Source organism: Pseudomonas sp. HTZ2 (assembly GCF_033173945.1).
GTDB lineage: Bacteria > Pseudomonadota > Gammaproteobacteria > Pseudomonadales > Pseudomonadaceae > Aquipseudomonas > Aquipseudomonas guariconensis.
Map to the genome: position 1 here is coordinate 2,337,244 of NZ_CP137332.1, position 56,160 is coordinate 2,393,403.

52 protein-coding genes (2 of these 52 cut by a window edge) are annotated in these 56,160 nt (G+C 63.5%); 38 read left to right on the forward strand and 14 right to left on the reverse strand.

Going from position 1 to position 56,160, the window contains the following annotated elements:
- The 14 genes from R6G97_RS10800 to R6G97_RS10865 form a co-directional block, all read left to right on the forward strand.
- Positions 1-844, forward strand: the 3' portion of a protein-coding gene (locus R6G97_RS10800) for an efflux RND transporter periplasmic adaptor subunit (RefSeq protein WP_317848084.1). It extends 245 nt beyond the left edge of the window; the window shows 844 of its 1,089 coding nt (coding positions 246-1,089); its start codon lies off the left edge, out of view; its stop codon occupies positions 842-844.
- Positions 841-1,908, forward strand: coding sequence for an efflux RND transporter periplasmic adaptor subunit (locus R6G97_RS10805; protein WP_043211525.1), 1,068 nt, complete (start codon positions 841-843; stop codon positions 1,906-1,908). The genes R6G97_RS10800 and R6G97_RS10805 overlap by 4 nt, the downstream gene beginning before the upstream one ends.
- Positions 1,905-4,958 (forward strand): efflux RND transporter permease subunit, encoded by a 3,054-nt coding sequence (locus tag R6G97_RS10810; RefSeq protein WP_317848085.1) that lies wholly within the window; start codon positions 1,905-1,907, stop codon positions 4,956-4,958. The genes R6G97_RS10805 and R6G97_RS10810 overlap by 4 nt, the downstream gene beginning before the upstream one ends.
- A gap of 198 nt (positions 4,959-5,156) precedes the next feature.
- Positions 5,157-5,339 carry a sulfur starvation response protein OscA gene (gene oscA, locus R6G97_RS10815; RefSeq protein ID WP_043211521.1) on the forward strand — a complete coding sequence of 61 codons (183 nt, stop codon included), beginning with the start codon at positions 5,157-5,159 and terminating at the stop codon, positions 5,337-5,339.
- A 48-nt stretch (positions 5,340-5,387) separates the two neighbouring features.
- Positions 5,388-6,395, forward strand: coding sequence for a sulfate ABC transporter substrate-binding protein (locus R6G97_RS10820; protein WP_043211519.1), 1,008 nt, complete (start codon positions 5,388-5,390; stop codon positions 6,393-6,395).
- Positions 6,396-6,508: 113 nt separating this feature from the next.
- Positions 6,509-7,327 carry a sulfate ABC transporter permease subunit CysT gene (cysT, locus tag R6G97_RS10825; RefSeq protein WP_043211517.1) on the forward strand — a complete coding sequence of 273 codons (819 nt, stop codon included), beginning with the start codon at positions 6,509-6,511 and terminating at the stop codon, positions 7,325-7,327.
- A 13-nt stretch (positions 7,328-7,340) separates the two neighbouring features.
- Positions 7,341-8,213 carry a sulfate ABC transporter permease subunit CysW gene (gene cysW / locus R6G97_RS10830; RefSeq protein WP_043211515.1) on the forward strand — a complete coding sequence of 291 codons (873 nt, stop codon included), beginning with the start codon at positions 7,341-7,343 and terminating at the stop codon, positions 8,211-8,213.
- A 3-nt stretch (positions 8,214-8,216) separates the two neighbouring features.
- Entirely contained in the window at positions 8,217-9,206 is a 990-nt protein-coding gene (locus R6G97_RS10835) for a sulfate/molybdate ABC transporter ATP-binding protein (protein WP_070571769.1), read from the forward strand.
- Positions 9,207-9,574: 368 nt separating this feature from the next.
- Positions 9,575-10,369 (forward strand): energy transducer TonB, encoded by a 795-nt coding sequence (locus tag R6G97_RS10840; RefSeq protein ID WP_102081406.1) that lies wholly within the window; start codon positions 9,575-9,577, stop codon positions 10,367-10,369.
- Positions 10,370-10,404: 35 nt separating this feature from the next.
- On the forward strand, positions 10,405-11,127 hold the full coding sequence (locus tag R6G97_RS10845) for a MotA/TolQ/ExbB proton channel family protein (RefSeq protein ID WP_043211508.1): 723 nt from the start codon (positions 10,405-10,407) through the stop codon (positions 11,125-11,127).
- 1 nt (position 11,128) lies between these two features.
- Complete coding sequence (locus tag R6G97_RS10850; protein ID WP_043211507.1) at positions 11,129-11,530, forward strand: ExbD/TolR family protein; 402 nt, start codon at positions 11,129-11,131, stop codon at positions 11,528-11,530.
- 231 nt (positions 11,531-11,761) lie between these two features.
- The gene (locus R6G97_RS10855; protein ID WP_070571765.1) at positions 11,762-12,343 is read left to right on the forward strand and encodes an alpha/beta hydrolase; all 582 of its coding nucleotides are present in this window, start codon (positions 11,762-11,764) and stop codon (positions 12,341-12,343) included.
- Positions 12,344-12,406: 63 nt separating this feature from the next.
- On the forward strand, positions 12,407-13,342 hold the full coding sequence (locus tag R6G97_RS10860) for a sigma 54-interacting transcriptional regulator (protein ID WP_090343451.1): 936 nt from the start codon (positions 12,407-12,409) through the stop codon (positions 13,340-13,342).
- A 195-nt stretch (positions 13,343-13,537) separates the two neighbouring features.
- Positions 13,538-14,323, forward strand: coding sequence for a MetQ/NlpA family ABC transporter substrate-binding protein (locus R6G97_RS10865; protein WP_043211500.1), 786 nt, complete (start codon positions 13,538-13,540; stop codon positions 14,321-14,323).
- Between the two features lie 343 nt (positions 14,324-14,666).
- Here the strand turns inward: R6G97_RS10865 and R6G97_RS10870 are convergent, their stop codons facing one another.
- Positions 14,667-15,485 carry an alpha/beta fold hydrolase gene (locus R6G97_RS10870; RefSeq protein WP_102081408.1) on the reverse strand — a complete coding sequence of 273 codons (819 nt, stop codon included), beginning with the start codon at positions 15,483-15,485 and terminating at the stop codon, positions 14,667-14,669.
- A 41-nt stretch (positions 15,486-15,526) separates the two neighbouring features.
- Positions 15,527-17,890 (reverse strand): penicillin acylase family protein, encoded by a 2,364-nt coding sequence (locus R6G97_RS10875; RefSeq protein ID WP_317848086.1) that lies wholly within the window; start codon positions 17,888-17,890, stop codon positions 15,527-15,529.
- A gap of 87 nt (positions 17,891-17,977) precedes the next feature.
- On the opposite strand from R6G97_RS10875, the gene R6G97_RS10880 reads away from it, so the two are divergent.
- Positions 17,978-18,544: a sugar O-acetyltransferase gene (locus tag R6G97_RS10880; protein WP_043211492.1), complete on the forward strand. Its 567-nt coding sequence runs from the start codon at positions 17,978-17,980 to the stop codon at positions 18,542-18,544.
- Here the strand turns inward: R6G97_RS10880 and R6G97_RS10885 are convergent.
- The gene (locus tag R6G97_RS10885; RefSeq protein ID WP_043211490.1) at positions 18,523-19,086 is read right to left on the reverse strand and encodes a DUF6436 domain-containing protein; all 564 of its coding nucleotides are present in this window, start codon (positions 19,084-19,086) and stop codon (positions 18,523-18,525) included. The two genes, R6G97_RS10880 and R6G97_RS10885, sit on opposite strands and share 22 nt — an antisense overlap.
- Positions 19,087-19,219: 133 nt before the next feature.
- Here R6G97_RS10885 and R6G97_RS10890 point away from each other — a divergent pair, with 133 nt between their 5' ends.
- Positions 19,220-20,149: an alpha/beta hydrolase gene (locus tag R6G97_RS10890; protein ID WP_090343441.1), complete on the forward strand. Its 930-nt coding sequence runs from the start codon at positions 19,220-19,222 to the stop codon at positions 20,147-20,149.
- On the opposite strand, the gene R6G97_RS10895 is transcribed toward R6G97_RS10890, so the two are convergent.
- Positions 20,150-20,902 carry a DUF2059 domain-containing protein gene (locus R6G97_RS10895; protein WP_090343438.1) on the reverse strand — a complete coding sequence of 251 codons (753 nt, stop codon included), beginning with the start codon at positions 20,900-20,902 and terminating at the stop codon, positions 20,150-20,152.
- A 121-nt stretch (positions 20,903-21,023) separates the two neighbouring features.
- Here R6G97_RS10895 and R6G97_RS10900 point away from each other — a divergent pair, with 121 nt between their 5' ends.
- Complete coding sequence (locus R6G97_RS10900; RefSeq protein ID WP_090343435.1) at positions 21,024-21,647, forward strand: 2OG-Fe(II) oxygenase; 624 nt, start codon at positions 21,024-21,026, stop codon at positions 21,645-21,647.
- Positions 21,634-22,137, forward strand: a complete 504-nt coding sequence (locus tag R6G97_RS10905) for a DUF523 domain-containing protein (RefSeq protein ID WP_102081412.1) — start codon at positions 21,634-21,636, stop codon at positions 22,135-22,137. Before R6G97_RS10900 ends, R6G97_RS10905 begins: the two co-directional genes overlap by 14 nt.
- A gap of 54 nt (positions 22,138-22,191) precedes the next feature.
- On the opposite strand, the gene R6G97_RS10910 is transcribed toward R6G97_RS10905, so the two are convergent.
- A complete protein-coding gene (locus R6G97_RS10910; protein WP_043211568.1) occupies positions 22,192-22,671 on the reverse strand; it encodes a transporter substrate-binding domain-containing protein in 480 nt (159 codons plus the stop codon).
- Between the two features lie 227 nt (positions 22,672-22,898).
- On the opposite strand from R6G97_RS10910, the gene R6G97_RS10915 reads away from it, so the two are divergent.
- Positions 22,899-23,375: a DUF4399 domain-containing protein gene (locus R6G97_RS10915; RefSeq protein ID WP_043211481.1), complete on the forward strand. Its 477-nt coding sequence runs from the start codon at positions 22,899-22,901 to the stop codon at positions 23,373-23,375.
- A 169-nt stretch (positions 23,376-23,544) separates the two neighbouring features.
- Here the strand turns inward: R6G97_RS10915 and serA are convergent, their stop codons facing one another.
- A complete protein-coding gene (gene serA / locus R6G97_RS10920) occupies positions 23,545-24,774 on the reverse strand; it encodes a phosphoglycerate dehydrogenase (RefSeq protein WP_043211478.1) in 1,230 nt (409 codons plus the stop codon).
- Positions 24,775-24,944: 170 nt separating this feature from the next.
- Between serA and R6G97_RS10925 the strand changes: the two genes are divergently transcribed.
- From R6G97_RS10925 to R6G97_RS10940, 4 genes are all read left to right on the forward strand, one after another.
- On the forward strand, positions 24,945-26,342 hold the full coding sequence (locus R6G97_RS10925) for an FAD-binding oxidoreductase (protein WP_317848087.1): 1,398 nt from the start codon (positions 24,945-24,947) through the stop codon (positions 26,340-26,342).
- Between the two features lie 26 nt (positions 26,343-26,368).
- Positions 26,369-27,034 (forward strand): fumarylacetoacetate hydrolase family protein, encoded by a 666-nt coding sequence (locus tag R6G97_RS10930; RefSeq protein ID WP_102081413.1) that lies wholly within the window; start codon positions 26,369-26,371, stop codon positions 27,032-27,034.
- Between the two features lie 145 nt (positions 27,035-27,179).
- The gene (locus R6G97_RS10935) at positions 27,180-28,103 is read left to right on the forward strand and encodes an SdiA-regulated domain-containing protein (protein WP_182942137.1); all 924 of its coding nucleotides are present in this window, start codon (positions 27,180-27,182) and stop codon (positions 28,101-28,103) included.
- Between the two features lie 65 nt (positions 28,104-28,168).
- Complete coding sequence (locus tag R6G97_RS10940; protein ID WP_317848088.1) at positions 28,169-29,074, forward strand: SdiA-regulated domain-containing protein; 906 nt, start codon at positions 28,169-28,171, stop codon at positions 29,072-29,074.
- Between the two features lie 103 nt (positions 29,075-29,177).
- Here R6G97_RS10940 and rpiA read toward each other — a convergent pair whose 3' ends face one another.
- A complete protein-coding gene (gene rpiA / locus R6G97_RS10945) occupies positions 29,178-29,852 on the reverse strand; it encodes a ribose-5-phosphate isomerase RpiA (RefSeq protein WP_043211467.1) in 675 nt (224 codons plus the stop codon).
- Positions 29,853-29,993: 141 nt separating this feature from the next.
- Here rpiA and ilvA point away from each other — a divergent pair, with 141 nt between their 5' ends.
- From ilvA to ptsP, 4 genes are all read left to right on the forward strand, one after another.
- Positions 29,994-31,508: a threonine ammonia-lyase, biosynthetic gene (gene ilvA, locus R6G97_RS10950; protein WP_090343422.1), complete on the forward strand. Its 1,515-nt coding sequence runs from the start codon at positions 29,994-29,996 to the stop codon at positions 31,506-31,508.
- Positions 31,509-31,546: 38 nt separating this feature from the next.
- On the forward strand, positions 31,547-31,972 hold the full coding sequence (locus R6G97_RS10955; RefSeq protein WP_102081414.1) for a DUF2269 family protein: 426 nt from the start codon (positions 31,547-31,549) through the stop codon (positions 31,970-31,972).
- 281 nt (positions 31,973-32,253) lie between these two features.
- Positions 32,254-32,733 carry an RNA pyrophosphohydrolase gene (locus R6G97_RS10960; protein ID WP_029614755.1) on the forward strand — a complete coding sequence of 160 codons (480 nt, stop codon included), beginning with the start codon at positions 32,254-32,256 and terminating at the stop codon, positions 32,731-32,733.
- Positions 32,734-32,755: 22 nt separating this feature from the next.
- On the forward strand, positions 32,756-35,035 hold the full coding sequence (gene ptsP, locus R6G97_RS10965) for a phosphoenolpyruvate--protein phosphotransferase (protein WP_070571747.1): 2,280 nt from the start codon (positions 32,756-32,758) through the stop codon (positions 35,033-35,035).
- Positions 35,036-35,093: 58 nt separating this feature from the next.
- Here ptsP and R6G97_RS10970 read toward each other — a convergent pair whose 3' ends face one another.
- A complete protein-coding gene (locus tag R6G97_RS10970; RefSeq protein ID WP_250034305.1) occupies positions 35,094-35,840 on the reverse strand; it encodes an NRDE family protein in 747 nt (248 codons plus the stop codon).
- Between the two features lie 131 nt (positions 35,841-35,971).
- Between R6G97_RS10970 and R6G97_RS10975 the strand changes: the two genes are divergently transcribed.
- From R6G97_RS10975 to R6G97_RS10985, 3 genes are read left to right on the forward strand one after another with little or no spacing between them, the layout of a single operon-like run.
- Positions 35,972-36,754 (forward strand): sulfite exporter TauE/SafE family protein, encoded by a 783-nt coding sequence (locus tag R6G97_RS10975; RefSeq protein WP_043208693.1) that lies wholly within the window; start codon positions 35,972-35,974, stop codon positions 36,752-36,754.
- Positions 36,755-36,770: 16 nt separating this feature from the next.
- Positions 36,771-37,580 (forward strand): prolipoprotein diacylglyceryl transferase, encoded by an 810-nt coding sequence (lgt, locus tag R6G97_RS10980; protein WP_043208691.1) that lies wholly within the window; start codon positions 36,771-36,773, stop codon positions 37,578-37,580.
- A 48-nt stretch (positions 37,581-37,628) separates the two neighbouring features.
- A complete protein-coding gene (locus R6G97_RS10985) occupies positions 37,629-38,600 on the forward strand; it encodes a thymidylate synthase (protein ID WP_043208690.1) in 972 nt (323 codons plus the stop codon).
- Positions 38,601-38,633: 33 nt separating this feature from the next.
- On the opposite strand, the gene cadR is transcribed toward R6G97_RS10985, so the two are convergent.
- Positions 38,634-39,077 (reverse strand): cadmium resistance transcriptional regulator CadR, encoded by a 444-nt coding sequence (gene cadR / locus R6G97_RS10990; protein WP_043208688.1) that lies wholly within the window; start codon positions 39,075-39,077, stop codon positions 38,634-38,636.
- 112 nt (positions 39,078-39,189) lie between these two features.
- Between cadR and R6G97_RS10995 the strand changes: the two genes are divergently transcribed.
- From R6G97_RS10995 to R6G97_RS11020, 6 genes are all read left to right on the forward strand, one after another.
- On the forward strand, positions 39,190-41,448 hold the full coding sequence (locus R6G97_RS10995) for a heavy metal translocating P-type ATPase (protein ID WP_317848089.1): 2,259 nt from the start codon (positions 39,190-39,192) through the stop codon (positions 41,446-41,448).
- 10 nt (positions 41,449-41,458) lie between these two features.
- Positions 41,459-42,328, forward strand: coding sequence for a LysR family transcriptional regulator (locus R6G97_RS11000; RefSeq protein WP_043208684.1), 870 nt, complete (start codon positions 41,459-41,461; stop codon positions 42,326-42,328).
- Between the two features lie 180 nt (positions 42,329-42,508).
- Complete coding sequence (locus R6G97_RS11005; RefSeq protein ID WP_043208682.1) at positions 42,509-43,573, forward strand: putative 2-aminoethylphosphonate ABC transporter ATP-binding protein; 1,065 nt, start codon at positions 42,509-42,511, stop codon at positions 43,571-43,573.
- A 1-nt stretch (position 43,574) separates the two neighbouring features.
- Positions 43,575-45,299: a putative 2-aminoethylphosphonate ABC transporter permease subunit gene (locus R6G97_RS11010; RefSeq protein ID WP_090343411.1), complete on the forward strand. Its 1,725-nt coding sequence runs from the start codon at positions 43,575-43,577 to the stop codon at positions 45,297-45,299.
- A gap of 30 nt (positions 45,300-45,329) precedes the next feature.
- The gene (locus R6G97_RS11015; protein ID WP_043208679.1) at positions 45,330-46,355 is read left to right on the forward strand and encodes a putative 2-aminoethylphosphonate ABC transporter substrate-binding protein; all 1,026 of its coding nucleotides are present in this window, start codon (positions 45,330-45,332) and stop codon (positions 46,353-46,355) included.
- Between the two features lie 131 nt (positions 46,356-46,486).
- Entirely contained in the window at positions 46,487-47,038 is a 552-nt protein-coding gene (locus R6G97_RS11020; protein WP_090343406.1) for a phosphonate degradation HD-domain oxygenase, read from the forward strand.
- Between the two features lie 33 nt (positions 47,039-47,071).
- Here the strand turns inward: R6G97_RS11020 and R6G97_RS11025 are convergent, their stop codons facing one another.
- The gene (locus R6G97_RS11025) at positions 47,072-48,436 is read right to left on the reverse strand and encodes a GTPase/DUF3482 domain-containing protein (protein WP_317848090.1); all 1,365 of its coding nucleotides are present in this window, start codon (positions 48,434-48,436) and stop codon (positions 47,072-47,074) included.
- Positions 48,429-49,820 (reverse strand): DUF2868 domain-containing protein, encoded by a 1,392-nt coding sequence (locus R6G97_RS11030; protein WP_317848091.1) that lies wholly within the window; start codon positions 49,818-49,820, stop codon positions 48,429-48,431. Before R6G97_RS11030 ends, R6G97_RS11025 begins: the two co-directional genes overlap by 8 nt.
- A gap of 53 nt (positions 49,821-49,873) precedes the next feature.
- On the opposite strand from R6G97_RS11030, the gene R6G97_RS11035 reads away from it, so the two are divergent.
- Positions 49,874-50,389 (forward strand): dihydrofolate reductase, encoded by a 516-nt coding sequence (locus R6G97_RS11035; RefSeq protein WP_043208669.1) that lies wholly within the window; start codon positions 49,874-49,876, stop codon positions 50,387-50,389.
- 103 nt (positions 50,390-50,492) lie between these two features.
- Here R6G97_RS11035 and R6G97_RS11040 read toward each other — a convergent pair whose 3' ends face one another.
- Positions 50,493-51,884, reverse strand: coding sequence for an L-cystine transporter (locus tag R6G97_RS11040; protein ID WP_317848092.1), 1,392 nt, complete (start codon positions 51,882-51,884; stop codon positions 50,493-50,495).
- A 245-nt stretch (positions 51,885-52,129) separates the two neighbouring features.
- Between R6G97_RS11040 and R6G97_RS11045 the strand changes: the two genes are divergently transcribed.
- Entirely contained in the window at positions 52,130-53,185 is a 1,056-nt protein-coding gene (locus R6G97_RS11045; protein WP_043208665.1) for a phosphorylcholine phosphatase, read from the forward strand.
- A 90-nt stretch (positions 53,186-53,275) separates the two neighbouring features.
- On the opposite strand, the gene ilvD is transcribed toward R6G97_RS11045, so the two are convergent.
- Both ilvD and R6G97_RS11055 read right to left on the reverse strand, forming a co-directional pair.
- The gene (gene ilvD, locus R6G97_RS11050) at positions 53,276-55,117 is read right to left on the reverse strand and encodes a dihydroxy-acid dehydratase (RefSeq protein WP_070571736.1); all 1,842 of its coding nucleotides are present in this window, start codon (positions 55,115-55,117) and stop codon (positions 53,276-53,278) included.
- Positions 55,118-55,420: 303 nt separating this feature from the next.
- Positions 55,421-56,160: the 3' portion of a class I SAM-dependent rRNA methyltransferase gene (locus tag R6G97_RS11055; protein ID WP_043208660.1), read on the reverse strand. Its footprint extends 457 nt past the window's final position; only the last 740 of its 1,197 coding nucleotides appear in the window; its start codon lies beyond the right edge, outside the window; it ends in the stop codon at positions 55,421-55,423.

The following is a 56,160-nucleotide window of genomic DNA, read 5'->3' on the forward strand; positions in this document are numbered from 1 at the left end:
CAACCAGGTGTTGGCGCGCCTGGACCCCAAGGATCTGCAGAACAACGTCGATTCGGCCAAGGCCGAAGTATTCGCCGCCCAGGCGCGTGTCACCCAGACCAGCGCGGCCTTCGTGCGTCAGCAAAAGCTACTGCCCAAGGGCTACACCAGCCAGAGCGAGTACGACTCCGCCCAGGCGTCGCTGCGCAGCGACCAGAGTGCGCTCAAGGCTGCCCAGGCGCAGTTGGCCGATGCCCAGGAGCAGTTGAGTTATACCGCGCTGGTATCAGAGGCCGACGGGGTCATCACCGAGCGTCAGGCCGAAGTCGGCCAGGTGGTGCAGGCGACCATGCCGATCTTCAGCCTCGCCCGCGACGGCGACCGCGATGCGGTGTTCAACGTGTATGAGTCCCTGCTGGTGGCGCCGCCGAGCGATGCAGGCGTCATTGTCAGTCTGCTGGACGATCCCAAGATCCAGGCGCAAGGGTTTGTCCGGGAAATCACGCCGACCGTCTCCGCGCAGAGTGGCACGGTGCAGGTCAAGGTAGGGCTGCGCAACGTACCTCCCGGTATGCAGCTGGGCGCGCCGGTCACTGCCACCACCAATGCCCAGGGGCGGCCGAGTGTCGAGCTGCCCTGGTCGGCCTTGACCAAAGCGTTGCACGAGCCGGCGGTCTGGGTGGTGGGCGAGGGGGACAAGGTCGAATTGCGCAAGGTCGAGGTCACACGTTACCTGACCGGCAAGATCGTGGTCGCCAGCGGCCTGAAAAGTGGTGAAACCGTCGTGGTCAGTGGTGGGCAATTGCTGCACCCGAACATGCAGGTGCACAAGGTCGACGCCAAGGACGGGGGAGGGGCGCCATGAAGCGCGTGCTGCTTGTGTTGCCGGCCAGCCTACTGCTGGCCGCCTGTTCCAGCGAGGAGCAAGCACCCGAGCCGATCCGGCCGGTGTTGTCGATGACCGTCGAACCCCAGGTACAGTCGCAGCTGGGGCGCTTTGCGGGCAGTATCCAGGCCCGCTTCGAAAGCACGCTGGGGTTTCGTGTGTCCGGGCGTATCGCCCGGCGCTGGCTGGACGTCGGCGCCCAGGTAAAGCCCGGCGATACCCTGGCCACCCTCGATCCGACCGATCAGCAGAACCAACTGCGCGCTGCCGAAGGCGACCTGGCCAAGGTGCAAGCGCAGTGGATCAACGCCCAGGCCGATGCACGACGGCAACAGCAACTATTTGATCGAGGCGTTGGCGCCCAGGCGCAATTGGACATCGCCCAGACCAACCTCAAGACCACAGGCGCTGCACTGGAACAAGCCCGTTCGGCAGTGAGTCAGGCCCGTGACCAGCTCGACTACAGCACCCTGCGCAGCGACCACGCCGCCGTCATCACCGCCTGGCAGGCCGAGGCCGGGCAGACGGTGACGGCCGGGCAGGCCGTGGTCACGCTGGCCCGTCCGGACGTCAAGGAAGCGGTGATCGATCTGCCTATCGGTCTGGCCGAGCAACTGAACAAAGGCCTGACGTTCACCGTCGCCTCGCAACTGGACCCCACCATCAACACCACCGCTACTTTGCGCGAGCTGGAGCCCCAGGCCGATGCCACGACGCGAACCCGTCGTGCGCGGCTGACCCTGGCCAGCACGCCGGCCGCCTTCCACCTGGGCACTGCCATCAGCGTGACGTTGAGCTCCGCGGTTTCGCCGCGCAGCCAGCTGCCGCTGAGCGCCTTGCTCGAACGCGACGGCAAGACCCAGGTGTGGGTGATCGACCCGAAACAGAAGACCGTGGCCATCCGTGACGTAGCCCTGATCGAGCGCACGCAGGACAGCATCGTCCTGACGTCCGGCGTTCAGCCAGGCGAGCGGGTGGTCACAGCCGGCGTGAACAGCCTCAAGCCGGGCCAGAAGGTCGCATTCGATGAGGACGCGCAATGAAAGGAAGCTTCAACCTGTCCGAGTGGGCGCTCAGGCACCAATCGTTCGTCTGGTACCTGATGTTCGTCGGGCTGCTGATGGGGATTTTTTCGTATTTCAACCTAGGACGTGAGGAAGACCCGTCCTTCACCATCAAGACCATGGTGATCCAGACCCGCTGGCCAGGGGCGACCCAGGACGAGACGCTGTATCAGGTCACCGACCGCATCGAAAAGAAGCTCGAGGAGCTCGACTCGCTCGATTACACCAAGAGCTATACCCGCCCTGGTGAATCCACTGTCTATGTCTACCTGCGCGACACCACCAAGGCCAAGGACATCCCGGAAATCTGGTACCAGGTGCGCAAGAAGATCCAGGATATCCGCGGCCAGTTCCCCTCGGGCATCCAGGGCCCTGCCTTCAACGACGAATTCGGCGATGTGTTCGGTTCGATCTATGCCTTTACAGCCGATGGCCTGACCTTGCGCCAGCTGCGCGACTACGTGGAAGTGGCGCGGGCCGAAGTGCGCGATGTGCCCAACATCGGCAAGATCGAGCTGATCGGCACCCAGGACGAAGTGCTCTACCTGAACTTCTCCACCCGCAAGCTGGCGGCCCTGGGCATCGACCAGCGCCAGGTGATGCAGGCTTTGCAATCGCAGAACGCGGTCACCCCGGCGGGCGTGATCGAAGCGGGCCCCGAGCGCATCTCGGTGCGTACGACCGGGCAATTCGTCTCGGAAAAGGACCTGCAGACCGTCAACCTGCGGATCAACGACCGCTTCTTCCGCCTCGCGGATATCGCCGATATCGAACGTGGCTATGTCGATCCACCTTCGCCAATGTTCCGTTACAACGGCCAGACGGCCATCGGCCTTGCGATCGGCATGAAGGCCGGTGGCAACATCCAAGTGTTTGGCGCCGCGCTGAAGAAGAAGATGGACAGCGTCGTCGCCGACCTGCCGGTGGGCGTGGGCGTGCACACCGTGTCCGACCAGGCCGTGGTGGTCAAGCAGGCGGTAGGCGGCTTCACCAGTGCGCTGTTCGAGGCGGTGGTGATCGTGCTGGGTGTGAGCTTCGTCAGCCTGGGCGTGCGCGCAGGTCTGGTGGTGGCGTGCTCGATCCCGTTGGTGCTGGCCATGGTGTTCGTGTTCATGGAATACAGCGGCATCACCATGCAGCGGATCTCCCTCGGAGCGCTGATCATCGCCCTGGGCCTGCTGGTGGATGATGCGATGATCACGGTGGAGGTCATGGTCACGCGGCTGGAGATGGGCGAAAGCAAGGAGCAGGCGGCGACATTCGCCTACACCTCCACAGCCTTCCCCATGCTTACCGGCACGCTGGTGACCGTGGCCGGTTTCGTGCCGATCGGGCTCAACGCCAGCTCTGCGGGTGAATACACCTACACCTTGTTCGCCGTCATCGCGGTGGCGTTGCTGGTGTCGTGGGTGGTGGCGGTGTTCTTCGCGCCTGTGCTGGGCGTGCATATCCTGAGCAGCAGCAAGCTCAAGGCCCATGAGGCCGAGCCTGGCCGCGTGGGACGGGCGTTCGAGCACAGCCTGCTGTGGTGCATGCGTCATCGCTGGCTGACCATCATCGGCACGGTGTTGCTGTTTGTCCTGGCGCTGATCTGCGAGCGCTTCGTGCAGAACCAGTTCTTCCCTTCGTCCGACCGCCCCGAGATCCTGGTCGACCTGAACCTGCCCCAGAACGCGTCGATCGAGGAAACCCGCAAGGTCGTCGACCGGTTCGAGGCCAGGATCAAGGACGACCCGGACCTGGTGCGCTGGAGCACCTACATCGGCCAGGGGGCGATTCGCTTCTACCTACCGCTGGATGCGCAATTGCAGAACCCCTACTACGCGCAGCTGGTAATCGTCAGCAAGGGCTTCGAAGAGCGCCAGGGCATGATGAAGCGCCTGGAGAAGATCCTGCGCGAAGAGTTCGTGGGCATCGGTACCAACGTCCAGTCGCTGGAAATGGGCCCGCCGGTGGGACGTCCGATCCAGTACCGGGTCAGTGGCAAGGACATCGACCAGGTGCGCAAGCATGCGATCGAGCTTGCCACCCTGCTCGACGCCAACGAGCACATCGGCGAGATGATCTACGACTGGAACGAGCCCGGTAAGGTGCTGCGCGTGGAGATCGCCCAGGACAAGGCGCGCCAGTTGGGGCTGTCGTCCGAGGACGTGGCCAACGTGATGAACAGCATCGTCAGCGGCACGCCGATCACCCAGGTCAACGACAACATCTACCTGATCAACGTGGTCGCCCGTGCCGAAGACAGCGAGCGTGGCTCGCCCGATACTCTGCAGAACCTGCAGATCCTCACCCCCAACGGCACCTCGATCCCGCTGCTGGCCTTCGCCACCGTGCGCTACGAGCTGGAACAGCCCCTGGTATGGCGCCGCGACCGCAAGCCAACCATCACCATCAAGGCCTCGGTCAACGGCGACATCCAGCCCACCGACCTGGTGGCCCAGCTCAAGCCTGAAATCGACCAGTTCATCGACAAGCTGCCGGTCGGCTATGAAGTGGCCACCGGCGGTACGGTGGAAGAAAGCGCCAAAGCCCAAGGGCCGATCCGCAAGGTCATTCCGCTGATGCTGTTCCTCATGGCGACCTTCCTGATGATCCAGCTGCACAGCGTGCAGAAGCTGTTCCTGGTGGTCAGCGTGGCGCCACTGGGGCTGATCGGCGTGGTGCTGGCGCTGGTGCCCACCGGCACGCCCATGGGCTTCGTGGCCATTCTCGGTATCCTGGCCCTGGCCGGCATCATCATCCGCAACTCGGTGATCCTGGTGACTCAGATCGACGAATTCGAGGCGCAAGGGTTCTCGCCCTGGGATGCCGTCGTGGAGGCGACCAACCACCGCCGCCGACCGATCCTGCTGACCGCGGCGGCGGCGAGCCTTGGCATGATCCCGATCGCTCGGGAAGTGTTCTGGGGGCCGATGGCCTACGCGATGATCGGCGGCATCATCAGTGCAACGCTGCTGACGCTGTTGTTCCTGCCGGCGCTCTATGTGGCCTGGTACAAGATCCGCGAGCCGCAGACACAACGTTAGGGCACGCAACGGGTCTGTGGGAGCGGGTAGATCCGCTCCCACAGACCCGTTGCCACCTTCGAAATCGGCGCGGAATTTTAGTTATATAAAAATTCTTAAACAGTATTTTTCAGAATAAATACACGTCTCTAAGATTGCCCTCAAGCCAGGCGCAATCACCTTCCTCTGCCCGGCACTTCATACCCAAGGAGAACGAGCATGAGTGCATCTGTGCGTAGCATCGACGGTCAGGACGAAACCACCATTCTGCGTGAAATCCAGAGCGCGCTGCGCGATCTGCGCTTCGGTGCGGTGGAGATCACCGTGCACAACGCCCAGGTCGTGCAGATCGAGCGCAAGGAAAAATTCCGCCTCCAGCAGCCAGGCAACAAGTCCGGCTGATACCGCCCCCTCTAACAAACTAGAAAAATGCCAATCGGGAGCTTCACCATGTCCATCCGCCGTTATGCGCTTGCCGCTCTGGCCAGTGCCGTTTTTGCCGGTTCCGCGATCGCCAAGGACTACGAACTGCTGAACGTGTCCTACGACCCGACCCGCGAGCTGTACCAGCAGTACAACGCCGAGTTCATCAAGCACTGGCAGGCCGCTCATCCCGGCGACAAGGTGAAGATCCAGCAATCCCATGGCGGCTCGGGCAAGCAGGCCCGTGCGGTGATCGATGGCCTGCGCGCGGACGTGGTGACCCTGGCCCTGGCCGGCGACATCGATGAAGTGGCCAAGCTCGGCAAGAGCCTGCCGCAGGACTGGCAGAAACGCCTGCCTGAGGCCAGCACGCCCTACACGTCCACCATCGTGTTCCTGGTGCGCAAGGGTAACCCCAAGGGCATCAAGGACTGGGGCGACCTGATCAAGAAGGACGTCTCGGTCATCACCCCCAATCCCAAGACCTCCGGCGGCGCCCGCTGGAACTTCCTCGCCGCCTGGGCCTATGGTCTGAAGACCGGCGGCAGCGAAGACAAAGCCAAGGCGTACGTGCAAGAGCTGTTCAAGCACGTGCCGGTGCTCGATACCGGCGCCCGTGGCTCGACCATCACCTTCGTCAACAACGGCCAGGGCGATGTACTGCTGGCGTGGGAGAACGAAGCGTTCCTGGCCCTGAAGGAAGACGGCGGCAGCGACAAGTTCGAGATCGTCGTGCCGTCCCTGTCGATCCTCGCCGAGCCACCGGTAGCGGTGGTCGACAAGAACGCCGAGAAGAAAGGCAACACCGAGATCGCCACCGAGTACCTCAAGCACCTGTACAGCCCGGCCGGCCAGAAGATTGCCGCCGAGAACTTCTACCGCCCGCGTGACGAAAAGGTCGCTGCCGAGTTCGGCAAGCAGTTCCCGAAACTGGAGCTGGTGACCATCGACAAGGACTTCGGTGGCTGGAAAACTGCACAGCCCAAGTTCTTTAACGATGGTGGTGTGTTCGATCAGATTTATCAGGCACAGTGATCGGCCATGAAAACTTGCGGGGCCGCGGTGAGGCCCCGAAAAGCAACACCCTTCAGTAGCCTGCACCAGCCCGGGATCACGCCCGGGCTTCGTGCGTTCAACCAGGGAACTTTATGTCACGTCGTATTTCCCCCGTCATACCCGGCTTCGGGCTGACACTGGGCTACACCTTGGTGTATCTCAGCCTGATTGTGCTCATACCGCTGGCCGCCATGTTCGTGCATGCCGCGCAGCTCACCTGGGAACAGTTCTGGAGTATCGTCAGCGCTCCGCGGGTTCTGGCCGCGCTCAAGCTGAGCTTCGGCACCGCCCTGTTCGCCGCCCTCATCAATGGTGTGATCGGCACCCTGCTGGCCTGGGTGCTGGTGCGCTACAGCTTTCCCGGTCGCAAGATCATCGATGCGATGATCGACCTGCCGTTCGCTTTGCCCACCGCTGTGGCGGGTATCGCCTTGACCGCCTTGTATGCGCCGGCCGGCTGGGTTGGGCAGTTCGCGACCGACCTGGGCTTCAAGATCGCCTACACCCCACTGGGCATTACCCTGGCGCTGACCTTCGTCACCCTGCCGTTCGTGGTGCGCACGGTGCAGCCGGTGCTGGCCGATATTCCGCGTGAAGTCGAAGAGGCCGCTGCCTGCCTGGGTGCCAAGCCGCTGCAGGTGTTCCGCCACGTGTTGGCCCCGGCGTTGCTGCCGGCCTGGCTGACCGGCTTCGCCCTGGCGTTCGCCCGGGGCGTAGGCGAGTATGGTTCGGTGATCTTCATCGCCGGCAACATGCCGATGAAGACCGAGATCTTGCCGTTGCTGATCATGGTCAAGCTCGACCAGTACGATTACACCGGTGCCACCGCCATTGGCGTGCTGATGCTGGTGGTTTCCTTCATCCTGCTGCTGCTGATCAACCTGTTGCAGCGGCGCATCGAAACCCCTTGAAGGAGGCCCGGTAATGTCTTCGTCATCCCTTGGCGCAGCGGCCGCCGCCAACGCCGCCCGCCGTGGCAGTGCCACCTCAAGGCGTGTGCTGATTGCCCTGGCCTGGCTGGTGTTCGCGCTGTTCTTGCTGCTGCCGCTGTTCATCGTCGTGTCCCAGGCCCTGAAGAATGGCTTTGGCACGTTCTTCGAAGCCATCTTCGAGCCCGACGCCCTGTCGGCGCTGAAGCTCACCCTGTTCGCGGTGATCATCTCGGTGCCGCTGAACCTGGTGTTCGGCGTCAGCGCCGCCTGGTGCGTGAGCAAGTACACCTTCCGCGGCAAGAGCCTGCTGGTGACCCTGATCGACCTGCCGTTCTCGGTTTCGCCGGTGATCGCCGGTCTGGTCTATGTGTTGATGTTCGGTGCCCAGGGGCTGTTCGGCCCCTGGCTGCAGGACCACGACATCCAGATCGTGTTCGCCCTGCCGGGCATCGTGCTGGCGACCATCTTCGTGACTGTGCCTTTCGTGGCCCGAGAGCTGATCCCGCTGATGCAGGAACAGGGCACGCAGGAGGAGGAGGCCGCGCGCCTGCTCGGCGCCAACGGCTGGCAGATGTTCTGGCACGTGACGCTGCCGAACATCAAATGGGGCCTGATCTACGGCGTGGTGCTGTGCACCGCGCGGGCCATGGGTGAGTTCGGCGCCGTGTCGGTGGTGTCCGGGCATATCCGTGGCGTCACCAATACCTTGCCGCTGCACGTGGAGATCCTCTACAACGAGTACAACCATGTCGCGGCCTTCAGCGTGGCCAGCCTGCTGCTGATCCTGGCGCTCTTCATCCTGCTGCTCAAGCAGTGGAGCGAGAACCGTATTAACCGCCTGCGCCACAGCGCCGCGGAGGAATGATTCATGTCGATCGAAGTTCGTAACGTCAGCAAGCGCTTCAACGCCTTCCAGGCCCTGGACAACATCAACCTGGATATCAACAGCGGCGAGCTGGTGGCCCTGCTGGGCCCGTCCGGCTGCGGCAAGACCACCCTGCTGCGCATCATCGCCGGCCTGGAAACGCCCGACCAGGGCAATATCGTGTTCCATGGCGAGGACGTGTCCGGCCATGACGTGCGTGATCGCAACGTCGGTTTCGTGTTCCAGCACTACGCTTTGTTCCGCCACATGAGCGTGTTCGACAACGTCGCTTTTGGCCTGCGCATGAAGCCCAAGGGTGAACGCCCGAGCGAGAGCAAGATCGCCGAGAAAGTGCACGAGCTGCTGAACATGGTGCAACTGGACTGGTTGTCCGACCGCTACCCTGAGCAGCTGTCCGGCGGTCAGCGCCAGCGTATCGCCCTGGCCCGTGCCCTGGCGGTGGAACCCAAGGTGCTGCTGCTCGATGAGCCCTTCGGTGCGCTGGACGCCAAGGTACGCAAGGAGCTGCGCCGTTGGTTGGCGCGCCTGCACGAGGACATCAACCTGACCTCGGTATTCGTCACCCACGACCAGGAAGAAGCCATGGAAGTGGCAGACCGCATCGTGGTGATGAACAAGGGTGTGATCGAGCAGATCGGTTCGCCGGGCGAGGTGTATGAACACCCTGCCAACGACTTCGTCTATCACTTCCTGGGCGACTCCAACCGCCTGAGTCTGAGCGAGGGCCAGCATGTGCTGTTCCGTCCGCACGAAGTGTCGCTGTCGCGCCATGAGACCGAAGGCCACCAGGCCGCCGAAGTGCGCGATATCCGCCCATTGGGGGCGACCACGCGTGTCACCTTGAAGGTGCCAGGACAGAGCGAGTTGATCGAGGCGGAAGTGGTCAAGGACCACGACAGCCTGTCGGGGCTGGCGCGGGGGGAGACGTTGTTCTTCCGGCCGAAGGTCTGGCAGAAGGTAACGGACATCTGATCCATCGTGCACACCGATAACCCGGGCATCGTCCCGGGTTTTTTTGTACTGCAGGAATCTGTGGGAGCGGGTTTTGCCCGCGGATGCGTGGTGAAGAGGCGGGCGTAGTCGCGGGCGAACCCGCTCCCACAGAGGGTGTGCAACCCCACCTGTGCGCCAGGGCCATGCCTTGTCGCTATATTTCATATGCCGGGCAGGCATCGTTTTTTCGGTGCACTGCTGCAGCCCTTGAACGACGCGGCCTGGGCGCAACCGTAGCTTCTCCATATTCAAAAAAGATCTATTTTTAATTTTAAATATTACTTTCTGGGATAAGCCTTCGCGCCCGATGATTCAGCCATGAATCACGCCCCCAGGGAGTTCTATCGATGGGTAATGTCCAGTCGGCCGTCAGGGCCTACGACCAGCCATGGCGTCCGGCATCGGGCGACCTGGTCGAGCTTGGACGCACGCTTCGCCTGCCATTGGGCCAACTGCGCCTGCAACGCACGCCTGTCAGTGGCCTCAAGCGTCGCGACACGCTGGCACTAGGGCTGCTGGTGTTGGCCCTGCATGGCGCTGCGGCCTACTGGATCAGCCAGGCGCCGACTCCAGTATTGCCCGTGGTTCCACCACAGATTCCGCCGATGACCATCGAGTTCGCCGCGCCCGCACCACCTGTGGTCGAGCCCCCTCCACCGGCTCCAGCGCCGCCCGTGGTCGAGCCGCCACCCCCTGTGGTGGACGAGCTGGCGGCCAAGCCTGCGCCAAAACCGATACCCAAGCCCAAGCCGATACCTGCGCCCAAACCAGTGGCCAAGCCGCAGCCCAAGCCCGTCGAGGCGCCGCCCGCTCCACCGGTGGCGGCCCCCGCGCCGGTGGCTCCGCCGGCACCGGCGCCGGTTACGCCACCTTCGGCCAGCGCTGCCTATTTGAAGAACCCCGCGCCGCAGTACCCACAAATGGCCCATCGCCGGGGCTGGGAGGGGTCGGTGCTGCTACGTGTCGAGGTGCTCGCCAGCGGCAAGCCTGGGCAGATCCAGATCCAGAAGAGCAGCGGTCGCCAGGTGCTGGATGACGCGGCCCTCGCCGCAGTGAAGCGCTGGAGCTTCGTGCCGGCCAAGCAGGGCGAGGTGGCCCAGGTTGGCTGGGTCAGCGTGCCGATCGATTTCAAGCTTCGTTAATTCGCGCCCATCGACGTACAAAGGAAGACTTCATCATGAGCCTGTTGGCATCCCCACTCGAATCCGTTGAAAGCGCCGTCATCTGGCTGCTGGTTGGTTTTTCCGTGGCCACTTGGGCGTTGGCCTTGGTCAAGGTCGTGCAGTTCGTGCGCCTGAAGCACCAGGATCGGCGCTTCCATGAGCAGTTCTGGGCGGCCTCGAGCCTCGATGCGGCAGCCCAGCCCAGCCACGATCTGCCCGGCCCCGCCGCCCGGGTGGCCCAGGCAGGCTACGCGGCGATTGCCGTCGGGGAGCCGGGCCAGGCCAATGACCTGAGCCATGCCATCAATCATCAGGACCGTCTGGAGCGCGCGCTGCGTCAGCAGATCGTGCGTGAACGCCGCTCCCTGGAAACGGGCCTGGCAGTGGTCGCCAGCATCGGCAGCACCTCGCCTTTCATCGGCCTGTTCGGCACTGTGTGGGGCATCATGGAAGCGCTCAAAGGCATCAGCGCGGCAGGCTCGGCGAGCCTTGAAACCGTGGCCGGGCCGATCGGCGCGGCGCTGGTGGCCACCGGGGTCGGTATCGCCGTCGCGGTGCCTGCGGTGCTGGTCTACAACTATTTCCTGCGTCGCCTCAAGCTGACCGCCGCCGACCTCGACGATTTCGCCCATGACTTCTACAGCCTGGCGCAGAAGAGTGCCTTCCGCGTACTCGTGCACCCTGCAGTGCACAAGGCCCAGACCGGATTCACCCAACCGGTGAAGGAGGCTTCCTGATATGGCCTTCTCGACCCAGGACAGCGATGAAGTCCTCAGTGAAATCAACGTCACGCCCTTGGTGGACGTCATGCTGGTGCTGTTGGTGGTGTTCATCGTCACCGCACCGCTGCTGACCAACGCCATCCCCATCAACCTGCCCAAGACCGAGGCCGTGGCCCCGGTCGAGCAGAAGGACCCGCTGGTGGTGAGCATCGATGGCAGCGGCAAGCTGTTCATCAACAAGGACGAGATCCAGCCCGATCTGCTGGAAACCAACCTCAAGGACGCCAAGGCCAAGGACGCCGAGCTGCGCGTCCAGTTGCAGGCCGACGATGGCGTCAATTACGGCGAAGTGGCGCGGGCCATGGCTGCCATCGAACGCGCCGGGATCAGCAAGTTGGCGGTGATCACCGCACGCTGACCGGCAAACCCTCTTCAGGCAAGTGCTTCAGGGCCATTTTCCTTGGCAGGGGATGGCCCTTTTTTTTGGGCTGTACGTTTTGAGCTTCGTGCGGCAAGAGGGCACGAGTTAGCGACTGAAGCGTGTCGCTTAAAACTTAAAGCTATTAATAAATAGCGCCTTATTCCTTTACTGATATAACCGTCTCCTCAATACTGGTCCCAAGCACGCAAACTTCCAGGAGGCGTCCCCATGCGCAATGAGTCGATCCGTTACCTGATTGTGCCGGGCTGGCAAGGATCGCCAGACAACCATTGGCAAAGTCACTGGCAGCGTAGTCTGCCCAACAGCGTCCGGGTCGAGCAGCGCGACTGGCTCACGCCTCAGCGGCGCGACTGGGTCCAGGCGCTGGAGCAGGCAATCGCCGCCGAACGCTCGCCGGTGATCCTGATCGCCCATAGTCTGGGCTGCATCACCGTCGCTCATTGGGCCGCCCAGGCCCGCCCGGCCTTGCTGCGCCAAGTGCGCGGCGCATTGCTGGTGGCTCCGGCGGATGTCGAGCGTCCCACCTGCTCGCCCGCGCTGCGCAATTTCGCACCGATCCCGCTGCAGCCGCTGCCATTCCCGAGTCAGGTGGTCAGTTCGGACAACGACCCGGCCGTCAGTGTGCCGCGTGCATTGCACCTGGCACGGGCCTGGGGCGCCGAGGCGGGGCTGCTGGCCAATGCCGGGCATATCAACGTCAAGTCCGGCCATGAGCGCTGGGAGCAAGGTTTTGCCTACCTCTATCGCCTGCAAGGCCGTATCGAACAGCGGGCCTTGCGCCGCGCCTGATCCGCCAACCGTTCACGTACACCAAGACGCCCGGCCGGCGGCGGCCTCGGGCGGGAGCGCGTCATGACCATCCACAACACTTTCGGTCAGCCTTTGCTGACCTTCCCCGAGCAAGACAAAAGCCCATTGAGCATCCGCGCCAAGGCGCTGGTGTTCATCGACCCTCGTTCGCAACAGCTGCGCGATGCCTTGGAGCACCTGGCACCGCAACCGGTGCCGGTGTTGATCCGCGGCGAGACCGGTACCGGCAAGGAACTGCTGGCCCGACAGGTCCATCGTGCCAGTGACCGCAGTGGGTTGTTCGTCTCGGTGAGCTGCGCGGCGATCAGCCCGACCTACGCCGATGCCGAGTTGTTCGGCTACAGCGCCGGCACCCTAGGGGGAACCGCCAGCGGCCGGGCGGGCTGGTTCGGCTCGGCCAATGGCGGCACCCTGTACTTGGACGAGATCGCCGACCTGCCGCTGGCGATCCAGGGCAAGCTTCTGGCGGCGCTGGAGAACCGCGAAGTCACCCGCGTCGGCGCCCAGCGGCCGCAGCCGGTGGATGTCCGCTTGGTGGCGGCGTCCAGTATCGACCTGGCCCAGGCCGTGCGTGCCGGGCGCTTCAACGAGCGACTCTACCTCTACCTGCGCGAAGGCCAGCTGGAATTGCCGGCGCTACGCGAGCGGGTGGGGGATATCCTGCCGCTGGCCGAATACTTCATCGGAATCTACAGCCTACGCCTGGGCGTTCCGGTGCCGCTGATCAGCGAAGCCGCCCAGCAGGCCCTTGAGGCCCATGCCTGGCCCGGCAATACCCGCGAGCTGGAAAACGTCATCCACTTTGCCCTGTTGGTGAGCGATGCCGGGGAAATCCTCCCGCAGCACCTGGACCTGCCCGACACCACGCCGCTGGCCAGCCTGGCGCGCCAACTTGCGCAACTGGGCCAGAGCCAGGAGCCGCAAACGAAATCGGCGGTGCGCCAATTGCTGGCTTCGACATTGGCGAGCCTGGGATAAACCCTGTGCTAGAGCGGGTAACCGTTGGTCAGAAGCGAATGCGGTAATGGCAATTTGTTTTAGTTATAAGCGGCTAAGCAAAAGATATTGTTCCGGAATAAAAATTCCCGGTATCGTCCGCTTCACGCCCCCATTCAAAGGGTGGGCACCGACTTCGCCATCATCAATGGCTCCAGCTTGATAACAAGGATCACCATGAAAAAAACTCTGCTGACCACTGCCCTGGCCGCTGCCCTGTCGCTGGCCGGTTTCGCCAACGCCGCCGAGAAGCTGGTCGTGGCTGCTACTCCCGTACCCCACGCCGAAATCCTCGAATTGATCAAGCCAACTCTGGCCAAGGAAGGCGTGGACCTGCAGATCAAGGTCTTCACCGACTACGTCCAGCCTAACGTGCAGGTCGACCAGAAGCGTCTGGATGCCAACTACTTCCAGACCCTGCCGTACCTGAAGAACTTCAACGAAGGCAAGGGTACTCACCTGGAAACCGTGATCGGCGTACACGTCGAGCCGTTCGGTGGCTACTCCAAGAAGGTCAAGAGCCTGGCTGAGCTCAAGGACGGTGCCACTGTCGCCATCCCCAACGAAGGCAGCAACAGCGGCCGTGCGCTGATCCTGCTGCAAAAGGCAGGTCTGATCACCCTGAAAGATCCGAAGAATGCCCTGGCTACGCCCAAGGACATCGCCGAGAACCCGAAAAACCTGAAGTTCCGCGAGCTGGAATCGGCCATGCTGCCGCGCGTGCTCGATCAGGTCGACCTGGACATGATCAACACCAACTACGCCCTGGAAGCCGGTCTGAACCCGGCCAAGGACGCCCTGGTAATCGAAGGCAGCGACTCGCCGTACGTGAACTTCCTGGTTGCCCGCCCGGACAACAAGGACAGCGAGGCCATCCAGAAACTGGCCAAAGCCCTTACCAGCCCGCAGGTGAAGGAATTCATCGCCAAGAAGTACAGCGGTGCGGTGCTGCCGGCGTTCTGATCTTCACGCCTGAAAGAAAAACGCCGACGTATTTGCGTCGGCGTTTTCGTTCATGCCCCCGATTTGGCCAGCGCCCGACGCAAGGCCAGGAGCCATTGAAGTTGCTCGTTCGAAATGGGTGGGCAGGCGCTGTTCATTGGGGGATTCCTGAAGGCTGTCTGAGTGCCCTTTGAGAGGCCATCGACAGGAAAGATCCCAGGTCAGGACGAAATTTCCGCGCCCGCCGACGAAGGGTACGCGTTGCGGCCGATCGCAGGCTTTGCTCCCAAGGGCACAGCGCCAAGCCGAAGAATGTCGCCGTACCTGTGGGAGCGGGTGGGGCTGCATGGCAGCCCCGGGGATTTCAGCTATTGCGCGGCAACCAGTTCAACAGAAACTCATTCACCACCTGCGGGCTCTCGAGACTCGAGATGTGCCCCGCGAACGGAATCTGCGCCGCCAGGCAGCCGATCAAGCGGGCCATTTCGTTGGACTCTGCCGGTGGCCGGGGAATGTCCTGGTCGCCACACAGCACGATAGTACGTTCGCCTGGCAATTCGCCCAGCCGCGCCAGCAGGTCTGGCCGGCCGAAAATCACTCGGCCCATCGGCTCGAGGCTTTCCCGGATCGCCTGGGCGCTGCTAGCCTTGAGCTGGGCGCGAAACTGCTCACGGATCTCAGGTACCGTCTGGCCCCCGGCATGGAAGAAGATCGGTACGACGATGTCGAGCAAGGCATCGCTGAACCCGCCCGCTGCGCTCGCGGCATCGAGCAGGCCAAAGTATTTCAGGCGGGTGGCGTCCGGCTCGGCGCCCAGGTAGGTGTCCATCAACACCAGGCGGTCGATGCGCTGGGGGTGCTCGATGGCCAGTTGTGCGCCCCACATGCCGCCGACCGACAGGCCGACCAGATGGCATTTCGGGATATCCAGCGCATCGAGCAATGCCAGGTGCTGGCGCGCCAACACGCTCATGTCGGTGGTGGTGGGCGGTGGCGCTGCGGAGTCGCCGTGGCCCCAAAGCTCGGGCACGATCACCCGGTAGTGTTTCGACAGTGCCTCGATCTGCGGCTGCCACATGGCCGCCGACCACAAATAGCTGTGGCCCAGCAGCACGGGGAAACCTTGGCCCTGGTCGACATAGCTCATGCGGGCGCCGTCGATTTCAATGAAGTGCTTGTGCATCGGGATCCTCGGGAGCGGGTTGAAGGTCATGGCTCGGGCCGTCACTGTACCGGCAGCAGTCGCAAGGTGCTTTGCGCTGGAATCACACCCATCTGCGCCCGTTGATATCGCCCATTGATGTAATCCTCGGCTTGGTCGCCATAGTGCGGGTCGAACAGCACACCGCTCTGGCCTACCGGGTTGATGGTCAGGGCCGCGCCGGGGTCTGCGAAATCAATCAGGCGCCGGGTTGAGGGGCCGTAGTTGACTGCCCAGGGTGCCGGACCGATCTTCGCCGAGAGGTTGTTGGGCACCTCATGGGTACCGGGTGCGGCGAAGGGGCCAACGTTGAACAGCAGGTTCAGCGGCTTCTTCACTCCCAGCGGGTGGTTGTGGGTCAGGGTGTGGGCTTTGCCCCACTGCCAGCGGGCCGGGTCCTTGCCGAACGTCTCGCGCAGGTGAGCGAGGCTGCGTTGCCAGGCCAGCTTGACGATAGCGGTGCGGTCGGTATGTTCGCTGGCGCCGCGTAGCGCCCACCAAGGCGACTCGGGATCGGCCGCCAGGCGCGGCAGGGCTGCATCGATGACGCGGGTGTTGATCAGGACCGGGAACCAGGTATCTCCCAGTTCGTCGTGCAGGGCTGCGAAGGCCAGTTCATACAGGAACTGGTTGAACAGGGTGGCACTGGTCGAATCCAGCGGGTAGTCGCCCCGCCAGGCGGCCAATTGTTCCACCAGTTCCTTCTCCTGCTCGCCCTGAGCGATGGCGCGCAAAGTGCCCAGCAGCGGTGCCAAGGTGCGTGGGCCGTAGTCGGTGGCGGTATCGAGCTGCAAAGCTTGGGTGTTTTGGGTGTCCCACTGGATACCTGGCACGGCCAGGTGTCGGTCGAGCTGGCGACCACGATCGGGCAGGTTGTAATAGCCAGGGACCGGCACGACGGCCGGAGGCTGGAAGTTGGCCGAGACGATGTAGCCGCTGGCAGGGTTCTCTTGCTGTGGGTTCACGCTGAACGGGTAGAAGCCGGGTTTGTCGGCCTGGGACGTGCTGCCATCGAGAATGAACGACGGATTGACCCCCTCTGGGCGCACCGGCAATTGCGCTGCTGCCCACCACCCGATGTCGCCACGGGCATTGGCCCAGACAAGATTCAGGCCGGGGGCATGGATCTTCGCTGCCGCGTCGCGCATCTTGCCCAGGGTATCGGCGCGGTTGACCTGATAGAAGCCATCGAGCAAGGGGTTGTCGGTTTCCAGGAATGCCCACCACATGGCAATCGGCCTAGGCCCGGCGGTGGCGCCGATCACATCGTTGACGATCGGGCCGTGGGGCGAGCGACGTAGGGTGATAGACGCGGGGGCCTGGCCTTTGACAGCGATCTGCTGCTCGACTTTTTCCAGCGGCTGCCACCTGCCAGCGACCCTGACCTGATCGGGGTCGTTCGGGTTGACCTGCTCGGCGATCAGGTCCACGTCGTCGTTCTGGAACATGGTCAGGCTCCAGCCGAAGTCCAGGTTGTGACCGAGCAGGGCGAAGGGGTTGAGCGCCTGGAAGTAGCCATACAGGTTGAACCCCGGTGCCGACAGTTCAGCCTCGTACCACACTGCCGGGACGGCAAAGCCAATGTGCGGATCGCCGGCCAGCAATGGGCGGCCGCTGCGCGTGCGGGTGCCAGACACGGCCCAGGCATTGCTGCCTTCGAACTGGGGGATGCCGGCCTCGCCCAAGGCCTCGTGACTCAAGCGTGCCAACTGCTCCAGGCTGCGCCAGTCCGCAGCAGCTAGGGGCGCGGCCAGGGCGCCGTCCGGTTGCCAGTCGAGATCGAAGATTTCCAGGTACTGAGGGCCGAGCTGATCGCGGATATAGGTCAGCGCAGGCTCGGTGCGAAAGGCAGCGGCAAAACTGTACGCCAAGTAACCGGCGATGCTGAGCGTGTCCTCGGCGGTGAAGGGGCGTGGGTTGATGCCCAGCAGGTCGAACTCCATGGGCTTGGGGTGGCTGGCCTGCCATTGGTTGACCCCGTCCAGGTAGGCCTGTAGCGCCTGCCAGGCCGGCGATTGCTGGTCCTGGCGCTGGGCCATGCGTGTGGCCTGTTCGCGGATACGCAGGCTGCGAAACAGGGTGTCGGTGGGGATCAGGTCGGCGCCCAGCACTTCGGCCAGCTCTCCACGGGCCAGGCGCCGCAGGATTTCCATCTGGAACAACCGGTCCTGGGCATGCACATAGCCCAGGGCACGGTACAGGTCAGACTCGTTCTGCGCCTGCAGATGAGGGACGCCGCGAGCGTCGTAGCGTACGCTGACCGGCGCCTCGAGGCCGGCAACACTTGTCTGGCCCCCGCGCTGTGGCTGCTTGCCTTGCACGTACCAGTAACCGGCGCCTACGGCAGCGGCAATCGCCACTGCCAGCAGGGTCAGGCTGCGCTTCATCAAGACTCCTTGTGCATTCGAGCGAAAAGTGTGGTCCGATCATCGACGGATTCGCGAACTGAGCATAGTCCCCTGGAAGGAGTCTCCATGTCCCTCAGCGAAAAACAGAAAATGCTGACTGGCCAGCTTTACCATGCCGGCTGCCCTGAACTGCAAGCCGAGCAGATCGCCAACAAGCACTGGATGCACCGCTACAACAGCAGTGTCGAGCTGCTCAACGACGCCCGCCACGCGCTGTTGGTCGAGCACTTCGGCCATGCCGGCCCAGGCGCAGTGATTCGTCCGCCATTTTATTGCGACTACGGCTACAACATCAGCGTGGGTGCCAACACCTTCATGAATTTCAATTGCGTGATTCTCGATGTGTTGCCGGTCCATATCGGCGAGGACTGCCAGATCGGCCCTGCGGTGCAGATCTACACCGCTGACCATCCGCTGGACCCCGAGGTGCGCCGCAGCGGGTTGGAGAGCGGCCGGCCGGTGCGCATTGGCAACAACGTGTGGATCGGTGGCGGGGCGATCATCCTGCCGGGCGTGAGTATCGGCGACAACGCCGTGGTGGGCGCCGGCAGCGTGGTCACCCGCGACGTGCCGGCCGGGGCGATCGTGGTGGGCAACCCCGCGCGGGTGCGTCAGCCGGCCCAAGGGCAGTAGCAGCCCTGGGCCAGGGTGTTGGACGCGTTGATCTTGCGGCCTTCGACCAGCGCCTTGAGGACCGGCTCGATGAAGCTGTTGCTGGCATTGCACACGGCGCCCTCGCTATAAGGGCCGAAGTAGGCCAGGCGGCCTTCGCGGTCCCAGATGGCCACGGCGGGAGACGCTGGCAGGTGCTCGCTGCCGGGCAGCGCGGCCAAGGGTTGGAGCGCCGCCAGGTTGTCAGGCAACTGGCCTTGGCTACCGGGCTTTTGCACCACATGAAAGCGCACGCCTTGAGGTGCGAAATGTTCGATCAGCTCGCCCAGGTGCTGCTGGTTGCCGACGTTGCAGGGGCAGGCCGGGTCCCAGAAATGCACCACCCGGATCGGGCCTGGGCCGGCCAGCTCGGCAGGCAACTGCAACTGGCTGCCCTCGAACAGCGTTGTCTGGTCGTCGAACGTGCGCAGGTAACGCGCCTGGAAACTGGCGTACGCCCACCAGAGGACGGCAGCGCAGAGCAGCAATGCGAAGGCGGTGAGCAGGGATTTACGGGTGGGCATGGTGTGTCCGCAGGATTTGGGGCAGCGAGAACCCTGTGGGAGCGGTCTGTTCTGGCAAAGGGTCTAGCTTGCCACGATGACGCCCAGAGCTGAATATCACAGGTCAATACTCGCTTCGCTGTGGATCCGCCCGATGCCCGCCACCTTTCACCCCGACCTCCTGCGCGCCAGCCTTGCGCCCTTGGCGGCCCGCCACCCTCTGTCGTCCCAAGGCCTGGACTACCAGCGTTTCTATGGCCTGGACCTGCCGGTGCGCCAAAGCTGGCTGGGCGGCTTCAAGGCGGCGGGCTTCGAGTTGGTGGGGCAGGTGTGGTTGCCGCAGCGGCCTGTGGCGACGCTGTTTCTGCTGCACGGCTACTACGACCACATGGGGCTGTACTGCCATGTGATCGAATGGGCGTTGGGTCAGGGGTTCGCGGTCATCAGTTGCGACCTCCCAGGCCATGGGTTGTCGAGTGGCGAACGGGCCAGCATCACTGATTTCGCCGTCTACCAGCAGATGCTCGATGCTTTGTTCGAACAGGCCCGTCTGCTCGACTTGCCACGCCCATGGCATCTGTGCGGGCAGAGCACTGGCGGGGCGATCGTGGTGGATCACGTGCTGCACCACGGCGAGCAGAGCCCGGCCGATGGCCAAGTGATCCTGCTGGCGCCTTTGGTGCGGCCACGCTCGTGGTATTGGTCGAAACTCAGCTATTGCGTGCTGCGCCACTTCGTCAACGGCATCGAGCGGCGCTTCAGCGAGAACAGCAACGATCCGGCGTTCCTGCCGTTCCTGGAGGCCGACCCACTGCAACCGCGGCGGTTGCCGACGGCCTGGGTCGGGGCCCTGGTGGCCTGGGTCAAGCGTATCGAGGCCGCGCCGCGCAGCGTGCGGCGACCGGTGATCGTGCAGGGGGAAGCCGACGCCACGGTGGATTGGCCCTACAACCTCAAGGTGCTCAAGGCCAAGTTCGCCGAGCCGCAGATCCTCATGCTGCCCGAGGCGCGTCATCATCTGGCCAACGAGTTGCCGGCCATTCGCCAGCGCTACTTCGCCTTCATCGATCAGCGCCTTGGCTGATCACTGCAGGTCTGCGGCGCTCCGCCCCACCGCCAGACCGGCGCGCACCGCTTCCAGGGCTGCCTTGTAGTAGGCCTTGCCCTCGGCGGATTCGGCGAAGGTGGCGAATTCCTCGAGCTCGGCGTCGGACAGGTCGCGGTAGACGTACAACAGGGTGTTGTTCAAATCCTCGCCGATCTGCTGCATCAGGCGCTGGCGCTGGCCATCGAGCAGGCTGCTGGCCTGACCTGCCCCGAACAGGCCGGGGATCATGGAGCTGAGGCTGTCGGCCGCGACGCCGGCGATTGCCAGGCTCACCTCGGCACCGGCTTCCCGGGCAGGCAGGGCCTGGGCCAGGTGGCCGATGATCAGCATACGGTTGTCGCTGGCCTGGATCTTCGGCAGGCCCTTGGCATTCTTGGCCAGTTGGTCCTTGCGCGTAGCCAGCAGTTCGGCGGCCACGACCTTGCGCCCAAGCGGCGACTGGAAGAAGGCCAGCGCAGGCGCAGGGTTGGGCAGGTTGGCGCGCAATTGCGCCTGGGCCCGGCGGTCCATGGCCTGGGCCTGGAAACGCTGGTTGCTGTTGTTGACCAGCGCCTGGTAGACCGCAGGCGGCAGGCTGTTCTTGTAGCGCTGCTGGGCAGCGCTCACGGCATCGGTGAAGTGGGCGCGCTGGTCGGGCCAGCCGGCGACCTTGTACAGCTGATCGAGACTGTCTGCCCAGACAGGCATGGTGCAGATCATCATCAGCAGCAGGGAAAACAAACGGCGCATTCAGGACTCCTGTCGGCAGGCCGCTATTGTCCTTGGGGCGGCGTGGCTTTGTCGAGACGCCGATGACGGTTGGCGGCCAAGTGGCGCTGTCGGTTTTCACGGCGAGTCGATACTATGCGCCATGCCCATCTCTCTTGAATATCCGATGCTTTCTACCATCGTCGACGACCTGGCCAACCGTGGTTGGTCCCGCCAGCCTTTTTTCCTGCCCGAAGCATTGATCAGCGCCTTGGCGGCCGAGTGCCGACACCGTGCCGCCGAGGGCGAATTGAGCCCGGCCGGCGTGGGGCGCGGCACCGGACAAGAGGTGCGCGAAGCGATCCGTGGCGACCGCATCCAATGGCTGGAGCCGGGTGAGTCCGAGGCCTGTGACCGTTACCTGACGGCCATGGACAGCCTGCGCCAGGCGCTGAACCAGGGCTTGTACCTGGGCCTCGAGGACTTCGAGTGTCATTTCGCCTTGTATCCACCAGGCGCCTTCTATCGCCGTCATGTGGACCGTTTCCGCGACGACGACCGACGCGCGGTCTCGGCCATCCTCTACCTCAACGAGAATTGGCAACCCCAGGACGGTGGCCAGTTGCGCATGTTCCTCGCCGAGGACGCGCAGCTGGATGTGCAGCCGGAGGCGGGCAGCCTGGTGGTGTTCCTGTCTGGCGATATCCCCCATGAAGTCTTGCCGGCCAGGCGTGATCGCCTGTCTCTGACCGGCTGGTTCCGCCGTCGTGGCAATGAACCGTTCTGATTTGCCCAGGGTCCTGGTCAGCGCCTGTCTGCTGGGGCAGCCGGTGCGCTACGACGGGCGCGACAGCGGGCACCCGGATCTTCTTCAGCGCTGGCAGGCCGAAGGCCGCGTGGTGCCGCTATGTCCAGAAGTGGCGGGCGGCCTGCCGACACCCCGCCCCCCAGCGGAAATTCCGGGGGGGCAGGGGGCGGCGGTGCTGGACGGGCAGGCCCAGGTAGTGACGGTGACCGGGTTGGATGTCAGCGAAGCCTTTCTTGCTGGCGCCCGGCAGGCCCTGGCGCTGGTGCGTGAACATGGCATCCGTGTGGCGGTGCTCAAGGCAGGCAGCCCTTCATGTGGCAACCGGTTGACCTACGATGGGACCTTCAGCGGCGTGAAGGTCCCGGGGGAAGGGGTGACCACAGCGCTGTTGCGCCGCGAAGGCGTGCTGGTGTTCAGCGAGCTGGAGCTCGAAGACGCACAGCGAGCGCTGGAAGGTATGGGCCACTAGCAAGGATTCGCCAGACGATAAAGGTCGATGCCCCCTGCAGCGTTTGGCACGCCATCACTGGCTCGCTGCCTGGTTCTTGAGCCACTTCTGTTCCAATGCCGTCAGACGGCCGTCGTCCTTGATGCGCTGCAGGGCATTGTTCACTGCGCTTTCGAACGCCGGGTTGTCCTTCTGGAATGGAATCACCCGTGCGTCGGCGCCATAGGGCTGGCTGATATCCAATTGCCCATCGAGTGTCTGTTTGGCATCGAGCTGATCGAGGGCGATGTCGAACTTGCCGCTCTGAACGCCAGGCAGCAACTGATCCGCAGGGGCCTCGACGAATTGCGCACGCACATCCAGTTCCTTGGCGATGGCCTGGCCCAGCTCGATTTCAAAGCCAGTCAGGTGTTCGTTTTCCTTGTAGGCGTAGGGTGGGGTATCGGATTGCACGGCAATGCGCAGCTCGCCCCGGTCGTTGACGTCGTCTATCAGCTCGGCCTGGGCCAATGGGCTGATCAAAAGTGCCAGAAGTACGCCAGTGCTCAAACGCATGAATGCCCCCATTTTCTTTTGGCAGTTGAATATGTTTCGCCGCGACTTTCTGACTTGTTACGGTCGAATGCAGGCTATGACCTTAGCTGCGCTGCAATGTTTTGAGCGGCGATCATTTTTTCTGATCCTGTCCGGCAAGACCTTGGCGCCCAATTGAACTATGGTGATTTATCGCTGCGGTTCGTTAATGGACAGTAGTCAATGAAAGTGAAACACAGGAGATGTGAATGAACAGCCTATTTTCGCGTGCTGCCGTTGCCGGCTTGTTGATGGGGGTGTCGGTGTTCGCGGGCGCCGCGGACGCGCTGAAGAGTCAGGAGCCGCCCGAGGGCGCCAAGGTCTTCATCGTTTCCCCCGCTGACGGAGCGACCGTCGACAAGACCTTCACGGTCAAGTTCGGCATCGAGGGCATGGGGCTCAAGCCTGCGGGCGATGCGACCCCGCACACGGGTCACCATCATCTGCTGGTTGATGTCGACAAAGAGCCTGCGGCTGACCAGCCGCTGCCGACCACCTTGATGCCGGAGAACAACGCACCACTGCCGGCCGGCCCGCAAGTGTTGCACTTCGGCAAGGCGCAGACCGAAGCCACCATCACCCTGACGCCAGGCAAGCACACCCTGCAACTGGTCCTGGGGGACCGGTTCCATGTGCCGTTCAAGCCAAGCGTCGAGTCGCAGAAGATCACCGTGCAGGTGAAGTAAATCCCGACTCTTTCGCGGCCCTCTGGCACAGCGAGATGCTTGAGAGCGATACATGACCTGTGGGAGCGGCGGTTCGGCGCTCCGATTTACCCGCGAAACAGACACCGTCGATACACAGGCAAAAAAAAGGAGGCCACCCGGGCCTCCTTTTTTTATGCAGCGCAGTAACTTAGAACAGCACGCGAGAGCGGATAGTACCCTTGACCTGCTGGAGTTTTTCCTGCGCCAGGTCCGAGTATTCGGCATCCACGTCGATGACCACGTAACCCACTTTCTCGTCGGTCTGCAGGAACTGGCCGGAGATGTTGATCCCGTTTTCGGCGAAGACCTTGTTGATCTCGCTGAGTACGCCGGGGATGTTCTGGTGGATGTGCAGCAGGCGGTGCTTGCCTGGGTGCGCCGGGAGGGCAACTTCGGGGAAGTTGACCGACGATACGGACGTACCGTTGTCGCTGTACTTGACCAGCTTCTCGGCCACTTCCAGGCCGATGTTGGCCTGGGCTTCGGCGGTGGAGCCACCGATGTGTGGGGTCAGGATCACGTTGTCCAGGCCGCGCAGCGGGCTTTCGAACTGCTCGTCGTTGGAGCGAGGCTCGACCGGGAAGACGTCGATGGCGGCGCCGATCAGGTGCTGGTCCTTGATCGCGGCGGCCAGGTGGTCGAGCTCGACCACGGTGCCACGGGCGGCGTTGATCAGGATCGAGCCCTTCTTCATCGCACGGATTTCCTTCTCGCCGATCATCCACTGGGTGGATGGCAGCTCAGGCACGTGCAGCGAGACGATGTCGGCCAGGCCCAGCAGCTCATGCAGGCTGGTCACCTGGGTGGCGTTGCCCAGCGGCAGCTTGGTCAGCGGATCGTAGAAGTAGACCTGCATGCCCAGGCTTTCGGCCAGGACCGACAATTGGGTGCCGATCGAGCCGTAGCCGACGATGCCCAGTTTCTTGCCACGGATCTCGAAGGAATTGGCCGCGCTCTTGATCCAGCCGCCACGGTGGCAGGAAGCGTTCTTCTCGGGGATGCCACGCAGCAGCAGGATGGCTTCGGCCAGCACCAGCTCGGCAACGGAGCGGGTGTTGGAGAACGGCGCGTTGAACACGGCGATACCGCGCTCGCGGGCTGCGTTCAGGTCGACTTGGTTGGTACCGATGCAGAAGCAGCCGACAGCGACCAGTTTCTTCGCGCAGTCGAAGATCTCTTCGGTCAGCTGGGTGCGAGAGCGAATGCCGATGAAGTGGGCATCAGCGATCTTTTCCTTCAACTCTGCTTCCGGCAAGGAACCAGTGAGGTACTCGATATTGGTGTACCCGGCAGCCTTGAGGGTATCGACCGCATTCTGGTGCACACCTTCAAGAAGAAGGAACTTGATCTTGCTCTTGTCGAGAGAAGTCTTGCTCATCTGCGTAAACCTGTATCCCGGAGAAAAAATGGCAGGGGGGTAAAGCGGCGCGGCGTCGGCCTTAGCACGAACGGCGGGAGCGCTATGCTAGCATACGCGACAGAATCTGAGCTTATCCCGACAGGTGAAGAGTGCTCAGGGTGACTATGAATAGTTCGAGAGTTCAGCCGATGACCAACACCGCGGTACTTGATGAACTGATGACCCTGGTCGACCCGAGCAAGGTTCTTACCGACCCGGCTTCGCTGGAGGCCTACGGCAAGGACTGGACCAAGCACTATCCACCGGCGCCCTCGGCGATCGTCTTCCCTCGGTCCATCGAGCAGGTGCAGGCCATTGTCGCCTGGGCCAATCGACATCAAGTCGCGTTGGTGCCCTCGGGCGGGCGCACCGGCCTCTCTGCCGCCGCGGTGGCCGCCAACGGCGAGGTGGTGGTGGCCTTCGACTACATGAACCGGATCCTCGACTTCAACGCCTTCGACCGCACCGTGGTGTGCCAACCGGGCGTGATCACTCGCCAGTTGCAGCAGTTCGCCGAGGACAACGGCCTTTATTACCCGGTGGATTTCGCCTCGTCGGGCTCCAGTCAGATCGGTGGCAACATCGGCACCAATGCCGGCGGCATCGAGGTCATTCGCTATGGCATGACCCGTAACTGGGTAGCAGGGCTGAAAGTGGTGACCGGCAAGGGTGAGCTGCTCGAGTTGAACAAGGGCTTGATCAAGAACGCCACCGGCTACGACCTGCGTCAGCTGTTCATTGGCGCCGAAGGCACCCTGGGCTTCGTGGTCGAGGCCACGCTGCGTCTGGACCGTGCGCCGCGCAACTTGACCGCCATGGTGTTGGGTACGCCGGACTTCGACTCGATCATGCCAGTGCTGCATGCCTTCCAGGGCCGGCTCGACCTCACCGCGTTCGAATTCTTCTCCGACAAGGCCTTGGCCAAGGTCATGGGGCGTGGCGACGTGCCGCCGCCGTTCGAGACCGATTGCCCGTTCTATGCCCTGCTGGAGTTCGAAGCCAGCACCGAAGATGTGGCCAACGAAGCCCTGGCCACCTTCGAGCATTGCGTCGAGCAGGGCTGGGTACTCGATGGCGTGATGAGCCAGAGCGAGACCCAACTCAAGAACCTATGGAAACTGCGCGAGTACATCTCCGAAACCATTTCCCACTGGACACCCTACAAGAACGACATTTCCGTCACGGTTTCGAAGGTGCCGGCGTTCCTGCGGGACATCGATGCCATCGTCGGTCAGCACTATCCGGACTTCGAAGTGGTCTGGTACGGCCATATCGGCGACGGCAACCTGCACCTGAACATCCTCAAGCCCGATGACATGGCCAAGGACGCGTTTTTCGCCACCTGCGCCAAGGTCAACAAATGGGTGTTCGAGATCGTCCAGCGTTACAACGGCTCGATCTCCGCCGAGCATGGCGTGGGCATGACCAAGCGCGACTACCTGGGCTACAGCCGGTCACCTGAGGAAATTGCCTGCATGAAGGCAATAAAGGGGGTGTTCGACCCGAACGGCATCATGAATCCGGGTAAGATCTTCGCTCCTGAATAAGTACGCAGTATCCAGAGGAGTCGGCCATGAGTTACCAGCACCAGTACCTAGACGGCACGCGCATCCACTTTCCCCTGGGCAAGGTGGTCTGCATAGGCCGTAACTACGCCGAACATGCCAAGGAGCTGGACAACCCAATCCCCAGCGAGCCTCTGCTGTTCATAAAGCCCGGCAGTTGTGTGGTGCCCTTGGAGGGTGGTTTCAAGATCCCGACCGAGCGGGGGGCCGTGCATTATGAAGCGGAGATTGCCGTGCTGGTCGGCAAGCCGCTGTCGACCCACCCCAGCGAAGAAGAAGTGCGCGATGCCATTTCCGGCTTTGCCCCGGCCTTGGACCTGACCCTGCGCGACGTGCAGGCCAAGCTCAAGGAGAAGGGCCTGCCTTGGGAACTGGCCAAGAGCTTCGACGGTGCCTGCGTCCTGCCGCCGTTCGTGGTCGCCGACACCTTCGAGGACCTGACCGATATCGGCATTCGCCTGTCGATCAACGGCGAAGTCCGCCAGGACGGCAACAGCGCGATGATGCTCAACCCCATCGTGCCGGTCATCCAGCATATTGCCGCTCACTTCTCCCTGCTCCCGGGTGATGTCATCCTCACCGGTACACCCGTTGGCGTCGGCCCCTTGAGGGTGGGCGATGAGTTGGTGTTGGAGCTTCCCGGCGCGAGCCGCTTCGAAAGCCGCGTGTTGTGACCCGCTGACGATGACAGTCTTATCGGGCTGTCATCGTATTCAACGCGATATTTGCCGTTTTTTTCACAAATCATCCGGATAATGCCCCGGATATTTCATTAGCCGAAGTTAGGGAGAACTCGGCGATACCAGGAAGCGCTCTTCTATGGCATTTACCTCCAGTGCTCCACGCCCAGTTCGCAAGCGCGGTATTTTCCGTCGTTGGCAGGTATGGGTAGGGGTAGTCGCAGTGTTGGGCTATGTCCTGGCGGTGATCATGCATTGGGACGATCGCGCCGTGCTGTGGGTCAAGGAGCGCTTCGAGAACAAGGTCGAGCGCGGTGAAAGCGTCTGGCTGCCGGACTACGTGGCGGACATCGATGCCAAGGTATTGCCGGGCATGTCGGACGATGAGCCATCGGACCTGGCGTTCAACCCGTTTACCCGGACCCTGTTCGCGGTAATGGGGAACAACCCTTTCCTGGTCGAGCTGAGCCTCGAGGGTGATGTGCTGCGCAAGATCCCGCTGGTGGGCTGGGACAACCCCGAAGGGGTCGCGGTGTTGGCCGATGGCCAGATCGCGATCGTCGACGAGCGCAAGCATGACATGACCCTGGTGAGCGTGGATGCCAGCACCTCCAGCTTGACCTACGCGGACCATCCGCACCACGACCTGGGCAAGTCAGCCAACAGCAACAAGGGTTTCGAGGCCATCGCCTGGGACCCTGTCCGCCAGCGTCTGCTGTTGGGTGAAGAGCGTCCGCCCAAACTGTATGCCTGGAGCACCGATGGCAAAAGCCCGCTCAAAGGCGAAAAGCAGGTTGTGCCCAGCGACCAGCTCGATGTGCGCAATCTCTCCGCCTTGTGGATCGATCCCCGCACGGGCCATTTGCTGGTCTTGTCGGCTGATTCCAACTTGCTGCTGGAACTGGACGAAAAGGGCAAACAGGTCAGCTTCATGACGTTGCTCGGCGGTTTCAACGGCTTGAAGCACACCATTCCGCGCGCCGAGGGCGTGGCGACGGATGACCAGGGCAACCTGTACATGGTGAGTGAGCCAGACCTTTTCTATCGTTTCAGAAAGAACTGACGGCATTAAGTTTTATTTCAGTCGACCATGATTAGATTCCGGCCTTTCTTATCGGATCTATCTTCATGTGTCGTCGTTCACGCCTGTTCCTTGTTCTGGTGCCGTGCCTTGCGCTGCTGGCGGGTGGATTGGCCGCCCATGAGTTTCGTCTGTTCGAGCGTGGCTGGTTCAATCTTCAGGCTTGGTGGCAGCCTGCCGAGCAGGGCATAGGCCTTGATCGTTACCGTGTGACGCTCGAAGCCCAGCCTATCGCAGGGCTGGATGACGATATCTCGGCGCTGACCTTCGACCCCGACCGCAAGACCCTCTTTACCGTCACCAACAAACGCTCCGAACTCATCGAACTGTCGCTGGAAGGTCGCATCCTGCGCCGCGTCCCCCTGACCGGCTTCAGCGATCCCGAGGCGGTGGAATACGTGGGAACCAACAGTTATGTGATCACCGACGAGCGTGAGCAGCGGCTGATCCGCGTGCATCTGGACGACGACACACTGTTTCTCGACGCCAACGATGCCGAGCAGCTCACCTTGGCCATTGGCCGTAATGGCAACAAGGGCTTCGAAGGCCTGGCCTACGACTCGGCAGGCAAGCGCCTGTTCGTGGCCAAGGAGCGCGACCCGATGATGATCTACGAGATTCACGGCTTCCCCCACGGAAAACCCGGAAAACCCTATGCGGTGCATGTGGTGCAGGACCGCAAGCGCGATTCGCGGTTGTTCGTGCGTGACCTGTCGAGCCTGCAGTTCGACGAGCGCACGGGGCATTTGCTGGCGCTGTCGGATGAGTCTCGGTTGGTGGTGGAACTGGATGTGGAGGGCCGGCCGCTGAGCACGCTTTCGTTGAACAAAGGCTTTCAGGGGCTCAAGCGCAGTGTGCCGCAGGCCGAGGGCCTGGCCATGGACGAGGAGGGGACCATCTATCTGGTCAGTGAGCCGAACCTGTTCTACGTCTTCAGGCAATCGACAGATTGAACGCGGGTCGCTAGCAGGTCTGAGCTCAAAGTCGCCAACTCCCACCGGATACCGGTGGAAACTGGCGAAGTCTTCAACGGGCTGCAATGCAGCCCCAGAAGGGTTACTCGGCCTTGAGCGTCTTGACGCCTTCGGCGGTGCCGAGCAGCAGCAGGTCCGCCGGACGCGCCGCGAACAGGCCGTTGGTGACTACGCCGACGATGGCGTTGATCTGCGACTCCAGGCCGACCGGGTCGGTGATTTGCAGGTTGTGCACGTCAAGAATGACGTTGCCGTTGTCGGTCACTACGCCTTCGCGATACACCGGGTCGCCGCCGAGCTTGACCAACTGGCGAGCCACGTGGCTGCGGGCCATGGGGATCACCTCGACCGGCAGCGGGAAGGCGCCCAGCACGGGCACCAGCTTGCTGGCGTCGGCAATGCAGATGAAGGTCTTGGCCACCGCCGCGACGATCTTCTCCCGGGTCAGGGCCGCACCGCCGCCCTTGATCAGGTTCAGGTGCGCATCGCTCTCGTCGGCACCGTCCACATAGAACTCCAGTTCGCTGACACTGTTGAGTTCGTACACCGGGATGCCATGGGACTTCAGGCGCTCGGCGGTGGCTTCGGAGCTGGCGACAGCGCCGTCGAAGGCGGTCTTGTGCTTGGCCAGGGCATCGATGAAGAAGTTGGCGGTCGAACCGGTGCCGACGCCGACGACGCTTTTCTCATCCAGCTTGGGCAGAATGAAGTCGACGGCAGCCTGGGCGACGGCCTGTTTGAGTTGGTCCTGGGTCATGCGGGCTCCGAGAGGGGCGGGATTTCAAAGCCCGGTATTATAGACGCAAGTGCCGGCAAAACCTCGGTTTCGCTGTGGTCGCCCGACGTAGCGCTGCGGTAGACTCCCAGGCCTTGTCCCGCGGCCAGTGATGCTTTCCCGATGCTCGAACAGTACGTCAAGAAGATCCTCACCTCGCGCGTCTACGACGTCGCTGTCGAAACCCCGCTGCAGAGCGCTGGCCAGTTGAGCAAGCGGCTGGGCAACCAGGTCCTGCTCAAGCGCGAGGATCTGCAGCCGGTGTTCTCCTTCAAGATCCGTGGGGCGTACAACAAACTGGCGCAGCTGAGCCCAGAAGAACTGGCCCGCGGCGTGGTCACCGCCTCGGCCGGCAACCATGCCCAAGGTGTGGCACTGGCGGCGCGCGAATTGGGTATCAAGGCAACCATCGTGATGCCTAAGACCACCCCGGAGATCAAGGTCGAAGGCGTGCGCTCGCGCGGCGGCAAGGTGGTGCTGCACGGCGACTCCTTCCCCGAGGCGCTGGCCTATTCGCTCAAGCTGGTCGACGAGAAGGGCTTCGTCTACATTCACCCCTATGACGACCCCCACACCATTGCCGGTCAAGGCACCGTGGCCATGGAAATCCTGCGCCAGCACCCGGGGCGCCTGGACGCGATCTTCGTGCCCGTCGGCGGCGGTGGCCTGATCGCCGGCATCGCCGCCTATGTGAAGTACCTGCGTCCCGAGATCAAGGTGATCGGCGTCGAGCCGGACGATTCCAACTGCCTGCAGGCCGCGATGGCTGCAGGCGAGCGCGTGGTGCTGCCGCAGGTCGGCCTGTTCGCCGACGGCGTGGCGGTGGCGCAGATCGGCCAGCATACCTTCGACATCTGCCGACAGTATGTGGACGAGGTGGTGACGGTCAGCACCGACGAGATTTGCGCTGCCATCAAGGATATCTACGACGATACCCGCTCGATCACCGAACCTGCAGGCGCCTTGGGCGTGGCGGGCATCAAGAAATACGTCGAGCTGTATGGCGTATCCGGCCAGACCCTGGTGGCGATCGACTCGGGTGCCAACGTCAATTTCGACCGCCTGCGCCATGTGGCCGAGCGCGCCGAACTGGGCGAAAAGCGCGAGGCGATCATCGCTGTGACCATTCCGGAGCGACCGGGCAGCTTCAAGGCATTCTGCGAGGCGATCGGCAAGCGCCAGATCACCGAGTTCAACTACCGTTACCACGCCGACAAGGAAGCGCACATCTTCGTTGGCGTGCAGACTCACCCTGAAACCGATCCGCGGGCGATGCTGGTCCAGCAACTGACCGAGCAAGGCTTCCCTGTCACCGACCTGACCGACAACGAACTGGCCAAGCTGCATATCCGCCACATGGTCGGCGGGCACTCGGCAGGGGCCAGCGACGAGATGGTGCTGCGCTTCGAGTTCCCCGAGCGCCCAGGGGCGCTGTTCAATTTCCTCAATAAACTCGGCGGTCGCTGGAACATCTCCATGTTCCACTACCGCAATCACGGCGCAGCCGATGGCCGAGTGGTCGCAGGCCTGCAGGTACCGGACGACGAACGCCACCTGGTACCGGCGGCACTGGCCAAGATCGGCTACCCCTACTGGGACGAGACCGATAACCCGGCTTACAAGCTGTTCCTGGGCTAAACGACTAAGCTTGCCCTATCGCTCAAGGACGTGAAGATATGGAATACCTGACCACCCTCAAGGCCCTGCACATCGGTGCCACCGTGTTGTTGCTACTGGGCGCGCTGGGCCTGGCGACCTGGACCGTCGCTGCCCGCCGTCGTGGCGATGCCGAGGCCTACGGCAAGCTGCTGCGCCGGCCTCTGGTGTTTGTCTGGTTGTTGATGGGCGTTTGCTTGGTGAGCATGCCGTTCACCGGTTGGTGGCTGGTGCACCTGATCGGCTGGCCCCTGGGGCAGACGTGGTTACTGGCCTCCAGCGTCATCTACAGCGTTGGCGCGTTCACTGCCTGGTGGTTGTTGGTCCGTCTCAACCGGCTGCGCAAGGCTGAACCCACGGGGTTGCGCTTCACCCTGGCGTTGGCGTTGATCAGTGGCGTGTGCTTGCTCTCCATCGCCGGACTGATGGGCGCCAAGCCGATCTGAGCCCCAAGGGGTCGTTCCACGCCCCATCGTAGGTGGCCAGCTTCCACCTGGATCCGCTTTGAAAGGTAGGCGCTGGCGCAGCTGCGATGCTCCGTCACCAACCCTTCATGAAACCGCGGTATATCGTTACAGACCCTCGGCGACGTTCATGAGCCGGGCCCCGGCAAGACCCCATGGAACACAGAGTTTTCACCTCGCCTCACATAAGCTTGGCGGGCGCGTTGCTGCGCTCGTGAGCTTTGTGGAACAATGCGTTGACATGCGTTTGCGAGGTTGCTGCCGTGATCGACCCGGATGGTTTTCGCCCCAATGTCGGGATCATTCTTACGAATGATGCCGGGCAGGTGCTATGGGCTCGACGGATCAACCAGGATGCCTGGCAATTCCCCCAGGGTGGCATCAACCCTGACGAGACGCCGGAAGACGCCCTGTACCGCGAGCTGAACGAAGAAGTAGGCCTGGAACGCGAGGATGTGGAAATTCTTGCCTGCACCCGTGGCTGGTTGCGTTATCGTTTACCCCAGCGCCTGGTGCGCACCCACAGCCAGCCCCTGTGCATTGGCCAGAAACAGAAGTGGTTCCTGCTGCGCCTTGTGAGCAATGAGCAGCGGGTACGCATGGACCTGACCGGCAAGCCGGAATTCGACGGCTGGCGTTGGGTCAGCTACTGGTATCCCTTGGGCCAGGTGGTGACATTCAAGCGTGAGGTCTATCGCCGCGCCTTGAAAGAGCTAGCCCCGCGCCTGTTGACGCGCGACTGACGACGGAGTCCGACCCCGAGCCATGCTCAATACGCTGCGCAAGATCGTCCAGGAAGTGAACTCCGCCAAAGATCTCAAGACGGCGTTGGGGATCATTGTCTTGCGCGTCAAGGAAGCCATGGGCAGCCAGGTCTGCTCGGTCTACCTGCTCGATCCGGATACCAACCGTTTCGTGCTCATGGCCACCGAGGGCTTGAACAAACGCTCCATCGGCAAGGTCAGCATGGCCCCCAACGAAGGCCTGGTCGGCCTGGTCGGTACCCGGGAAGAGCCGCTGAACCTCGAAGACGCCGCCGCCCACCCCCGTTATCGCTACTTCGCCGAAACCGGCGAGGAGCGCTTCGCCTCCTTCCTCGGTGCACCGATCATCCACCACCGTCGTGTGGTCGGGGTGTTGGTCATCCAGCAAAAGGAGCGCCGCCAGTTCGACGAAGGCGAAGAAGCCTTCCTGGTCACCATGAGCGCCCAGCTCGCAGGCGTTATCGCCCATGCCGAGGCCACCGGCTCCATCCGGGGCCTGGGCCGCCAGGGCAAGGGCATCCAGGAGGCGCGCTTCGTCGGTGTGCCTGGCTCGCCGGGCGCTGCCGTCGGCAAGGCCGTGGTGATGCTGCCGCCGGCCGATCTGGAAGTGGTCCCGGACAAGACCGTCGAGGACATCGACACCGAACTCAAGCTGTTCAACACCGCTCTGGAAGGTGTGCGCGCCGACATGCGCAAGCTGTCGGCCAAGCTCGCCACCCAGTTGCGCCCGGAAGAGCGCGCGCTGTTCGACGTCTACCTGATGATGCTCGAGGACGCGGCTTTGGGCGGCGAGGTGGCGCAGGTCATCAAGACCGGCCAATGGGCCCAGGGCGCCCTGCGCCAGGTGGTGGGCGAGCACGTCAGCCGCTTCGAGTTGATGGACGACGATTACCTGCGTGAGCGGGCATCGGACGTCAAGGACCTGGGCCGGCGCCTGCTGGCCTATCTCCAGGAGGCGCGCTCGCAGACGCTGGTCTACCCGGACAACACCATCCTGGTGAGCGAGGAACTGACCCCGGCGATGCTCGGCGAGGTACCGGAGGGCAAGCTGGTCGGCCTGGTCTCGGTACTCGGCTCGGGCAACTCCCACGTGGCGATCCTGGCTCGGGCCATGGGTATCCCGACGGTCATGGGCCTGGTCGACCTGCCGTACTCGAAGGTCGACGGCATCGAAATGATCGTCGACGGCTACAAGGGTGAGGTGTTCACCAACCCGGGCGAGGTGCTGCGCAAGCAGTACAGCGACGTGGTCGAGGAGGAGCGCCAGCTGGCCCAGGGGCTGGATGCCCTGCGTGAGCTGCCGTGCGTGACCCCGGATGGCCACCGCATGCCGTTGTGGGTCAACACGGGGCTGCTGGCCGATGTCGCCCGTGCCCAGCAGCGTGGTGCCGAAGGCGTGGGCCTGTACCGCACCGAAGTGCCTTTCATGATCAACCAGCGTTTCCCCAGCGAGAAGGAACAGCTGACGATCTACCGTGAGCAACTGCAGGCGTTCCATCCGCTGCCTGTGACCATGCGCAGCCTCGATATCGGCGGCGACAAAGCGCTTTCGTACTTCCCGATCAAGGAAGAAAACCCCTTCCTGGGCTGGCGTGGCATCCGTGTGACCCTCGACCACCCAGAAATCTTCCTGGTGCAGACCCGCGCCATGCTCAAGGCCAGCGAGGGCCTGAACAATCTACGCATTCTGCTGCCGATGATCTCCGGCATCCATGAGCTGGAAGAGGCGCTGCACCTGATCCACCGCGCCTGGGGCGAGGTGCGGGACGAAGGCACCGATGTGCCGATGCCGCCGGTCGGGGTGATGGTCGAAATTCCTGCCGCGGTGTACCAGACCCGCGAGCTTGCGCGTCAGGTGGACTTCCTGTCGGTCGGTTCCAACGACCTTACCCAGTACCTGTTGGCGGTCGATCGCAACAACCCGCGCGTCGCCGACCTCTACGACTACTTGCATCCAGCGGTGCTTCAGGCCTTGCAGACCGTGGTCAGCGTCGCCCATGAAGAAGGCAAACCGGTGAGCATTTGCGGTGAGATGGCCGGCGATCCAGCTGCCGCCGTGCTGCTGATGGCGATGGGCTTCGATAGCCTGTCGATGAACGCCACCAACCTGCCAAAGGTGAAGTGGATGCTGCGTCAGATCAACATGAGCAAGGCCAAGGAACTGCTGGTCGATGCCATGAGCCATGACAACCCGCAGGTTATCCACAGTTCGCTGCAGTTGGCCCTGAAGAACCTGGGGCTGGCGCGGATGATCGGGCCTGGGGCCAACAAGACCCTCTGACATCACTCCTGGCCTCTTCGTGGGTAAACCCGCGAAGAGGCCGATACACCAATGCCTTTCAGACCAGCAGCTCGACCTCTCCCAAGTGCCCGCCAAAGGGCCCGAAACTGCGCTCGATGATTCGCCGCCGTCCTTGGTCATCGACCAGCAATACCGTACTCGCCCGTGTTCCATAGTTCTGGCTGGCAATGAACACGCTCGACAGCAGCTTCTCGGTCGCCAACCCCACGCCAGTTTCCGGCAGATCGCTGTCATGGGCCGGCGCTGCATCGGCGAGCAACGCCAGCAGATGCTCCGGCTGAGGATCCTCAAGTAACGCCTCCAGCCCACTACGCGCCTTGATCAGCTTGGGCCAGGGCGTATCCAGCCCGGCATTGGACAGCCCGTACACCCCAGGCTCCAGCAGGCGCGGCGAGGTCTGGCGTGCGTTCAGGTAACCCAGCTGCCCTGCATCGCCCACCAGTAGATTGAATCCTGAGTACTGGCTGCTGCGGCTGGCCACCTGGTCGAGGTAAGCCTCCACGCCCAGGTCCCCGCGCAGATAGGCCGCCACCAGCTCGCCGCGTGAGCGTGGCCCGAGTGGCTGTTGTGGGTCACGGATGTTGGTCAGCGCCGCGAAGCGTCCCAGGGGGCCGATGCCCAGCCAGGTGCCACCGGCTTCCAGGTCGCGACCGGCATGCACGCCCGGGGCGTCCTCCCAGGCGGCCAGGGCCTGGGTCGGGCGGGCGTAGAACTCGTCACGGTTGGCCGCGACGATCAGCGGCAGGGCGTGCCCCGGCCGCCAGGCGAAAACGATCAGGCACATGTCAGGGCCTCGGTTGTTTTGGCCACTCTACCCACTAGGGCTGCGTCTATCCATCACCTGACAGAGAGTTCACTAGAGCCACGGGGCTGGCTTCCGCTACCATGGCGGATTGTTTCCATAAGGGGCGACGAATGGAATTCGTACTCTATCTGCTGTTGGGGGCCTGCGCCGGTGTGTTGGCCGGGCTGTTCGGTGTGGGCGGTGGCATCATCATCGTGCCGGTGCTGGTGTTCAGCTTCACCCTGCAGGGCTTCGACCCTTCGGTACTGACTCACTTGGCCGTCGGCACGTCGCTGGCGACCATCGTCTTCACGTCGATCAATGCCGTGCTCGAGCATCAGCGCAAGGGCGCGGTGCAGTGGCCGATCTTCGCCTGGATGACCCTGGGCATCCTGCTCGGCGCGCTGGTCGGGGCCAAGACTGCCTCGCTGATCCAAGGCCCGATGCTGCAGAAGATCATCGGCGTGTTCGCCCTGGTGATCGCCGCGCAGATGGCCTTGGACCTCAAGCCCAAGGCCAGCCGTGGTATCCCCGGCAAGCCTGGCCTGACCGCTGCTGGCAGCGTGATCGGCTGGGCCTCGGCGATCTTCGGCATCGGCGGCGGCTCGCTGACCGTGCCGTTCCTGACCTGGCGCAGCCTGCCGATGCAGCAGGCAGTGGCGACCTCGTCGGCCTGTGGTTTGCCGATTGCCGTGGCCAGTGCCCTGAGCTTCATGTGGCTGGGTTGGAACGAGCAGCACTTGCCGGCTCACAGCATCGGTTACGTCTATCTTCCTGCGCTGGTGGGTATCGCGGTCACCAGCATGTTCTTCGCCCGATTCGGTGCCCGCCTGGCGCACAGGTTGTCGCCGCGTTTGCTCAAGCGCCTGTTCGCCGCGCTGCTGTTTTGCGTCGGACTGAGCTTTTTGATTTAACCCGAGAGGAATGACAATGCTGCCTTACCCGCAGATCGACCCCGTGGCCGTGGCCATCGGGCCGCTGAAAATCCACTGGTACGGCCTGATGTACCTGATCGGCATCGGCGGCGCCTGGCTGCTGGCCTCGCGCCGGTTGAACCGCTTCGATCCCACCTGGACCCGCGAGAAACTCTCCGATCTGGTGTTCTGGCTGTCCATGGGGGTGATCGTCGGTGGGCGCCTGGGCTATGTGCTGTTCTATGACCTGCACCAGTACTTGGCCAATCCGACGTTGATCTTCGAGGTCTGGAAGGGCGGCATGTCGTTCCACGGTGGCTTCATCGGCGTGATGCTGGCGGCATTGTGGTTCGGCAAGCGCAACAACAAGTCGTTCTTCGAGCTGATGGACTTCGTCGCCCCGCTGGTGCCGATCGGCCTGGGCGCCGGGCGCATCGGCAATTTCATCAACGCCGAGCTGTGGGGCAAGGCCACCGACCTGCCTTGGGCGATGGTCTTCCCGCCGTTCAGCGACCCGGCGCAACTGCCGCGTCACCCGTCGCAGCTGTACCAGTTCGCCCTCGAAGGTGTGGCATTATTCGTCATCCTTTGGCTGTACTCGCGCAAACCGCGCCCGACCATGGCCGTTTCCGGCATGTTCGCGCTGTTCTACGGGATTTTCCGCTTCATCGTTGAATTCGTGCGGGTACCCGACGCCCAGCTGGGGTACATCGCCTTCGGCTGGTTGACCATGGGTCAGTTGCTCTGCGTGCCGATGATCGCCGGCGGCATCTTCCTGATCTGGTGGGCCTACAACCGCAAACCTACGGCCAAGGCCACCGTTTGACTCTCACGGCAGGGGCGATCCCCCTGCCGTTCTTGCTACAGGTAAGCCATGAAACAGTATCTAGACCTGGTCCGTGACGTCATCGAAAACGGTACGTTGCAGGAAAACCGCACCGGCATCCGCACCATCAGTCTGCCGGGCGCCATGCTGCGTTTCGACCTGCAGAAGGGCTTCCCGGCCATCACCACGCGCAAGTTGGCGTTCAAGTCGGCGATCGGCGAGATGGTGGGTTTTTTGCGCGGCGTGAAGAATGCCGGGCAGTTCCGTGAGTTGGGCTGCAAGGTCTGGGACCAGAACGCCAACGAGAACGCTCAGTGGCTGGCCAATCCCTTCCGCCAGGGCCACGACGACCTGGGTGAAATCTACGGCGTGCAATGGCGCCAGTGGCCGGGCTACAAGCGCATCCCGCTGAGCAATCCGGCGGCCATCGAGATGGCCGAGAAGGCAGGCTTTCGCCGCATCGCCCAGGATGAAGAAGACGGCCAGGCGTTCGTCATCCTGTACAAGGCCATTGACCAGGTGCGCCAGTGCCTGGACACCATCGCCCACGACCCGGGCAGCCGCCGCATTCTGTTCCACGGCTGGAACTGCGCCCAGCTCGATGAAATGGCCCTGCCGCCGTGCCACCTGCTGTATCAGTTCCACCCCAATGTCGAGACCAAGGAAATTTCCCTGACGCTCTACATCCGTTCCAACGACCTGGGCCTGGGCACACCGTTCAACCTCACCGAAGGCGCGGCGCTGCTGTCGCTATTCGGCCGGCTGACCGGCTACACCCCGCGCTGGTTCACCTATTTCATCGGCGATGCCCATGTGTATGAAAACCACCTGGACATGCTGAACGAGCAGATGAAGCGCGAGCCATTGGCAGCGCCGAAACTGGTGATCAGCGACCGCGTGCCGGCGTTCGCAGAGACGGGCAAGTACGAGCCCGAGTGGCTGGAGAAGATCGAGCCGAGCGACTTCTGGCTGGAAGGGTACGAGCACCATGCACCGATGACCGCGCCGATGGCGGTCTGACCCTGAGAGGGCTGGGCTGCTCGCAGCCCCCCCTCAATGCCCGTGACTGCGTCCCACGTGGGAGTGCTCGGTTTCAGGTACCGATACCGCCCCGTTCGTCTCCAGTTGCTGAAGGATCGCGCACTCCGATCCTTTGGCGTTGCACTGCTGGCGCAGCTCCACCAACTGCGCCTGCAGCGCCATCAACCCATCGATTCTCGCCTGCACATGCTCGATATGCTCGTCGATCAGCGCATTGACGCTGCCGCACGAATCGTCGGGGCTGTCGCGCAGGCGCAACAGGCTGCGGATTTCGTCCAGGGTCATGTCCAGGGTGCGGCAGTTGCGGATGAAGGTCAGGCGCTCCACATGGGCCTGGGTGTATTGCCGGTAGTTGCCTTCGGTGCGGGCGGGGGCCGGTAGCAATTGCTCGCGCTCGTAGTAGCGGATGGTCTCCACGGCGCACTCGGTGGCCTTGGCCAGTTCTCCGATCTTCATGGCAATCTCCAGGAAAGGGGCTTGACCCTATAGTGGCTACAGGGTGTTCACTTGGCAACAACCCACTCTGTGGATACCTGCAGAGGTCAGCGCTCACGTTAAGGATGATTCCATGAACCAGCCTGTCAGCCCCGAACATCAGCATGACCACGGCCATGATCACGATCATGGCGACAAGGCGCACAGCCATGCCTCCCATGGTCACGGTTGCTGCAGCTCCAGTGCCGCGCCAGCCAGGGTGCAATTGACCGAGAGGGCCAGTGGCCAGGCACGGCTCAGCCGTTTCCGCATCGAGGCCATGGACTGCCCCACCGAGCAGAGCCTGATCCAGGACAAGCTCGGCAAGCTGGCGGGCATCGAACAACTGGAATTCAACCTGATCAACCGCGTGCTCGGCGTGCGCCACACGCTGGAGGGTACGGCCCAGATCGAGCAGGCCATCGACAGCCTGGGGATGAAAGCCGAGCCTATGAGTGCTGAGGGTGACGATGCCCCAGCCGCGCCCCTGGCCCACAAGCCCCGTTGGTGGCCGCTCGCGTTGTCGGGTGTGGCGGCGATCGCCGCCGAGCTCGTGCATTTCTCCGGCAAGGCACCGGAGTGGGTCGTGGCGCTGTTGGCGCTGGCAGCCATCCTCGGCTGTGGCCTGGGCACCTACAAGAAGGGCTGGATCGCCCTGAAGAACCGCAACCTCAACATCAATGCATTGATGAGCATCGCCGTGACCGGTGCCGTGTTGATCGGCCAATGGCCGGAGGCGGCCATGGTCATGGTGCTGTTCACGGTTGCCGAATTGATCGAGGCGCGCTCGCTGGACCGCGCCCGTAATGCCATCGGTGGGCTGATGCAACTGAGCCCGGACCTGGCCACGGTGCAGCAGGCTGACGGCCAATGGCGTGAGGTCGAGGTGCGGGATGTGGCTATCGGCGCCTTGGTGCGCGTGCGCCCTGGTGAACGCATCGGCCTGGACGGCGAAGTGGTCAGTGGGCAATCGAGCGTCGATCAGGCGCCGATCACCGGCGAAAGCCTGCCGATCGAAAAGGCTGTCGGCGACAAGCTGTTCGCCGGCACCATCAACCAGGCCGGTGCCTTGGAGTACCGGGTCACTGCGGCGGCAGTGCAGTCGACCTTGGCGCGCATCATCAAGGCCGTCGAAGAGGCCCAAGGCGCCCGGGCGCCGACCCAGCGCTTCGTCGACCAATTCTCGCGCATCTACACCCCGGCGGTGTTCGCGGTGGCCCTGACGGTGGCGATCATTCCGCCGCTGTTCATGGCCGGCGCCTGGTTCGACTGGATCTACCGCGCGCTGGTCCTGCTGGTGGTGGCCTGCCCTTGCGCCCTGGTGATCTCCACCCCGGTGACCATCGTCAGTGGCCTGGCGGCGGCGGCGCGCAAGGGCATCCTGATCAAGGGCGGCGTGTACCTCGAAGGCGGGCGCAAGTTGGACTTCCTGGCTCTGGACAAGACCGGCACCATCACCCATGGCAAGCCGGTACAAACCGACAGCAAGGTGCTCGACCCGTTGTTCGAAGGCCGCGCCCAGGCGTTGGCGGCAAGCCTGGCGGCGCGCTCCGACCACCCGGTGTCGGGCGCCATCGCCCAGCATGCCCAGGCGCAGGCCCTGGAGCTGAGCGACGTGCGTGAGTTCACCGCCCTGGCTGGTCGCGGCGTGCGGGGCGAAATCGACGGCACCCTGTATCACCTGGGCAACCATCGCCTGGTCGAAGAGCTGGGCCTGTGCTCGCCGGCTCTGGAGGCCGAACTGGACCAGCTCGAGCGCCAGGGCAAGACCGTCGTGCTGCTGCTCGACGGCTCCGGACCGCTGGCGCTGTTCGCCGTGGCGGACACGGTCAAGGACAGTAGCCGCCAGGCCATCGCCGAGCTGCATGCGCTGGGTATCAAGACTGTCATGCTGACCGGCGATAATCCCCATACCGCCCAGGCCATCGCCGCCCAAGTGGGCATCGACCGCGCCGAAGGCAACCTTTTGCCGGCGGACAAGCTCGGCAGTATCGAGGCACTGTACGGCCAAGGGCATCGTGTCGGCATGGTCGGTGATGGCATCAACGACGCGCCGGCCCTGGCCCGCGCCGAGATCGGCTTTGCCATGGCGGCGGCTGGCACCGACACCGCCATCGAGACCGCCGACGTGGCGCTGATGGACGATGACTTGCGCAAAATCCCCGCCTTCGTCAGGCTGTCGCGCCAAAGTGCGGCGATCCTGACGCAGAACATCGTTCTGGCATTGGGCATCAAGGCGATTTTCCTGGCGATCACCTTCGCCGGCATGGCGACCATGTGGATGGCGGTGTTCGCCGACATGGGCGTGAGTCTGCTGGTGGTGTTCAACGGCTTGCGCCTGCTGCGTAAATAGAGGTAATTCGATGCTGAGCGCGGAGCTCAAAGCCTTCTACATGGTGGCCCGCCTGGGCAGCATCACTTTGGCTGCGAAGAAGCTCGGGCTCAGCCAGCCCACGGTGACCACGCAGATCCGCAACCTGGAGAGCCAGTACGCAGTTGAGCTGTTCTACCGGGGTGGGCGGCGCTTGGTGCTGAGCGAGGAGGGCGCGCGACTGCTGCCGATGGTCAAGGCCTTGCTGCAACAGGAAGCCGACATCGAGTTCGAGCTGCGCAACAGTGGTCAGGCCCAGGGCGGTTTGCGCATTGCCGCCACCGCACCCTATTACATCCTCGATCTGGTGAAGATCTTCCGTGAACGCTTGCCACAGGTGGAACTGACCGTAGAAATCGGCAATTCCCAGCAGGTGCTGGAGATGCTCGAGGACTACCGGGTGGACATCGCTGCCTCTTCCCAACTGGTGGAAGACAATCGTCTGGTGCGTCGCGTGCTGGGTAGCGACCCGCTGGTCGTGGCGGTGCACCGCAACCACCCGCTGGCCCATCGCCACGCAGTTTCCATCGACGCGCTGGCCGGGCACTGTCTGTTGATGCGTGAACCTGGTTCGACCACTCGCAAGCTGACCGAGCGCATGCTCGAGGAGGCCGGGGTCAACGGTGGGACGCTGTTGGAAATTGGCAGCCGTGAATCGATCCGCGAGGCGGTGCTGCGCAACATCGGCATCAGCATCATTGCCCGCCATGAAGTGCCGCATAACCCGGAGCTGCGGGTGTTGACGCTGGAGAATGCTCCAGTGATGCACGAGTACTTGTACTGCCTCAAGGAGCGGCGCCAGGCCAGGTTGCCGGCGGCGTTCCTGGGCGTGGCACAAGAGGTGGTGGGATCGCAGTTCTAGATCGGTGTTGGCTCCTTGGGGGTGTGTGCTGAACCCTGTAGGAGCGGGTTTCCCGTGAAAGCGCCGTTGAGTTCACTACAAAAATCCGTGAATGGCACTATCGGCAGCTTTTGCTTACCAGCCACATAACCTTCGCATTGAGTTCCTAGCATGGCCCCATCTGTTCGATGAGGCCCTGTCATGAACAACGCTATCCCCGCCCCGGGCGCACAAATGAAAGTGCGCAACATCCACAAGCGTTTCGGCGCCTTCACGGCCCTCAACGATGTCTCCCTGGACATCGCCGCCGGCGAGTTGGTCTGTCTGCTGGGCCCTTCCGGCTGTGGCAAGACCACGCTGCTGCGCTGCATCGCCGGTCTAGAGCGCCAGGACCGTGGCGAGCTGTACATCGGCGAACGCGATATCTCCCACTTGCCGCCCCAGGCCCGTGACTACGGCATCCTGTTCCAGTCCTATGCGCTGTTCCCCAATCTGACCGTCGAGGCCAATATCGCCTATGGTCTGACCGGCAGTAGCCGCGAGCAGGCACGCCATCGTGTGGCGCAGATGCTCGAACTGGTCGGTCTCTCGGGCAGCGAGAAGAAATACCCCGGCCAGCTGTCCGGCGGCCAGCAGCAACGCGTGGCCCTGGCCCGCGCCCTGGCGCCGTCGCCTTCGCTGTTGTTGCTCGACGAGCCCATGTCGGCACTCGATGCACGTGTTCGCGAGCACCTGTGCACCGAGTTGCGCCAGCTTCAGCGCCAGTTGGGCATCACCACCCTGATGGTGACCCACAACCAGGACGAAGCCATGTTGATGGCCGACCGCATCGCCGTGATGAACAACGGCCAGGTCGAGCAGTACGCCACCCCGCAGGAAATCTACGACCAGCCCGCCACGCCGTTCGTGGCCGAATTCGTCGGTCAGGGCAACTGGCTGCCCTTCCAGCGCAGCGGCGACAGCCATGCCCAGGTGGGAGGCATGAACATGCGCCTGGCCCCTGGGGCGGTGCACAGCAGCAGCGGTCGACTGTTCTGTCGCCCTGAGGCGATCACCGTCAACCCGGTGGTGCATGAGGAGAACCTGTTCCCGGCCATGGTCCAGGAGATCACCTTCCTGGGTAACCGCTGCCGCATGAGCTTCGAGCTCAAGGCCCTGCCTGGCCATTCGCTGCTGGCGGAGCTGGCGCCAGAGGCCATGCCGCGCCTGGGGTCCCAGGACATCTGGGTGGCCTTGCCGCCGCGCAGCCTGCAGGTCTTTGCCTGAGATGGCCGCGCCCCTGTCCGTCGCGATCCCCCAGGCCAAGTCGGCACCACGCAGTGGTGTCGCTCTCGGCGATCGACTCTTCGTCGTCGGCGGCAAGTGCTTGCTGCTGCTCCTGCTCATCCTCGCCGTGCTGATGCCACTGCTGGCGATCTTCTGGCGTGGCTTCAATGGTGAGGCCGGTCAAGGTGGCGGCCTGGTCGCCGCCCGTGAACTGTTCGCCAGCGAGAACTTCCACTGGCTGTTGGGCAACAGCCTGAAGGTCGCCTTCAGTGTCGCGGCCATTGTCGTGCCGCTGGCCTATCTGTTCGCCTATGCCTTGCAACGCACGCTGATCCCCGCCAAGGGGCTGTGGCGAGGCATCTCGCTGCTGCCGCTGCTGGCGCCGTCGATGCTGCCGGCGATCGCGCTGGTCTACCTGTTCGGCAACCAGGGCCTGTTGCGCGGGCTGCTGACCGATAACGTCTATGGCTTCTGGGGCATCGTGCTGGGCGAGGCGATCTACACCTTCCCCCATGCTTTGATGATCCTGCTGTCGGCTTTGACGTTGGCGGATGCACGTCTGTTCGATGCCGCGTCGAGCATGGGCGCCGGGCCCTGGCGCGCGTTTCGCAGCATCACCTGGCCCGGCACCCGCCAAGCGGTGTTCGCCGCGTTCTGCCTGGTGTTCACCCTGACCATCACCGATTTCGGCGTGCCGGTCGTGGTGGGAGGCGACTATCAAGTGCTGGCGCTGGAAGCTTACAAGGCGGTGGTCGGCCAGCAGCAGTTCGGTCGGGGGGCGTTAATCGGCATGGTGTTGCTGGTGCCCGCGTTGCTGAGCTTTACCGTCGATGCCTGGCTGCGCCGACGCCAGGGCGATGCCATGAGTGGTCGTGCGCAGGTGTTCCAGCCCCAGCCGTCGCGCCGCCGTGATGCGTGCTTCCTGGCCATCGTGCTGCTGGTCTGCGCGGTGCTGTTGCTGGTCATCGGTATGGCGGTGTACTCGTCGTTGGTAAAGTTCTGGCCGTACAACCTGTCGCTGTCGTTCAAGCACTATATGTTCGACGACACCGCCGGTGGCGGCTGGCTGGCGTACCGCAACAGCGTGACCATGGCGCTGGCCACGGCGCTGATCGGCAGCCTCGTGATCTTCACCGGCGCCTACCTGATGGAGAAGACCCAGGGCCAGCGCCTGCTCAACCAGTCCCTGCGCCTGCTGAGCTTCATTCCCATGGCGGTGCCGGGCCTCGTCCTTGGCCTGGGCTATGTGTTCTTCTTCAACCTCAACGGCAACCCATTGCACGTGTTCTATGGCGGCATGGCGCTGCTGGTGGTGTGCACCATCGCCCACTACCTGACCACGGCGCAGATGACCGCGACCACTGCCCTGCGCCAGCTCGACAGTGAGTTCGAAGCCGCCGCGCTATCGCTCAAGGCACCGTTGTACAAGCACTTCATGCGGGTGACCGTGCCGATCTGCCTGCCGGCGCTGCTGGACATCATCCGCTACCTGTTCGTCTCGGCGATGACCACCGTGTCGGCAGCGATCTTCCTGTACAGCCCCGACACCATTCTCGCCGCCGTCGCCGTGTTGAACATGGACGACGCCGGCAATGTGGGCGGCGCCGCCGCCATGTCCACTTTGATCCTGCTGACCAGCGCGACCGCTTCGCTGCTGCTGGCCGGTGCATCCCGCGGCCTGCTGCGCCGCTCCCAGGCCTGGCGCCAGCGTGCGCCCGGCCATTGACCGACTGCCAACCCTGTAAGGAACCGCATCATGTTCAAGCCCCTCGCACTTGTCGCTGCCGTATCCGCCGTGTTCAGCCTGCAGGCTTCGGCCGCCGGGACCCAACTGACGGTCTACACCGCCTTGGAAGCCGAGCAGCTCAAGAGCTACAAGCAGGCCTTCGAGAAGGCCAACCCGGACATCGAGATCAAATGGGTGCGTGACTCCACCGGTATCATCACCGCCAAGCTGCTGGCCGAAAAAGACCGCCCGCAGGCAGACGCGGTGTGGGGCCTGGCTGCCTCCAGCCTGGCCATCCTCGACCAGAACGGCATGCTCGAAGCCTACGCGCCCAAAGACCTGGGCAAGATCTCCCCCAACTACCGCGACGCCGCCAACCCGCCTGCCTGGGTCGGCATGGACGTCTGGGCTGCCACCCTTTGCTTCAACACCGTCGAGGCCGAGAAGCAGGGCCTGAGCAAGCCGGTGAGCTGGCAGGACCTGACCAAGCCTGAGTACAAGGGCAAGATCGTCATGCCGAACCCGGCCTCGTCGGGCACCGGCTTCCTGGATGTCAGTGCCTGGCTGCAGACCTTCGGCGAGCCTCAGGGCTGGGCCTACATGGACGCCTTGCACCAGAACATCGGTCAGTACGTCCACTCCGGGTCCAAGCCGTGCAAGCTGGCTGCAGCCGGTGAGTTCCCGATCGGTATCTCTTTCGAGTACCCGGCCGTGCAGCTCAAGCGCCAGGGCGCGCCGCTGGATATCATCCTGCCCAAGGAAGGCCTGGGCTGGGAAATCGAAGCCACCGCGGTCATCAAGGGCTCGCCGAAGGCCGAGGCTGCCAAGCGCCTTGCCGATTTCTCGGCAAGCCCCGCGGCCATGGAGCTGTACAAGGAAAACTTCGCCGTGCTTGCCGCCCCTGGCATCGCCAAGCCGCAGACCGAGCTGCCGGCAGATTACGAGCAGCGCCTGATCAAAAACGATTTCGCCTGGGCCTCGAAGAACCGCGACGAGATCCTGAGCGAGTGGCGCAAGCGCTATGACGGCAAGTCGGAGAAAGTCGCTCAGCAGTAATCGCGGCTAGTCTCTTGCGAGGGCCGCTTGCCCTCATTCGCGGGTAAACCCGCTGCCACAGGGATGATGCTGAACCTTGTGGCAGCGGGTTTACGCGCGAATGTATTGGTACCTAATTCTGGAGATGAGCAATGCCCACCCCCGAACAGATCATCCATGCCACTTTCACCCTCTACGAACGCCACGGCGCCGACGACTACATCGGCGAGGCGATCACCCAGATCGAGCACATGTCCCAGGCCGCCGAATTGGCCATGGCCGAGGGCTTCGACGATGAAGTGGTGTTGGCCGCGTTCTTCCATGACATCGGCCATCTGTGCGGGGAGGGCGAAGGGGACATGGGCGGCTATGGGGTGGTCAGCCACGAGCGGATCGGGGCCGAGTACCTGCGCCGCTGCGGTTTCGGCGAGCGCATGGCCCGGTTGGTGCAGTACCACGTCGAGGCCAAGCGCTACCTGACCTTGCGCCAGCCGGGTTACTACGACCGCCTGAGCGAGGCGAGTCGGCGTACGCTCGAATATCAAGGCGGGGTGATGAGCGATGCCGAGGCCGACGCATTCGAGCAGGACCCGTTGTTCAAGGTCAGTCTGCGCATGCGCGAGTGGGACGAAATGGCCAAGGAGGTCGGGGTACCGGTGATCGACCTGGCGCTGCTCAAGGAAAAGGCCCTGGCGTTGCTCTGACAGACCTCTACGCGGGTAAACCCGCGAAGGGATCTACAAGTCGTTCACCAGGGCTTCGAGTTGCTCCTGCCGCTCGGCCTGATTGACTCGCGCGCCAGGGTTGAGCGTCGACCACTGGGGGTGCGCCCGGGCGCGCTTGAGGGCCTCGGGCAGCTTGCCCTCACGCCAGGCTTTTTCATCCGGCTCGCTTAGGCGGATGCTGTCTTGCGCGGCATGTCCGCGGCTGTCGAGCGCTACCATCAGCTGTTGTTGGCGCAGCGCCAGCAGGCGCAGCACTGTGTCGTCCACGGTCAGTTCGCGCTGGCCTTTGAGCTTGCCCATCAGGCGCGACCCATAGTTGCGCGCCGTTTGCAGTGCGCCACCGGCAATGGCCCCGGCCAGGGCGGCGGCACCCAGGGTCAGGCCACCCACCAGCAGGTCCACGCCAGCCCCGGCGGCAGCCCCGGCCGCCACGCCGCTGCCCAGGCGCACGCCGAGCAGCTTCAAAGTCTCCGGGTTGAACAGGTCATCCCCCCAGCGCCCATCGAGCAAGGGCAGGTCACCGGCATGGGCGTCGTCGCGACGGAAGGCATAGAGCTTGAGCAGTGCTTCGACGCAGCGTTGCTCGCGTTGACGCACCTCATGACGCAGGGTTTCGATGGCTTGGGCTTCGGCGGCAGGTTCGGCCTCGACGCTGCGTCGGCAGGCGGCGCAGTCGAGCAGCAACTCGGCGATCAAGCGCTTGGCACTTTGCTGGCGTGCCTTGCGCTGGGCTTGCTGGTCGTTGATCAGGCGTTGCAGGGCGGGGCGGGCGTCCTCGAGCAGCAGGGCCAGGCTCTCGTACAGGCGCCGTTCGCCATCCTCGGGCGGCGCCACGCTGTCGAAGCGCACCAGGGCGTGCAGGCCAAGACGGGCGAGGGCTTCGCGCCACTGAGGCTCGCGATGCTGCTGGCTGGCGACGAAGTTGAGCACGGGCAGCAAGGGCTTGCCGCAACTGGTCAGGACTTCCAGCTCATCGCGGTACTTGGCCAGCACCGGCTCGCGGGCATCGATCACATAGAGCCCGGCATCGCTCGCCAGCAGTTGGCGCAGGACCTTGGCTTCCTGTTCGAAACGCTGGCGCGCCTCGCTGCCCTGGAGAAACCGCTCCAGCCGTGCCGGGCCGTCCAGGCGTTCGCCGGGGCGTTCCAGGCGTTCCAGGTAATCGAGCAGGGCGATGGCATCTTCCAGGCCGGGCGTGTCGTACAGCTCCAGCAGCGGCTCGCCGTCCACCGACAGCCGCGCGCCCTCCACGTGACGGGTGGTGCTGGGCCGGTGGGAGACCTCGCCGAAGCTGACGTCACGGGTCAGGGTGCGCAGCAGGGAGGTCTTGCCGACGTTGGTGTGGCCGACCACGGCCAGCTTCAGGGGCTCAGTCATGGCCGTGCTCCAACCAGGTCATGGGCGAGGTGTCGGCGTGGGGCAGGCCGAGGCGATCCAGGGCGTCATGCCAATCACCCAGGCGATCGGCGTCCAGCGGCTCGCCTGGGAGGGCCTGGAGCAGCCAGATGCGTGTGGCCCCTGCGTTACGTGCCAGTTCGGCCAGCAGTGCGAGGCTGCCACGGTCAGGCGAGCGACGGGGGTCGCAGGCGATGGCCAGGCGGGCTGGCGGGAAGCGGCTCAGTTGCTCCAGCAGCTTGTTGCGCGATTCGCGGCTGTCCAGCACGCCCGCGTTGGCCACGGTCTTGGGCAGAATGGGTGGCCAAGGACGCTGGTCATCCAGCTCCAGGCCGACCAGCAGGGCGCCGCCATCCTGAACGCCCAATTGGCCGGCCCGGAACTCGGGCAGGGCGTGAGGCGCGGCGTCCTGCACGCCGAGCCGTTCGCTGCTGGGCATCAACACATCGCGCAGGTGGCTGTAGCCAGGTAGGTTCAGGTCCAGCTTCAAACGCGCGCGACCCTGATGCCAGTGCCACAGGCAGAGCAGGGCGAGCAACAGGCGCGGCAGCAAGCCGTACACCAGCACCACGCCAAGCAACCAGCTGGCCCAGGCCTGGCGTGCCAGGTCGAGCGCGGGCAGGGTGTCGCCGCTGGCGCGGATCAGGGCTTCATCGGGCACCGCGAAGCCCAGTAACGAAGGCAGAGCGCCGAGGGTCTGGGTCAGATGGATGAACGGTTCGGCGGCGAGCAGGGTGGTTTCCCAGAGGAAGCCGTAGCGCCGGGTGGCCAGCAACGCCAGAAGCATGCCCACTGCGGCGACCATTGCCAGCAGCCACAGGCCATGCACCAGCGCGCCGAGCAGCCAGCGGTTGAGCCGTTGGCGTTGTAGCATCACCAGCAAGGCGGGGGCCAGGTGCGCGGCCTGCGCATCGCGGGCCAGGCGTTCGCTGAGCCATAGCCACAGACGGCCAAGGCCTGTGTCGTGCTCGCCGGCCAGCAACAGCCCGGCGGCCCATCCCAGCAGCATCAGCAGGTTCAGCCCCAGCAGGCTGCCCAGGGCCCAGAACACATTCACCGGGCGCTGCCCGTCGCCCAGGGCCGCCAGCCCCAGGCCGGCGCCGCTGAGAACGGCCAGTACCATCAGGGCCAGCAGGGCCAGGCGCGCGCCCTGTTTCCAATGGCGCAGGGCGTGGGTCATACCATCGCGTTCGGCCAGCGACAGCGCGCGCGTTTCGATGCGCGCCGCCAGGTCGCCACCTTGTTGGCGGGCGCGGCGGTTGGCTTCCTGATCCTCCAGGGGGCCGGCCTGTTCCTCGCGCAGGCGCACCGCTTCGGTGAGCCAGCGTTTGTCGAATAGGGTGGGTGCAGTCACGAGCTCTTCCATTGCACAAGTCAGGGCAAAGCATAACCCAGGCGTCGGGTGCTATCCTCGCCACCATGAATACATCACTCCCCCTCAGCCTGATCGCGGCACTCGCCGAGAACCGTGTGATCGGCATCGACAACACCATGCCCTGGCACCTGCCGGGGGACTTCAAGTACTTCAAGGCCACCACCCTGGGCAAGCCCATCATCATGGGGCGCAAGACCTGGGATTCGCTGGGCCGCCCCTTGCCGGGGCGCCTGAACATCGTGGTCAGCCGCCAGCCGGGCCTGCAATTGCAGGGCGCCGAGGTGTTTCCCTCGCTGGAGGCAGCTCGGGTACGGGCCGAGCAGTGGGCGCGGGAACAGGGCGTCGGCGAGCTTATGTTGATCGGCGGGGCGCAGTTGTACGGGCAAGCGCTGGAGAAGGGCTTGGTCAGCCGCATGTACCTGACCCGGGTGGAGCTATCGCCGGAGGGGGATGCGTGGTTCCCTGAGTTCGACAAGGCTCACTGGCGCTTGGTGTCGAGTGAGCCGCAGGCCGAGGAAGGCAAGCCTGCGTATCACTTCGAGGTGTGGGACAAGGTTTGAAACTACCGGGGCTGCTTTGCAGCCCTTCGCGGGTGAACCCGCTCCCGCAAGGATCACCACCAACCCTGTGGGCGCGGATTTCCGCGAAGCAGTCGCCACGGAGCTAGGAATGGCTCAGTTCGGCATGGGCATCATCGGCCAGCACCTGCTGGTCGGTCTGCTTGAGCAACTGGCTGGTGACTACGCCTGCCGTCATGGAGCCGTTCACGTTCAATGCAGTGCGACCCATGTCGATCAGCGGCTCCACGGAAATCAGCAACGCCACCAGCTCCACCGGCAGGCCCATGGCGGGCAGCACGATCAGCGCAGCGAAGGTCGCGCCGCCGCCCACACCGGCTACACCTGCCGAGCTGAGGGTGACGATGGCCACCAAGGTGGCGATCCACAGTGGGTCGAAGGTATCGATGCCCACCGCAGGCGCGACCATCACCGCCAGCATGGCCGGGTACAGGCCGGCACAGCCGTTCTGGCCGATGGTGGCGCCGAACGAGGCGCTGAAGCTGGCGATGGACGGCGGAACGCCCAGGCGCCGGGTCTGCGCTTCGATGTTCAGCGGGATGCTGGCTGCGCTCGAGCGGCTGGTGAAGGCGAAGGTGAGCACGGGCCAGACCTTGCGCAGAAAGCGCAGCGGGCTGACGCCGGTCGCGGTCAGGATCACGCCATGCACCACGAACATCAGGCCCAGGCCCAGGTACGACACCACCACGAAGCTGCCCAGCTTGAGGATGTCCTCGAGGTTGGAGCTGGCGACCACCTTGGCCATCAGCGCCAGCACGCCGTAGGGAGTGAGCTTCATCACCAGGCGCACCAGGCGCATCACCCAGGCCTGCAGGGTATCGATGGCCGCCAAGGCGCGGTTGCCCTTGTCGGCGTCGTCCTTGATCAGTTGCAAGGCAGCCAGGCCCAGGAACACAGCGAAGATGACCACGCTGATGATCGAGGTCGGCTTGGCCCGCGCCAGGTCACCCACCGGGTTGGTGGGGATGAACGACAGCAGCAACTGCGGGATGTTGAGGTCGGCGACCTTGCCCGCGTAGTCGCTGTGGATGGTTTGCAGCCGCGCGGTTTCCTGGGCGCCGGCCACCAGGCCGTCGGCGCTCAGGCCGAAGAGGTTGGTCAGGGTGATGCCGATCAGCGCCGCGATCGCGGTGGTCAGCAACAGGATGCCGATGCTCAGCACGCTGATCCGGCCCAGGGACGATGCGTTGTGCAGGCGAGCCACGGCGCTGAGGATCGAGGCGAAGATCAGCGGCATCACGATCATCTGCAACAGGCCCACGTAACCGTTGCCGACCAGGTCGAGCCAGGCGATCGTCGCCTTGAGCACCGGATGGCCCGCGCTATAGAGCGTGTGTAGCACCAGACCGAACGATACGCCCAGCACCAGGCCGAGCAGGACTTTCCGGGCCAGGCTCCAGTCGGTACGGCGGGTTTGCGAAAGGCCCAGTAACAAGACCACGAGGGCCAGCAGGTTGAGTGACAACGGCAGGTTCATTGAAGCTCCAGGGTAAAGCACAAGAGGCATCGCCTCTGATTGAGCGATTGCGAACGCAAATGCTAACAGCCTGAAAACAAACGAATTTATACCCAAATCGAATGTGCTTAGTCGTTTCTGGAATATAAAGGCGTCGCACCTGGAACATCACGTGGCGCGTGGAGAAGGTTCGACGTCGCTGTCGGGCCCTTGTAGTGGCGGGGGTTTGTCTAGCGTTGCAGGTCCACTGTTCAGGAGAACTTGCAATGAAGTCTGCTCCGAAAGTACTCGCGGCGGGCCTGGCCCTGCTGCTGAGCGTCGAGACCTGGGCCACCGAGCTCAAGCACTGGCCCGCAGAGGCCGCCAAGCAGTTGGACAGCATGATCGCCGCCAATGCCAACAAAGGTAACTACGCGGTGTTCGACATGGACAACACCAGTTACCGCTTCGACCTGGAAGAGTCCCTGCTGCCGTTCATGGAAAACAAAGGGCTGATCACCCGCGACAAGCTCGACCCCTCCCTGAAGCTGATCCCGTTCAAGGACACCGCTGATCACAAGGAGAGCCTGTTCAGTTACTACTACCGCCTCTGCGAAATCGACGACATGGTCTGCTATCCCTGGGTGGCCCAGGTGTTTTCAGGCTTCACCCTCAAGGAACTGAAGGTGCAAGTCGATGAGCTGATGGCCTCCGGCAAGCCGATCCCGACCACCTATTACGACGGCGACCAGGTCAAGCAGATGGAGGTGCAGCCGCCGAAGGTCTTCACCGGGCAGACAGAGCTGTACAACAAGCTGATGGAAAACGGGATCGACGTGTACGTGATCTCCGCAGCGTCCGAGGACTTGGTGCGCATGGTCGCCTCGGACCCCAAGTACGGCTACAACGTCAAACCGCAAAACGTGATTGGCGTCAGTCTGTTGCTCAAGAACCGCACCACCGGGCAGTTGACCACGCCTCGCAAGCAGATCAGCGAAGGCAACTACGACGCCAAGGCCAATCAGGAGCTGGAGCTGACACCCTACCTGTGGACTCCGGCCACCTGGATGGCAGGTAAACAGGCCGCCATCCTCACCTACATCGACGAATGGAAAAAGCCCGTGCTGGTCGGCGGCGACACCCCCACCAGCGATGGCTACATGCAGTTTCACAGCGTCGATGTGAACAAGGGCGGCATCCATCTGTGGGTCAACCGCAAGGCCAAGTACATGGACCAGATGAACGGGATGATCGCCAAGAACGCAGCGGCCCAGGCCAAGGAAGGGCTGCCGGTGACGGCGGACAAGAACTGGGTGATCGTGACGCCGGAGCAGATTCAGTAGCTCCTGTGTTGCTTGATTGGATTCGCGGTTAAACCCGCTCCCACAAAAAAACCGGCGCACGGGGCGCCGGTTTTTTTATGCCTTCAGGCCTTAAAGCCCTTCGAGCATCGCCTTGTTGCGCACAGCGCCTTTATCGGCGCTGGTGGCCAGCAGGGCGTAGGCCTTCAAGGCGGTGGTCACCTTGCGTGGGCGGGCTTCGGCAGGCTTCCAGCCTTTCTTGTCCTGCTCGATGCGACGGTGCGCCAGTTCCTCGTCGCTGACCAACAGGTTGATGGTGCGGTTAGGGATGTCGATGAGGATCTTGTCGCCGTCGCGCACCAGGCCGATGGCGCCGCCTGCAGCGGCTTCCGGCGAGGCGTGGCCGATCGACAGGCCCGAGGTGCCGCCAGAGAAGCGGCCGTCGGTGAGCAGGGCGCACGCTTTGCCCAGGCCCTTGGACTTGAGGTACGAAGTCGGGTACAGCATCTCCTGCATGCCCGGACCGCCTTTGGGGCCTTCATAGCGAATGATCACCACATCGCCGGCCTTCACTTCGTCGGCCAGGATGCCGCGCACGGCGCTGTCCTGGCTTTCGAAAATCTTCGCGTTGCCTTCGAACACCAGGATCGAGTCATCGACACCGGCGGTCTTCACCACGCAGCCGTCCAGGGCGATGTTGCCGTACAGCACCGCCAGGCCACCTTCCTGGGAGTAGGCGTGCTCGACGCTGCGGATGCAGCCTTCGGCGCGGTCGGCGTCCAGGGTGTCCCAACGGGTCGATTGGCTGAAGGCGGTCTGGGTCGGGATGCCGGCAGGGCCTGCCTTGAAGAAGGTGTGTACCGCTTCGTCATCGGTTTGGGTGATGTCCCACTTGGCGATGGCTTCTTCCATGCTGCGGCTGTGCACGGTCGGCAGGTCGGTGTGCAGCAGGCCGCCGCGGGCCAGTTCGCCGAGGATGCTGATGATGCCGCCGGCGCGGTGCACGTCTTCCATGTGGTACTTCTGGATGTTCGGCGCCACCTTGCACAGTTGCGGGACTTTACGCGACAGGCGATCGATGTCGCGCAGGTCGAAGTCCACCTCCGCTTCCTGGGCGGCGGCCAGCAGGTGCAGGATGGTGTTGGTCGAGCCGCCCATGGCGATGTCCAGGGTCATGGCGTTCTCGAACGCCTTGAAGCTGGCGATGCTGCGCGGCAGGACGGACGTGTCGTTCTCGCCGTAGTAGCGTTTGCACAGCTCGACGATGGTGCGGCCAGCGGTCAGGAACAGCTGTTCGCGGTCGGCGTGGGTGGCCAGGGTGGAGCCGTTGCCCGGCAGGGCGAGGCCCAGGGCTTCGGTCAGGCAGTTCATCGAGTTGGCGGTGAACATGCCGGAGCACGAACCGCAGGTCGGGCAGGCGCTACGCTCGTACTCGGCGACTTTCTCGTCGCTGGCGCTGGAGTCGGCGGCGATGACCATGGCGTCGACCAGATCCAGGCCATGGCTGGCCAGCTTGGTCTTGCCGGCTTCCATCGGGCCACCGGAGACGAAGATCACCGGGATGTTCAGGCGCAGGGCGGCCATCAGCATGCCGGGGGTGATCTTGTCGCAGTTGGAGATGCACACGATGGCGTCGGCGCAGTGGGCATTGACCATGTATTCCACGGCGTCGGCGATGATCTCGCGGCTCGGCAGGGAGTACAGCATGCCGTCATGGCCCATGGCGATGCCGTCGTCGACCGCGATGGTGTTGAATTCCTTGGCCACGCCTCCGGCGCGTTCGATTTCGCGGGCGACCAGCTGGCCCAGGTCCTTCAGGTGCACGTGGCCTGGGACGAACTGGGTGAACGAGTTGGCGATGGCGATGATCGGTTTCTTGAAGTCTTCGTCCTTCATCCCGGTGGCGCGCCACAGGGCACGAGCGCCGGCCATGTTGCGGCCCTGGGTGGAAGTCTTGGAACGATAATCAGGCATGAAGCACTCCTGGCGGCTTAATCAGGTCACAAAATGGGGAGTGAGCTTGTCTTTCCTTTGCGCCGAAGGCCGGTTGCCGCTGGCACGGATGAGGCCGAAAGCGTCACGGGATCGCCGTGTGCTCGACCAGAGCTCATAAACCCGCCGGGGATGTCTGGCGATGAATAGGCCGATTCTACACCGCTGGCGCGGCGAGGGAATGGTTCAGGTACAGGTGGTACGTTTTGAGCTTGGAGCTACGAGCTTGGAACTACAAGCTGCAAGACGGGTGCGGTGAGGCTACCCTCTTGCAGCTTGCAACGGTCAGCTGTTGGGCAGCAGGCGGCAGGTGATGCTCTTGATGTAGCGGGTCTCGGGGATCGCTGGGTGCACGGGGTGGTCTGGGCCTTGGCCGCCGCGCTCGAGCAACTGCAGGTTGCGGTCCAGGTGGCGGGCGCTGGTCAGCAGGATGTTGTGCAGGTCGTCCTCGGGCAGGTGCATCGAGCAGGAGGCGCTGACCAGGATGCCATCCTTGGTGAGCATGCGCATGGCTTGCTCGTTCAGGCGACGATAGGCAGCCTCGCCGTTTTTCAGGTCCTTCTTGCGTTTGATGAAGGCGGGTGGGTCGGCAATGATCACGTCGAAGCGTTCCTCGGCGGCCTTGAGCTCGCGCAGGGCCTCGAACACGTCGCCTTCGATGCAGGTCAGCTTCTCGCTGATACCGTTGAGCGCTGCGTTGCGCTCGACGCCGTCGAGGGCGAAGCCCGAGGCATCGACGCAGAACACTTCGCTGGCGCCGAACACACCGGCCTGCACGCCCCAGCCACCGATGTAGCTGAACAGGTCCAGTACACGCTTGCCCTTGACGTAGGGGGCCAGGCGCGCGCGGTTCATGCGGTGATCGTAGAACCAGCCGGTCTTCTGGCCATCACGCACAGGCGCTTCGAACTTCACGCCGTTCTCCTGTAGCGGGACCCAGTCCGGGACTTCCCCGTAGACCGTCTCGACATAACGTTCCAGACCTTCGGCATCACGGGCGGCGGAGTCGTTCTTGAACAGGATGC

Bases quoted from the DNA above. Each gene is read 5' to 3' on its own strand.
- oscA (WP_043211521.1), top strand. From the start codon at position 5,157: ATGAGTGCATCTGTGCGTAGCATCGACGGTCAGGACGAAACCACCATT.
- R6G97_RS10905 (WP_102081412.1), top strand. From the start codon at position 21,634: ATGAACCGTTCTGATTTGCCCAGGGTCCTGGTCAGCGCCTGTCTGCTG.
- R6G97_RS10875 (WP_317848086.1), bottom strand. From the start codon at position 17,890: ATGAAGCGCAGCCTGACCCTGCTGGCAGTGGCGATTGCCGCTGCCGTA.
- serA (WP_043211478.1), bottom strand. From the start codon at position 24,774: ATGAGCAAGACTTCTCTCGACAAGAGCAAGATCAAGTTCCTTCTTCTT.
- R6G97_RS11015 (WP_043208679.1), top strand. From the start codon at position 45,330: ATGTTCAAGCCCCTCGCACTTGTCGCTGCCGTATCCGCCGTGTTCAGC.
- R6G97_RS10820 (WP_043211519.1), top strand. From the start codon at position 5,388: ATGTCCATCCGCCGTTATGCGCTTGCCGCTCTGGCCAGTGCCGTTTTT.
- R6G97_RS10865 (WP_043211500.1), top strand. From the start codon at position 13,538: ATGAAAAAAACTCTGCTGACCACTGCCCTGGCCGCTGCCCTGTCGCTG.
- R6G97_RS10985 (WP_043208690.1), top strand. From the start codon at position 37,629: ATGAAACAGTATCTAGACCTGGTCCGTGACGTCATCGAAAACGGTACG.
- ilvA (WP_090343422.1), top strand. From the start codon at position 29,994: ATGCTCGAACAGTACGTCAAGAAGATCCTCACCTCGCGCGTCTACGAC.
- R6G97_RS10840 (WP_102081406.1), top strand. From the start codon at position 9,575: ATGGGTAATGTCCAGTCGGCCGTCAGGGCCTACGACCAGCCATGGCGT.
- cysT (WP_043211517.1), top strand. From the start codon at position 6,509: ATGTCACGTCGTATTTCCCCCGTCATACCCGGCTTCGGGCTGACACTG.
- R6G97_RS10850 (WP_043211507.1), top strand. From the start codon at position 11,129: ATGGCCTTCTCGACCCAGGACAGCGATGAAGTCCTCAGTGAAATCAAC.
- R6G97_RS11040 (WP_317848092.1), bottom strand. From the start codon at position 51,884: ATGAACCTGCCGTTGTCACTCAACCTGCTGGCCCTCGTGGTCTTGTTA.
- R6G97_RS10880 (WP_043211492.1), top strand. From the start codon at position 17,978: ATGTCCCTCAGCGAAAAACAGAAAATGCTGACTGGCCAGCTTTACCAT.
- R6G97_RS10835 (WP_070571769.1), top strand. From the start codon at position 8,217: ATGTCGATCGAAGTTCGTAACGTCAGCAAGCGCTTCAACGCCTTCCAG.
- R6G97_RS10930 (WP_102081413.1), top strand. From the start codon at position 26,369: ATGAGTTACCAGCACCAGTACCTAGACGGCACGCGCATCCACTTTCCC.
- R6G97_RS10810 (WP_317848085.1), top strand. From the start codon at position 1,905: ATGAAAGGAAGCTTCAACCTGTCCGAGTGGGCGCTCAGGCACCAATCG.
- R6G97_RS11000 (WP_043208684.1), top strand. From the start codon at position 41,459: ATGCTGAGCGCGGAGCTCAAAGCCTTCTACATGGTGGCCCGCCTGGGC.
- cadR (WP_043208688.1), bottom strand. From the start codon at position 39,077: ATGAAGATCGGAGAACTGGCCAAGGCCACCGAGTGCGCCGTGGAGACC.
- R6G97_RS11025 (WP_317848090.1), bottom strand. From the start codon at position 48,436: ATGACTGAGCCCCTGAAGCTGGCCGTGGTCGGCCACACCAACGTCGGC.
- R6G97_RS10955 (WP_102081414.1), top strand. From the start codon at position 31,547: ATGGAATACCTGACCACCCTCAAGGCCCTGCACATCGGTGCCACCGTG.
- R6G97_RS11045 (WP_043208665.1), top strand. From the start codon at position 52,130: ATGAAGTCTGCTCCGAAAGTACTCGCGGCGGGCCTGGCCCTGCTGCTG.
- lgt (WP_043208691.1), top strand. From the start codon at position 36,771: ATGCTGCCTTACCCGCAGATCGACCCCGTGGCCGTGGCCATCGGGCCG.
- rpiA (WP_043211467.1), bottom strand. From the start codon at position 29,852: ATGACCCAGGACCAACTCAAACAGGCCGTCGCCCAGGCTGCCGTCGAC.
- R6G97_RS10910 (WP_043211568.1), bottom strand. From the start codon at position 22,671: ATGCGTTTGAGCACTGGCGTACTTCTGGCACTTTTGATCAGCCCATTG.
- R6G97_RS10870 (WP_102081408.1), bottom strand. From the start codon at position 15,485: ATGCACAAGCACTTCATTGAAATCGACGGCGCCCGCATGAGCTATGTC.
- R6G97_RS10890 (WP_090343441.1), top strand. From the start codon at position 19,220: ATGCCCGCCACCTTTCACCCCGACCTCCTGCGCGCCAGCCTTGCGCCC.
- cysW (WP_043211515.1), top strand. From the start codon at position 7,341: ATGTCTTCGTCATCCCTTGGCGCAGCGGCCGCCGCCAACGCCGCCCGC.
- R6G97_RS10995 (WP_317848089.1), top strand. From the start codon at position 39,190: ATGAACCAGCCTGTCAGCCCCGAACATCAGCATGACCACGGCCATGAT.
- R6G97_RS11030 (WP_317848091.1), bottom strand. From the start codon at position 49,820: ATGGAAGAGCTCGTGACTGCACCCACCCTATTCGACAAACGCTGGCTC.
- R6G97_RS10860 (WP_090343451.1), top strand. From the start codon at position 12,407: ATGACCATCCACAACACTTTCGGTCAGCCTTTGCTGACCTTCCCCGAG.
- R6G97_RS11020 (WP_090343406.1), top strand. From the start codon at position 46,487: ATGCCCACCCCCGAACAGATCATCCATGCCACTTTCACCCTCTACGAA.
- R6G97_RS11010 (WP_090343411.1), top strand. From the start codon at position 43,575: ATGGCCGCGCCCCTGTCCGTCGCGATCCCCCAGGCCAAGTCGGCACCA.
- R6G97_RS10885 (WP_043211490.1), bottom strand. From the start codon at position 19,086: ATGCCCACCCGTAAATCCCTGCTCACCGCCTTCGCATTGCTGCTCTGC.
- ilvD (WP_070571736.1), bottom strand. From the start codon at position 55,117: ATGCCTGATTATCGTTCCAAGACTTCCACCCAGGGCCGCAACATGGCC.
- R6G97_RS10895 (WP_090343438.1), bottom strand. From the start codon at position 20,902: ATGCGCCGTTTGTTTTCCCTGCTGCTGATGATGATCTGCACCATGCCT.
- R6G97_RS10845 (WP_043211508.1), top strand. From the start codon at position 10,405: ATGAGCCTGTTGGCATCCCCACTCGAATCCGTTGAAAGCGCCGTCATC.
- R6G97_RS11035 (WP_043208669.1), top strand. From the start codon at position 49,874: ATGAATACATCACTCCCCCTCAGCCTGATCGCGGCACTCGCCGAGAAC.
- R6G97_RS10940 (WP_317848088.1), top strand. From the start codon at position 28,169: ATGTGTCGTCGTTCACGCCTGTTCCTTGTTCTGGTGCCGTGCCTTGCG.
- R6G97_RS11005 (WP_043208682.1), top strand. From the start codon at position 42,509: ATGAACAACGCTATCCCCGCCCCGGGCGCACAAATGAAAGTGCGCAAC.
- R6G97_RS10970 (WP_250034305.1), bottom strand. From the start codon at position 35,840: ATGTGCCTGATCGTTTTCGCCTGGCGGCCGGGGCACGCCCTGCCGCTG.
- R6G97_RS10915 (WP_043211481.1), top strand. From the start codon at position 22,899: ATGAACAGCCTATTTTCGCGTGCTGCCGTTGCCGGCTTGTTGATGGGG.
- R6G97_RS10855 (WP_070571765.1), top strand. From the start codon at position 11,762: ATGCGCAATGAGTCGATCCGTTACCTGATTGTGCCGGGCTGGCAAGGA.
- R6G97_RS10925 (WP_317848087.1), top strand. From the start codon at position 24,945: ATGACCAACACCGCGGTACTTGATGAACTGATGACCCTGGTCGACCCG.
- R6G97_RS10935 (WP_182942137.1), top strand. From the start codon at position 27,180: ATGGCATTTACCTCCAGTGCTCCACGCCCAGTTCGCAAGCGCGGTATT.
- ptsP (WP_070571747.1), top strand. From the start codon at position 32,756: ATGCTCAATACGCTGCGCAAGATCGTCCAGGAAGTGAACTCCGCCAAA.
- R6G97_RS10805 (WP_043211525.1), top strand. From the start codon at position 841: ATGAAGCGCGTGCTGCTTGTGTTGCCGGCCAGCCTACTGCTGGCCGCC.
- R6G97_RS10900 (WP_090343435.1), top strand. From the start codon at position 21,024: ATGCCCATCTCTCTTGAATATCCGATGCTTTCTACCATCGTCGACGAC.
- R6G97_RS10975 (WP_043208693.1), top strand. From the start codon at position 35,972: ATGGAATTCGTACTCTATCTGCTGTTGGGGGCCTGCGCCGGTGTGTTG.